General features: G+C 28.4%; 45 protein-coding genes (1 of these 45 only partly in view). 10 read left to right on the forward strand and 35 right to left on the reverse strand.

The features are described from left to right. Positions 1-119: 119 nt before the first annotated feature. The 15 genes from ureC to LPB137_RS12850 all read right to left on the reverse strand — a co-directional run bounded on the left by ureC (position 120) and on the right by LPB137_RS12850 (position 19,485). A complete protein-coding gene (ureC, locus tag LPB137_RS12780) occupies positions 120-1,820 on the reverse strand; it encodes an urease subunit alpha (RefSeq protein ID WP_076088690.1) in 1,701 nt (566 codons plus the stop codon). Between the two features lies 1 nt (position 1,821). After that, positions 1,822-2,499: an urease subunit beta gene (locus LPB137_RS12785; RefSeq protein WP_076088692.1), complete on the reverse strand. Its 678-nt coding sequence runs from the start codon at positions 2,497-2,499 to the stop codon at positions 1,822-1,824. Positions 2,500-2,508: 9 nt separating this feature from the next. Further along, positions 2,509-3,147: a cytochrome c biogenesis protein CcdA gene (locus LPB137_RS12790; protein WP_076088694.1), complete on the reverse strand. Its 639-nt coding sequence runs from the start codon at positions 3,145-3,147 to the stop codon at positions 2,509-2,511. A 1-nt stretch (position 3,148) separates the two neighbouring features. Continuing rightward, on the reverse strand, positions 3,149-3,904 hold the full coding sequence (locus tag LPB137_RS12795) for an urease accessory protein UreD (RefSeq protein WP_076088696.1): 756 nt from the start codon (positions 3,902-3,904) through the stop codon (positions 3,149-3,151). A 75-nt stretch (positions 3,905-3,979) separates the two neighbouring features. Then, positions 3,980-4,675, reverse strand: coding sequence for an urea ABC transporter ATP-binding subunit UrtE (urtE, locus tag LPB137_RS12800; RefSeq protein WP_076088698.1), 696 nt, complete (start codon positions 4,673-4,675; stop codon positions 3,980-3,982). Positions 4,676-4,677: 2 nt separating this feature from the next. Then, a complete protein-coding gene (gene urtD, locus LPB137_RS12805) occupies positions 4,678-5,466 on the reverse strand; it encodes an urea ABC transporter ATP-binding protein UrtD (protein WP_076088700.1) in 789 nt (262 codons plus the stop codon). After that, the gene (gene urtC, locus LPB137_RS12810) at positions 5,466-6,587 is read right to left on the reverse strand and encodes an urea ABC transporter permease subunit UrtC (RefSeq protein WP_076088702.1); all 1,122 of its coding nucleotides are present in this window, start codon (positions 6,585-6,587) and stop codon (positions 5,466-5,468) included. The genes urtD and urtC overlap by 1 nt, the downstream gene beginning before the upstream one ends. 3 nt (positions 6,588-6,590) lie before the next feature. Next, on the reverse strand, positions 6,591-8,186 hold the full coding sequence (gene urtB, locus LPB137_RS12815; RefSeq protein ID WP_076088704.1) for an urea ABC transporter permease subunit UrtB: 1,596 nt from the start codon (positions 8,184-8,186) through the stop codon (positions 6,591-6,593). Between the two features lie 47 nt (positions 8,187-8,233). Continuing rightward, positions 8,234-9,511 carry an urea ABC transporter substrate-binding protein gene (gene urtA, locus LPB137_RS12820; protein ID WP_076088706.1) on the reverse strand — a complete coding sequence of 426 codons (1,278 nt, stop codon included), beginning with the start codon at positions 9,509-9,511 and terminating at the stop codon, positions 8,234-8,236. Positions 9,512-9,901: 390 nt separating this feature from the next. Further along, a complete protein-coding gene (locus tag LPB137_RS12825; protein WP_076088708.1) occupies positions 9,902-11,578 on the reverse strand; it encodes a HAMP domain-containing sensor histidine kinase in 1,677 nt (558 codons plus the stop codon). After that, positions 11,562-13,229: an ABC transporter substrate-binding protein gene (locus tag LPB137_RS12830; RefSeq protein WP_076088710.1), complete on the reverse strand. Its 1,668-nt coding sequence runs from the start codon at positions 13,227-13,229 to the stop codon at positions 11,562-11,564. Before LPB137_RS12830 ends, LPB137_RS12825 begins: the two co-directional genes overlap by 17 nt. Beyond that, the gene (locus tag LPB137_RS12835; RefSeq protein ID WP_076088712.1) at positions 13,222-13,908 is read right to left on the reverse strand and encodes a response regulator transcription factor; all 687 of its coding nucleotides are present in this window, start codon (positions 13,906-13,908) and stop codon (positions 13,222-13,224) included. Before LPB137_RS12835 ends, LPB137_RS12830 begins: the two co-directional genes overlap by 8 nt. 32 nt (positions 13,909-13,940) lie before the next feature. Then, complete coding sequence (locus LPB137_RS12840; RefSeq protein WP_076088714.1) at positions 13,941-14,495, reverse strand: hypothetical protein; 555 nt, start codon at positions 14,493-14,495, stop codon at positions 13,941-13,943. A 2-nt stretch (positions 14,496-14,497) separates the two neighbouring features. Next, entirely contained in the window at positions 14,498-16,906 is a 2,409-nt protein-coding gene (locus LPB137_RS12845) for a molybdopterin-dependent oxidoreductase (protein ID WP_076088716.1), read from the reverse strand. A gap of 332 nt (positions 16,907-17,238) precedes the next feature. Continuing rightward, positions 17,239-19,485, reverse strand: a complete 2,247-nt coding sequence (locus tag LPB137_RS12850; RefSeq protein ID WP_076088718.1) for a response regulator — start codon at positions 19,483-19,485, stop codon at positions 17,239-17,241. A gap of 75 nt (positions 19,486-19,560) precedes the next feature. Between LPB137_RS12850 and LPB137_RS12855 the strand changes: the two genes are divergently transcribed. The 4 genes from LPB137_RS12855 to nirD all read left to right on the forward strand — a co-directional run bounded on the left by LPB137_RS12855 (position 19,561) and on the right by nirD (position 24,213). After that, positions 19,561-20,595, forward strand: a complete 1,035-nt coding sequence (locus LPB137_RS12855; RefSeq protein WP_076088720.1) for a hybrid sensor histidine kinase/response regulator — start codon at positions 19,561-19,563, stop codon at positions 20,593-20,595. 2 nt (positions 20,596-20,597) lie between these two features. After that, positions 20,598-21,266: a response regulator transcription factor gene (locus tag LPB137_RS12860; RefSeq protein ID WP_076088722.1), complete on the forward strand. Its 669-nt coding sequence runs from the start codon at positions 20,598-20,600 to the stop codon at positions 21,264-21,266. Between the two features lie 170 nt (positions 21,267-21,436). Continuing rightward, the gene (gene nirB, locus LPB137_RS12865; protein ID WP_076088724.1) at positions 21,437-23,905 is read left to right on the forward strand and encodes a nitrite reductase large subunit NirB; all 2,469 of its coding nucleotides are present in this window, start codon (positions 21,437-21,439) and stop codon (positions 23,903-23,905) included. Continuing rightward, a complete protein-coding gene (gene nirD, locus LPB137_RS12870) occupies positions 23,905-24,213 on the forward strand; it encodes a nitrite reductase small subunit NirD (RefSeq protein ID WP_076088726.1) in 309 nt (102 codons plus the stop codon). The genes nirB and nirD overlap by 1 nt, the downstream gene beginning before the upstream one ends. A 38-nt stretch (positions 24,214-24,251) precedes the next feature. Here the strand turns inward: nirD and LPB137_RS12875 are convergent, their stop codons facing one another. Continuing rightward, the gene (locus LPB137_RS12875; protein WP_076088728.1) at positions 24,252-24,932 is read right to left on the reverse strand and encodes a response regulator transcription factor; all 681 of its coding nucleotides are present in this window, start codon (positions 24,930-24,932) and stop codon (positions 24,252-24,254) included. Next, entirely contained in the window at positions 24,904-26,355 is a 1,452-nt protein-coding gene (locus LPB137_RS12880) for an ATP-binding protein (protein ID WP_076088730.1), read from the reverse strand. Before LPB137_RS12880 ends, LPB137_RS12875 begins: the two co-directional genes overlap by 29 nt. Before the next feature lie 289 nt (positions 26,356-26,644). Here LPB137_RS12880 and LPB137_RS12885 point away from each other — a divergent pair, with 289 nt between their 5' ends. The 4 genes from LPB137_RS12885 to LPB137_RS12900 all read left to right on the forward strand — a co-directional run bounded on the left by LPB137_RS12885 (position 26,645) and on the right by LPB137_RS12900 (position 30,640). After that, positions 26,645-27,454 (forward strand): formate/nitrite transporter family protein, encoded by an 810-nt coding sequence (locus LPB137_RS12885; RefSeq protein ID WP_076088732.1) that lies wholly within the window; start codon positions 26,645-26,647, stop codon positions 27,452-27,454. 55 nt (positions 27,455-27,509) lie between these two features. After that, the gene (gene cynS / locus LPB137_RS12890; RefSeq protein WP_076088734.1) at positions 27,510-27,950 is read left to right on the forward strand and encodes a cyanase; all 441 of its coding nucleotides are present in this window, start codon (positions 27,510-27,512) and stop codon (positions 27,948-27,950) included. Positions 27,951-27,966: 16 nt separating this feature from the next. Continuing rightward, positions 27,967-29,679: a bifunctional protein-serine/threonine kinase/phosphatase gene (locus LPB137_RS12895; protein WP_076088736.1), complete on the forward strand. Its 1,713-nt coding sequence runs from the start codon at positions 27,967-27,969 to the stop codon at positions 29,677-29,679. A 97-nt stretch (positions 29,680-29,776) separates the two neighbouring features. Beyond that, on the forward strand, positions 29,777-30,640 hold the full coding sequence (locus tag LPB137_RS12900) for a hypothetical protein (RefSeq protein ID WP_076088738.1): 864 nt from the start codon (positions 29,777-29,779) through the stop codon (positions 30,638-30,640). Between the two features lie 8 nt (positions 30,641-30,648). Here the strand turns inward: LPB137_RS12900 and LPB137_RS12905 are convergent, their stop codons facing one another. Continuing rightward, positions 30,649-32,448 carry a sensor histidine kinase gene (locus LPB137_RS12905; protein WP_076088740.1) on the reverse strand — a complete coding sequence of 600 codons (1,800 nt, stop codon included), beginning with the start codon at positions 32,446-32,448 and terminating at the stop codon, positions 30,649-30,651. Positions 32,449-32,621: 173 nt separating this feature from the next. On the opposite strand from LPB137_RS12905, the gene LPB137_RS12910 reads away from it, so the two are divergent. Then, positions 32,622-33,374, forward strand: coding sequence for a Fis family transcriptional regulator (locus LPB137_RS12910; RefSeq protein ID WP_076088742.1), 753 nt, complete (start codon positions 32,622-32,624; stop codon positions 33,372-33,374). After that, positions 33,371-35,911, forward strand: coding sequence for a [protein-PII] uridylyltransferase family protein (locus tag LPB137_RS12915; protein WP_076088744.1), 2,541 nt, complete (start codon positions 33,371-33,373; stop codon positions 35,909-35,911). Before LPB137_RS12910 ends, LPB137_RS12915 begins: the two co-directional genes overlap by 4 nt. Before the next feature lie 21 nt (positions 35,912-35,932). On the opposite strand, the gene LPB137_RS12920 is transcribed toward LPB137_RS12915, so the two are convergent. From LPB137_RS12920 to LPB137_RS14255, 17 genes are all read right to left on the reverse strand, one after another. Continuing rightward, the gene (locus LPB137_RS12920; protein ID WP_076088746.1) at positions 35,933-39,424 is read right to left on the reverse strand and encodes an acyl-[ACP]--phospholipid O-acyltransferase; all 3,492 of its coding nucleotides are present in this window, start codon (positions 39,422-39,424) and stop codon (positions 35,933-35,935) included. Next, the gene (rarD, locus tag LPB137_RS12925) at positions 39,424-40,326 is read right to left on the reverse strand and encodes an EamA family transporter RarD (RefSeq protein WP_076088748.1); all 903 of its coding nucleotides are present in this window, start codon (positions 40,324-40,326) and stop codon (positions 39,424-39,426) included. The genes LPB137_RS12920 and rarD overlap by 1 nt, the downstream gene beginning before the upstream one ends. Before the next feature lie 6 nt (positions 40,327-40,332). Beyond that, positions 40,333-41,898 (reverse strand): methyl-accepting chemotaxis protein, encoded by a 1,566-nt coding sequence (locus tag LPB137_RS12930; RefSeq protein WP_083657268.1) that lies wholly within the window; start codon positions 41,896-41,898, stop codon positions 40,333-40,335. A gap of 93 nt (positions 41,899-41,991) precedes the next feature. Beyond that, positions 41,992-42,219 carry a thioredoxin family protein gene (locus LPB137_RS12935; protein WP_076088752.1) on the reverse strand — a complete coding sequence of 76 codons (228 nt, stop codon included), beginning with the start codon at positions 42,217-42,219 and terminating at the stop codon, positions 41,992-41,994. Positions 42,220-42,237: 18 nt separating this feature from the next. Further along, entirely contained in the window at positions 42,238-43,182 is a 945-nt protein-coding gene (locus LPB137_RS12940; protein ID WP_076088754.1) for a permease, read from the reverse strand. A 12-nt stretch (positions 43,183-43,194) separates the two neighbouring features. Further along, positions 43,195-44,109, reverse strand: coding sequence for an MBL fold metallo-hydrolase (locus tag LPB137_RS12945; protein WP_076088756.1), 915 nt, complete (start codon positions 44,107-44,109; stop codon positions 43,195-43,197). 14 nt (positions 44,110-44,123) lie between these two features. Continuing rightward, complete coding sequence (locus tag LPB137_RS12950; RefSeq protein WP_076088758.1) at positions 44,124-44,537, reverse strand: arsenate reductase ArsC; 414 nt, start codon at positions 44,535-44,537, stop codon at positions 44,124-44,126. A 37-nt stretch (positions 44,538-44,574) separates the two neighbouring features. Continuing rightward, a complete protein-coding gene (locus LPB137_RS12955; protein ID WP_076088760.1) occupies positions 44,575-45,834 on the reverse strand; it encodes an arsenic transporter in 1,260 nt (419 codons plus the stop codon). Between the two features lie 79 nt (positions 45,835-45,913). After that, positions 45,914-46,267, reverse strand: coding sequence for a gamma-glutamylcyclotransferase family protein (locus LPB137_RS12960; RefSeq protein WP_076088762.1), 354 nt, complete (start codon positions 46,265-46,267; stop codon positions 45,914-45,916). Then, positions 46,267-46,575: an ArsR/SmtB family transcription factor gene (locus tag LPB137_RS12965; protein ID WP_076088764.1), complete on the reverse strand. Its 309-nt coding sequence runs from the start codon at positions 46,573-46,575 to the stop codon at positions 46,267-46,269. The genes LPB137_RS12960 and LPB137_RS12965 overlap by 1 nt, the downstream gene beginning before the upstream one ends. Before the next feature lie 101 nt (positions 46,576-46,676). Further along, positions 46,677-47,390 (reverse strand): LrgB family protein, encoded by a 714-nt coding sequence (locus LPB137_RS12970; protein ID WP_076088766.1) that lies wholly within the window; start codon positions 47,388-47,390, stop codon positions 46,677-46,679. Continuing rightward, a complete protein-coding gene (locus tag LPB137_RS12975; RefSeq protein WP_076088768.1) occupies positions 47,380-47,745 on the reverse strand; it encodes a CidA/LrgA family protein in 366 nt (121 codons plus the stop codon). The genes LPB137_RS12970 and LPB137_RS12975 overlap by 11 nt, the downstream gene beginning before the upstream one ends. Next, positions 47,738-48,130 carry a tautomerase family protein gene (locus LPB137_RS12980; RefSeq protein ID WP_076088770.1) on the reverse strand — a complete coding sequence of 131 codons (393 nt, stop codon included), beginning with the start codon at positions 48,128-48,130 and terminating at the stop codon, positions 47,738-47,740. Before LPB137_RS12980 ends, LPB137_RS12975 begins: the two co-directional genes overlap by 8 nt. A 10-nt stretch (positions 48,131-48,140) precedes the next feature. After that, positions 48,141-48,995, reverse strand: coding sequence for an NAD(P)-dependent oxidoreductase (locus tag LPB137_RS12985; RefSeq protein WP_076088772.1), 855 nt, complete (start codon positions 48,993-48,995; stop codon positions 48,141-48,143). A 153-nt stretch (positions 48,996-49,148) separates the two neighbouring features. Further along, positions 49,149-51,065 (reverse strand): transketolase, encoded by a 1,917-nt coding sequence (tkt, locus tag LPB137_RS12990; protein WP_076088774.1) that lies wholly within the window; start codon positions 51,063-51,065, stop codon positions 49,149-49,151. Between the two features lie 84 nt (positions 51,066-51,149). Next, positions 51,150-51,950 carry a sensor histidine kinase gene (locus LPB137_RS12995; RefSeq protein WP_076088776.1) on the reverse strand — a complete coding sequence of 267 codons (801 nt, stop codon included), beginning with the start codon at positions 51,948-51,950 and terminating at the stop codon, positions 51,150-51,152. Positions 51,951-52,077: 127 nt separating this feature from the next. Further along, positions 52,078-57,671: the final stretch of an Ig-like domain-containing protein gene (locus LPB137_RS14255; protein ID WP_076088778.1), read on the reverse strand. The gene runs 19,273 nt beyond the window's last position; only the last 5,594 of its 24,867 coding nucleotides appear in the window; its start codon lies off the right edge, out of view — the gene reads right to left on this strand; it ends in the stop codon at positions 52,078-52,080.

Here is a 57,671-nt window from a genome sequence, read left to right on the forward strand (position 1 = left end):
TGCATTTTTGAAATATTATCAAAAAAATGTTAATCTAAACTTATATTATAAATATAAGTAAATACAATAACTAAGTGCTTTATTCTTATATTACAGCTATTATATTTTATGTTCTATTCTTAGAACATAAAATATTTTTTAGCCATTGGCACTGTTGTTACATAATCTGATGTGATTAATTCACCATCAACTAAAACATCATAAGTTTCAGGGTCAACTACAATATCTCCAATAAAGTCATTTAATTTCATATCTTTTTTACCGATATTTCTAGTATTTTTAACAGCCAATACCTTTTTATCAATTCCAAGTTTTTCTTTTAAATCACCACTTGCAACTTTTGAAGTAAAGATAGCACTAATTTTTGCACTGGCTTTTCCTTCTGAACCGAACATCTTTCTATATAAGTTTGGTTCTGGTGTTGGAATTGAAGCATTTGCATCACCCATTACACTTAAAGCAATAAATCCACCTTTAATAACTAAAGAAGGTTTCACTCCAAATAAAGCTCTATCCCACATAACAAGGTCAGCCATCTTACCAACCTCTACACTTCCTACATGCTCATCAATACCACATGCAATGGCAGGATTTATAGTATATTTTGCAATATATCTTTTAATTCTTTCATTATCACACTTTTCATTATCACTTGGTAATGCACCTCTTTGTTTTTTCATAGAATCAGCAACTTGCCATGTACGAATAAGAACTTCTCCAACTCTACCCATTGCTTGTGAATCAGAACTTGTAATACTAATAGCACCAATATCATGAAGTACATCTTCAGCTGCAATTGTCTTACCTCTAATTCTAGATTCTGCGAAACTTACATCTTCAGGAATTTTTGGACTTAAATGATGACAAACCATAAGCATATCAAGATGCTCTTCAATAGTATTTTTTGTATATGGTAAAGTTGGATTTGTTGAAGATGGTAATACATTTGCTAAACCTGCAACTTTCATAATATCAGGAGCATGACCTCCTCCAGCACCTTCAGAGTGGAAAGTATGAATAGTTCTATTCTTAAATGAACCCACTGTATTTTCTACAAAACCTGATTCATTTAAAGTATCTGTATGAATTGCAACTTGTATATCAAAATCATCTGCAACACTTAAACAAGTATCAATTGCCTTTGGAGTACTTCCCCAGTCTTCATGAAGTTTAAGACCCATTGCTCCTGCTTCAATCTGTGATTGTAAGGCTTCATATGATGAAGAGTTTCCTTTTCCCATAAAACCAAAGTTTAAAGGATAGTTTTCAACCGATTCAATCATTTTAGAAATATTCCACTCACCTGGAGTACAAGTAGTTGCATTAGTACCAGTGTTTGGTCCAGTACCACCTCCTATCATTGTAGTAACTCCAGAACTTAAAGCTTCATCTATTTGCGTTGGTGAAATAAAGTGAATATGTGAATCAACTCCACCTGCTGTTATTACTTTTCCTTCAGCAGAAAGTATCTCAGTATTAGCACCTATTTCTAAACCTTCAGTTATTCCATCACAAAGCTCAGGATTTCCAGCTTTTCCAATAGCTAAAATCTTTCCATTCTTTATTCCAATATCAGCTTTGTAAATACCAGTATAATCAATAATCACAGCATTTGTAATAATCAAATCAGCAACATCAACAGCTTTTGGACTTTGAGCCATTCCATCTCTAATAGTTTTACCACCACCAAATTTTACTTCTTCACCATAAGTTGTATAATCTTTTTCAATTTGGGCAATTAAAGATGTGTCTGCTAATCTAAATCTATCACCCGTAGTTGGTCCATACATCGCAGCATATTTTTGTTTTGAAATTTTCATATTATTTCTCCCCTAAAAATATTGATAAGTTTTTCATAGCTTGTTCTTTTACAGTTTCATCATCTAAGTTACCTTCAACTAAACCATTGAAACCACTCATATATCTATTTCCACTATATGAAACTAAATTTACTTTCTTTTTACTTCCTGGTTCAAATCGTACTGAAGTACCAGCAGCAACATCAAGTCTTTTTCCATAAGCATCACCTCTATTGAAATCAAGATTATTGTTTACTTCAAAGAAGTGATAATGTGAACCAATTTGCACTGGTCTATCGCCTGTATTTTCAACTTCTAAAGTTGTAATCTCTTTATTTTCATTTAGTTCAATTTCACCATCTTCTACAATATATTCACCAGGAATCATTGTGTCATTACCTTGTATTGGACTATGAACTGTTACAAGTTTTGTTCCATCATCAAAAGTAGCTTCCACTTGAACCATATCCATCATAGAAGCAATTCCATCCATAACATCATCATGGTTTAAAACTTTTGTAGCATCAACCATAAGTTGGGCAACACTTTTCCCATCTCTAGCACCTTCAAGTATATATGAAGTTATAATAGCAGTTGCTTCTGGAAAATTAAGTTTGCAACCTCTATCCTTGCGTTCTTGTGCAAGCTTTGATGCTGTGTAAATCATCAGTTTTTCTTGTTCTCTATTCGTTAAAAGCATATTTTCTCCTTATCCTAATATCATATTCGTTCCAACTAAAATTGAGACAATTCCAGCTGTTGTAAATACTCTTTTTATATTTTTTGTACTATTTAAAACATTTTCATTTATATAATTTATAATAAACCCAAAACATATAAACACTAAACTAACCCCTAAAACAAAAGCCATAACCATAGTAAAATCTACACTTTGTGAATTTATAACACCAAGAGTAATAAGCATACCTCTTACACCACCAATTCCCATTAGTGAACCTATAATAAAAGCACTTTTTGTATCTGTTTTTTTATGAGTATGATTTTTTGCAAAACTCAAATGTATATGTTCTTTACCTTCATGCATATGCTTGTCTAAGATGATTTTTTTAGCATTTACAAGATATATCAAATATATTCCCATAGCAATAATTACTGATGAACTTATAATATCTCCATATCCAAGATATGAATCTATTGAAGTAAACTCTTGTAAAACCTTTGCAAAAATAAACAACATTAAACCATGTCCTATTGCAAAGGCAAAAGTAATCAAAAATGTTTTTGTTTTACTTTTTCCAAGTGAAAAGTTGATTATTGCAACGATATGATCAGCTCCAAAAGCATGAAGTACTCCATACCAAAATAAAACTATTAAACCTACTTCCATATTATTGTTTCCCCATATTAAAACTGTTTTTTTCTAAATTTTTTCTATAAATATCCCAAACTTTTAAGACTTTATCTTTTAAAATAGCCATATTCTCACTACTTAAAACGCCAATTATCAGTCTTTTTGATTTAGAATATGTAAAAGTTGAAAACTCTTCTTTTTCTAACTTTTCTAAAAAAGCAACATTATCTATAGTTTTGATATAAACTTTTGCAAAAAGATTTGTTTTGCTACTTTTTCTTTTTATATAATTTTTTAACTCAATACCTTCAATATCAAACTTTTCTATATATTCACATCTCCCCTCTTCAATAAAAGAGTTTTTTATTTTCATACTAGTAAAATCAAAATCTTCGTAGCTTCGCCCATTACTTAAAATATCAGTATAAAAAAAGGTTGAATCTTTATCAAATTCAAGCTTAAATGTTTGAATAAATTTTGCATCTTTATATAAAATTAGTTCATCATTTAAAAATTCTAAATTCGATTTATTTTTGATTTTAATATCAATATTATTTAGACTAAAATATTTAGAGTTTGAAGGATATATTTTTGTAGCTGATTCTGTTGTAATTATTAAGTTTGAATTATCTAGTTTAAAGTTTGTTTTAATCCTATCTTTTGGAAAAATACCTTCTCCAATATTAAGAAGTTTGATATAGTTTTCCTCATCATTAAATAGATAATATCTAGAGGGAAGATTCAATCTATCTAGTGAAAATTTATCATTTTTAAAATTAAACTTTAAACTCATTCTATAACCCTTGTAGAAATATTTTATCAAAAATCATTGTATTAATATTTCTACAGTTGTTTATTTTTTAAACATCTATACAGATAAATGCTGTTTTACAATCTCATCACTTAACTGTGAAATCTCGCCATTAGCAACAACAGAACCTCTATCAATTACATAAAAATCATCACCATGTTTTCTAGCAAATGGTAACTTTTGTTCAACTAACATTACTGTCATTTGTTCTTCTTTTGTAAGATAGTCAATTACATCACCAATTTGAGCAACAATATTTGGTTGTATCCCTTCACTTGGTTCATCAAGAATTAGAAACTTTGGGTCAATACATAAAGCTCTTCCAATAGCAAGTTGCTGTTGTTGACCTCCAGATAAATCCCCACCTTTTCTATTTGCCATATCTTTTAAAACTGGAAATAAATCATAAATTTTTTCAGGAACACTTTTAATTTTATTTCTATTAGAAAGTACTCCAATTTGAAGATTTTCTTCTACTGTTAATTGTGAAAATATTTCTCTTCCTTGAGGAACATAACCTATTGCAATTTGTGCTCTATCATGTGCATTTAGTTTTGAAATATCTTGACCATCGTATATTAATTTTCCACTTGAAATTGGAAGTAATCCCATGATTACTTTTGAAAGTGTTGTTTTACCAACACCATTTCTTCCCATTAAACAAGTACATCTACCTTTTTTTAATTCTAAAGTTAAATCCCATAAGGTATGACTTTGAGCATAAAACTGATTTAATTTATCTATTTGTATCATGATTATTCACCTAAATATACTTTTCTTACTTTTTCATTGTTTTGAATACTTTCCATACTTCCTTCTGCAAGAACTGAACCTTCATGTAAAACAGTTACTTTTGAAGCAATACTTCTAATAAATTCCATATCATGCTCAACAACTACAACAGCATGTTCTTTTGCTAAATCTGTCAAAATTTGTCCTGTTTTATCAACTTCTTGAGGAGTCATTCCAGCAACTGGTTCATCAACTAATAATAACTTTGGATTTTGCATAATAAGCATTCCAATTTCAAGCCATTGTTTTTGACCGTGAGATAAAATTCCTGCTTCTTGATTATAAAGTTCTTTTAAACCAATAAGTTGCATTGTTTCTTCTATTTTATCTTTTTGTTCACCAGATATTTTTGAAAAAAGTGTTTTGAAAAACCTCTTATCATCTTGCATAGCAAGCTCAAGATTCTCAAAAACTGTATTATTTTGAAAAACAGTTGGTTTTTGAAATTTTCTACCAATTCCTACTTCTGCAATTGATGGTTCATCCATTTCAAGTAAATTTACAGCATCACCAAAAGTAACTGTACCTTCATCAGGTCTTGTTTTTCCAGTAACTACATCCATCATAGTAGATTTTCCAGCACCGTTTGCACCAATAATACATCGCAGTTCTCCATAATTAATAGAAAAACTTAAATTATTTAAAGCTTTAAAACCATCAAAACTAACTGTTACACCATCAACAAGAAGTATTCTTTTACCCTTTTTTAACTCACCAATATTATGTGAGTTTTCATGATCTAAAACTAACATTATGCAAGCTCCTTTTTAGTGTTTAGTTTATCTTTGATATTTGAGATAAGTCCAACAACACCTTTTGGTAAAAATAGTGTTACTAAAACAAACATACCACCAAGTGCATATAACCAAATTTCAGGAAGTGCAGAAGTAAAGTATGAACTTGCGAAGTTAACTATTATTGCTCCAATAATTGCTCCATACAATGTTCCTCTTCCACCTACTGCTACCCAAATAACAAGTTCAATTGAAAATAGTGGTGAAAAAACACCAGGATTTATAATTCCAACTTGTGGTACATATAATGCTCCTGCAATTGCAGCAAGTACAGCTGATACTATAAAAATAAATAGTTTGTATTGTTCAACTTTGTAACCTATAAATCTTACTCTACTTTCTTCATCTCTAATTGAAATAATTACTCTTCCAAGTCTTGAATTCATTATAAATCTACATAATAAATATCCACCTAAAAGTGCAAAATACGAAATAATTAATAATCCTATTCTAGTAGAGTCTTGTGATAAATCAAAGCCTAAAATATCTTTAAAATCTGTAAGACCGTTGTTTCCACCAAATCCCATATCATTTCTAAAAAATGCTAACATTAAAGCATACGTAAGTGCTTGAGTGATAATTGAAAGATAAACACCTGTAACTCTTGATTTAAATGCTAACCATCCAAATACAAAGGCTAAAAGTGCAGGTACAAACATCACCATTAAGAACATAAACAGTGGATTATCAAAACCATACCAGAACCAAGGTATCTCTTTTAAGTTCATAAATACCATAAAATCAGGTAAATCAGGATTTCCATAAACCCCTCTATCACCTATTTGACGCATTAAATACATACCCATTGCATATCCACCAAGGGCGAAAAATGCTCCATGTCCTAAACTCAATACTCCTAAATAACCCCAAACTAAATCAAGTGCAAGTGCTAAAAGAGCAAATGCTAAATACTTTCCAAGAAGTGTAACTGTAAATGTTGACACGTGAAATATAGAATCTGAAGGAACAGCTAGATTTAAAATAGCTACTAATGCAACTACAATAAATAGTGTTCCTAAAACTATTTTTCCACCTTTATCATTTTCTAAAATTTTTAATATTAATGATTTTCTTTTCATAGTCTAATCCTCTGCATCTCTTCCCTTTTTAGGGAACAGTCCTCTAGGTCTTTTTTGTATAAATAAAATGATAAATACTAAGATAATCACTTTTGCTAAAACCGCACCAGCAACTGGTTCAATAAACTTATTAAACTCACCTAATGTAAATGCTGCAATTAACGTTCCCCATAAATTTCCAACTCCACCAAATACAACAACCATAAAGGAATCAACAATATATGCTTGTCCTAAATTTGGTCCAACATTTGTAAGTTGTGATAAGGCAACACCTGCAACCCCTGCAATTCCTGAACCTAAACCAAATGTAATTGCATCAATCCATGAAGCTTTAATTCCCATTGCTCGTGCTATTTCTCTATTTTGTGAAACAGCTCGTACTTTTAATCCTAATGATGTTTTATTTAAAATATATAAAACAAACAAAAACACAATAATTGAGAAAACAACAATATATAATCTGTTGTATGTAAGTGATAAAGCACTATTAACTTCCAATGCTCCACTCATCCACTCAGGCGTTTTAACTTCTTGATTTAAAGGAGAGAAAACTGTTCTTACAATTTGTTGTAACACTAGTGAAATACCAAATGTTGCAAGTAATGTTTCAAGTGGACGTCCATATAAATGTCTAATCACAAGTCTTTCAATAGCAATTCCCACAAGTCCACTTACAATAAATGCAGCTGGAATTGCAACTATAATTGAATACTCAATTAAATTTGGCATAATTTGTTGAAGTGCATATGTTGTGTAAGCACCAATCATAATAAGCTCACCATGAGCCATATTAATTACTTTCATAACACCAAAAGTAACAGCAAGACCAATAGCAGCTAGAAGTAAAACAGAACCCATACTTAAACCAAAAAATGCCGTTTCTAGAAACGAATAAAAAGATCTATTTGTTTCTATTGAAGCAATTGAAGTGTTTGCTAGTTTTACCAGTTCTTTATCTTCACTATTTGATGAAATATTTTTCAATACTTCTAATGATTTAGGAGATAAATAATCTCCTAATTTTATTATGGCTTGCTTTTGTGCTTCACCATCTTTAAATTTTACACCTAAAGCAGTAACTGCTTCTTCAAGTACTTCTTTTACTTTAGTACTTTTTTCTGTTTGAAGAATTTCATTAATTAATTCTTCATTTTTTATATCAAGATTAGCAAGTAAATTCTTTGCAGAGTTAAATCTAATATCTTCATTTGAAGAAAATAGATTAATTTTTGCAAGAGAACTCTTGATAATACTTCTTAATTTATTATTGATCTTAACTTTTTTAAAATCATATTTTGAAGTAAGTTTTAGATCTTCTTTAGAAAAAATATCAGCAGTTTTATAATCATCTTCAATTTTTTCTTTTATGTAAACTATTTGTTTATCACTTTTTGTATAAAGAAGTTCACCTTTTAACAATTTTTGAAATAAAAATTCTAGCTTTTCATCTTTACTATATTTTGAAGTTAGTTCAATGATTGTTTTTTCTTTTGTTTTAAAACTTTTTGTTAGTAATTTGTTAGAATCTTCTTTTAGAGTAACTCCAAATGAAGCACTAAGTATTAATAAATTAAGTAATATTATTTTAAATATTTTCATGTTTACCTTTCTGTTAAAACATGAGAGTTAAACTCTCATATTTTAATTTATTTAGCACCTATACATTTTTTTGTAACAGTGTTATAATTTCCACAATTTACTGGGCTTGTCCAATCTGAAATTAAATCTTTAGATCCAGGTAAGAAATCAGACCATGCATCTCCAGCTACTTCACCTTCAGTTTCCCATACAGTTTCAAACTGACCGTCTTCTTGAATTTCTCCAATTAAAACAGGTTTTGTTAAGTGGTGATTCTTAAGCATTGTTGCAGTTCCACCAGTTAAGTTTGGAACAGAAATACCAACCATTGCATCAGTTACTTTATCAACATTTGTAGTACCAGCTTTTTCAACAGCTTTTACCCACATTTTAAATCCAATGTATGTAGCTTCCATTGGGTCATTTGTAACTTTTTTATCATCTTTTTTATATGCTCTCCATGTTTTAATAAACTCAGCATTTTCTTTTGACTCAGCACTTTGGAAGTAGTTCCACGCAGCTAAATGTCCAACAAGAGGTTTTGTATCAAGACCTGATAATTCTTCTTCACCAACAGAGAAAGCAACTACAGGAATATCAGAAGATGAAATACCTTGGTTACCTAATTCTTTATAGAAAGGAACGTTTGCATCACCATTAATAGTTGAAACAACAGCTGTTTTCTTTCCAGCTGAACCAAACTTTTTAATATCACTTACGATTGATTGCCAATCAGAATGACCAAATGGAGTATAGTTAATCATAATATCTTCTGCAGCTACACCTTTTGACTTTAAGTATGACTCTAAAACTTTATTTGTAGTTCTTGGATAAACATAATCAGTACCAGCTAATACAAATCTTTTTGCACCAATTTCATTGATTAAATAATCAACTGCAGGAATTGCTTGTTGGTTAGGCGCAGCACCTGTATAAAATACATTCTTACTTGATTCTTCACCTTCATATTGTACAGGGTAGAATAATAAACCATTTAACTCTTCAACAACTGGTAAAACAGATTTTCTAGATACAGAAGTCCAACAACCAAATGTTACATCAACTTTATCTTTTGTTAAAAGTCCTCTCATTTTTTCAGCAAATAAAGGCCAGTTTGAAGCTGGATCAACAACTACAGGTTCTAATTTTTTTCCTAAAACCCCACCTTTTTTATTTTGCTCTTCAATTAACATTAAAACAGTATCTTTTAATGTAGTTTCAGAAATTGCCATTGTTCCAGACAGTGAGTGTAAAACCCCAACTTTAATTGTTTCTGCAGCAGTTGCAGCTGATATTGTCAGACTAAGTAACGCAGAAGCGGCTAATGCTTTCGTAAATCTTTTCATTTTAATTTTCCTTTCAAAATTAAGTCTTTGTGACCTATGTTTGAAAGTATAAAGAAGAAGTGTTGTTTAAGTGTTGTTTTGGAAATAATTTTTGATATTTTTTGTATATAAAGTAAACAGGATGGAGAATACTTTTTATTTTAGAAGTCATTTTTATTGTTCAAAAAGTCCTAAGGATTTTAGAGAATATTTTATAGTACTTTTGGAGAATGTTCCACAATTCAACTTTTTTTGGAACAAGCTATTTTTTTGTAAAAACTGCTCCAGAAATAAGATATTATTGGCAAGGATATATGAAAGCTATTTATCTTAGTGTTTAAATCATTATAATGACGATATTAAAAATTTGAGCGTCTTAATGTACTTAAAATATATTTGGAGGAATTATTACTAGTCTGTCACTTTTTTAACTTTTACAGTAAATAAAGCTCCATTTTCTATATTTATAACATTTATAAAGCCATTCATATTTCTTTCAATAATATTTTTGGACATATACAAACCAATACCTGTACCTTGTGTTTTATGTCTTGTTGTAAAATATGGTTCAAAAATTTTATTTACGATATTTTTTTCAACACCGCCTGCATTATCTGTAATTTTTACAATTGCAAAATTTTCACCTTCTTTTATTTCTATGTTAATTTTTGGGTTTTCAATCTTTCTTTCAATCAATATATCTTTTGCATTACTTAAAACATTTAGAATAACTTGGGAATATTCATTTTTATATCCAAATATTTGTGTATCCTCAATGAGATTGAAAGTAACTTCTATTTCATGATATTTAAGTGAAGACTTTAAAATATTATAAGCATCTATACAAGCTTTTTCAATAGAAAATTCTTCCTTTTCACCTTGAGGTTTAAAAAAATTTTGAAAGTCTGATATAGTTTGGGACATATAAGAAGTTAGTGTATTTGCTTCTTTTATTTTTGTATCTATATAATCTTTTGTGAACTTATCAAAGTCATACGTAATTTTCATATTCATATGTATTGCAGAAATCTGAGCTAATGGTTGTCTCCATTGATGAGCAATATTTCCAATCATTTCACCCATTGAAGCTAGCTTACTTTGTTGTATTAAAAGTTGTTCTTGTTCAAGTCTTTGATTAATTTCTTTTTGAATCTTTTCTTCAAGATTTTCCATCATATCATTCATCATAATTTTTAGTTCATTTAAAGTTTCATTATTACTAGTTTTAGTAACTCTAGATCCTAAGTTTCCACTTTTAATATTTTCTAATACCTTCGTAGCATCTTTCATTACTATTTCATTATTTTGTATATTTTTTTGGATTATTGCTACATTTGTATTAATTGAAGTTGCAATTTGGTGAAACTCATCTTTTGAATTAATTTCAATTTTTTCTACACTATTTTTTTTATGATTTAAATATGAGAAAAAGTCATTTAACCCTTGTTGTACTATTTGTATAGAATTAATAATGTTTCTAGCAACAAACCATCCAATAAGTGTTGCCAAAATAAATAAGAATAATATATATATTAAAATAGATATCTTTAACTCTTTTGCCTGCTCAACTGCTCGAGTGTAAGCAATCGTAGAGTTATTTAGAAACTTACTCTGTGTTTTTAAAAGACTATCAATTAGTAAAGCAAACTGCTCCCTACTTGAAGTCGTAACATTTATATAAGCACCCTCTTGAAACTCTTCTTTTAAGTATTGTTCAGTTTGAAAAACAAAGCTTTTATAATTTTGCCACATTTGTAGAGTTTTTATTTGTTCAGGTTCTAATTTTTTAAACTCTAAATCTAGGTTTTTAATTACAAAATTTAAATCTTTTTCTATACTATCTCGTATAGAACTATTTGGAGCTATTACTAAAGATTGAGTTAATTCTCTTAGTTTATATAATGGTGTAATAATTTTATCTTGTAAAGATAATACATCTTGAGATTTACTATGTACGACTCTTAAGGTTTCTTTATTATGCTCACTTACTTCAATTGCTTTATATGATAATAGAGCAATTGATGTGCACATTATAAAAAATAGAACACCTAGTTTAAATTTGATATTTAGCTTATTTAATAGTTTCATATTTAATTCTTTTTGGTTTTATTGCTTTTTTAAATTCTTCTTTATACTCTATATTTTTAGGTCTTAAAGACCAGTGATTATTACTTATCTCTATTTCCCATAAAGGTATAATTCCACCTTTATATGGTTTGTATATTACTTCTTTATTTACTGCTGTTACTTTATTTTGAGAAGGGACTCTTAAAGTATAAGCCTTTTGCTTTGCTCTAAAAAGTATATCTTTTACAACTTCTTCATACTCTTTAGTTTTTGTTTTTGTGATAAAATACTTCTTTATATACTCTTGCATTAAATCATCTTTTTTTATAGTTGACCAAGCCCCTGATGTTTCATAAATAAAAAATACTGACCAAGGGTTTTCATAATACCAATCATCATCTCCCCATATTAATAAATCCCAGTTTTTATCATTTTTATTTTTATTAGTTTTTAAAAGCTGCTCATATATATCTTTTTCACTATTTGTAATTTTATAATTAAAAGTTACACCATATTTTTTTAATTGATATTCAATACCTTTAAGTAAAAACATAAACCTATCTTGAGTATAAATATTTAGTTTTAAGCCATTTAACAAACTATTTAATTCACTTTTAGAAAACTTTTTCTCTTCAAATTTATACTTTTCTGCAACTTTCTTTACAATATCGTAATTAATAGAAGTTGTAAATGGAGATATTTTACCTTCATTTTTATATACAAAATTAAGTAGGTTTTCTTGATTTAATGCTTGATTTAATGCTTGCCTTATATTTTGGTTTTGAAGTTTTTTATTTCCATTTATAAGGTTAAAAAATATTACAAAATTATCTGTGGATTCTGAAATAATAAGCTTTGAATACTCTGATAATAACACTTCGATTTTTTTATTAAAAGGGATTGGCATTAAATCAAGCTTTCCTTCATATTTTGTAATATCTTCGATTGCTTTATTTACATCAAGTTGTGTGTAGACTGTGATTCTTTGAATTTTTGGAAAGTTTTTATTCCAATAATATGGATTTGCTACAAGTTCTAGTTTTTCTGTTTGCTTACTTCCTAAAGCAAAACCACTTTGCAAAATATATGGACCCATTCCAAAAGCACCTGCTGCTTTTGTAGCTGTTCCTGTTTCTGCTCCTATTGGATTATATTTTTCTATGTACTCTTTAGTATAAAAATAAATTCGTGATAAATCTGTTAAAAACATCTCATATTTTTGTTTTAAAACTATTTTAAATCTTTTTTTATCAAGTTTTATAATATCAAAATCAACTTTATCAATATTGGTATATAAAAGTGGATTCTTCTTAAAAAATTCAAGATTAAATAAAACATCATCCATAGTAAAATCTTTTCCATCTTGAAACTTTAAATTTTCTCTAAGCTCAAAGATATAAGTATACTCACCAACTCTTTTGTGTGATTTTGCTAAATCATATATCCAACCTCTTTTATTATCATAAGATCTGATCAATCCTGAGTTTGTTGATTTAGCAATATAAGAATAAGGAATTGAAGGTAAAAAGATATTTATATGAGATTTTGGGTTTAGAGGTTTTGCTTTATTACTGTTCGCACTATCATCTCTAAACTCAAATTTAGAGATAAGATGCTCTTGTGCTAAGGAGTTTGTATATATAAAAATTAGTAGAATTATAATCCTATACAAATCGATATCCAACTCCTGAAAGATTAAAAATCATATCTGTGGGAAGTTTTTTTCGTAAATTCCTAACTAATGATCTTAGTGCGCTATCAGTCATAACATCATCGCCCCAAACTTTATCTTGGAATTCTTCATAATTAACAACTCGCGATTGATTTGATATTAAAACTTCTAAAAAAGTCATCTCTTTTTTATTTAAAATAATACTTTCATCTTTGTATTTTAATTCTTTTAAATCATAATCATAAACATAATCTTTATCAACTTTTAATATAACTTTTTTATTTGAATCTAGCATGTTTACACAGTTATTTAAAGATTCAAATAACTCATCTAAATCAAGAGGTTTTACAATATATTTTTCCATATGTAATTCAACAGCATCTAGCAAATACTCTTTATCTGTATGAGCAGTTATCATAACAACTGGGATATTTTTATCTGTTTGTCTAACTTTTTTTATAAATTCAATACCATTTACATTTGGCATACGAATATCACTTAAAATAATATCAGGATTTTTTTCAAGATATAATTTATATCCTTCCTCTCCATCATTTGCTTCATAAACTTCTTTTACATAGTATCTTAGAGAATCTGCAATATTTTCTCTAATTCCTATTTCATCTTCAGCATAAAGAAGAGTCAAGTTTTGTAATTTTTCAAGTACATCTTTTCTCATAATCTCTCCTTTTTGCTAATTATACTTAATTTTTACTTTTTTGTTTTTGGATAAAATCCATTATTAGATGTAGCTTTTACAAATCTTGCTAAATAAGCTGCTTCTTCTTCATCAAGTTGAGCAAAACCATTCATAGTTTGTAAAATAGCATCCCATTCTAACATTGAATGTTCTGTTGGTGCATGTGCTGCATGGCATTGTGTACAGTTTTCATAAAAAAACTCTTCATGTTCTTCCCAAATTTCAAGTGGATTACTAGCTAAATAACCTTTCTCAATTATTGCTTGAACTTTTTTTGTTTCACCATCTTTTCCAAAAGTACTTTTTTCTACCGATGCTAATAAGAGTGATTTATCTTTATTTATATAAAGCTTATTACCAAAAACCATTCCTGAAAATTCAACTAATGAATTCTTATCATCAACATCTTTTAATACTTTTACAGGAGTACCAATATAAAGTTTTGCTTTGTTATTGTCAATTTTTACATTTGCTGTTTGGAAGATGTACATTTCACTAGCACTTAGTAGGGAAAAACTCCCTACTGCAAATAATGTTATTAATAATCTTTTAAAAATATTTTTCATAATTAAGCTCCTTGAATTTTTGGTGGGTTATATGCTACATTTGGAGTAACTACATTCACCTTTTTAATTGAAACTAGTGTTGAGTTTGCTGTTGTTGCATTTGCCATTTGAGATGTTGGTCTTGATGACGTTAATACATTAACTTGTCCAGAATTACATCTTGAATTCTCTTTTGAACTATCTTCAGGAGAATACCAAGCTCCTTCCTCAATTGCTGCAACACCATCTCTAATAGTATTTGTAACCACTACACCTGCCAAAATACTTCCTCTATTATTATATACTTCAACAATCTCGCCATCTTTTACTCCAAATTTTTTAGCGTCATTTGGAGAAATTCTAATTGGCTCTCTACCTTGCACTTTATGCACATTTTGAACCCATGTATTATCCATTTGTGTATGGATTCTATATGTTGGATGTGGTGATACTAAGTGTAATGGATATTTTTTTGCTAATTCTTTATTCCCTAACCACTCTTCTGGCTCCATCCACATTGCATGACCTTTAAAGTCTTTATATTTATAACTTTCAAACTTTTCAGAGAAAATTTGAATTTTCCCAGTTTCTGTTTTAAGTGCATTTACTACAGGATCTTTTCTAAACGCTTCATGTCTAACATATTTTCTAGCTTCATCAGGAATATCATAATGAACACTTCCTTTTTCCCAGAAATCTTCAAAAGCAATTTTCATTACTTTATTTGCATAAGATCTTTTGTATAATCTTTGAATCCAATCCATTGGAGTTCTATCTCTTGTAAATCTTTTTTCAGTTCCAAATCTTTTTGCTAATTCAGTGAAAATTTCATAATCATCTTTTGACTCATATCTAGCATCAACTACTTTTCTCATTGCAAAAATTCTATCATTTGAGTATGACATACCAGAAGCAATATCATCTCTTTCTAAAGTTGTAGTTGCAGGAAAAACAATATCTGCCATTTTAGCAGTTGGTGTCCACCATGGTTCTATAACAACAACAGTATCTAATGTTCTCATAGCTTTAATTAGCTCATTTACATTTGGTTGATGTCCAATTGGTGAGCCACCTGCACTTAACATAAACTCAACTTTTGGATACTTAATAGTTTTACCTTTATAAGTAACAATTTCACCTGGTTTATTAATTAAATCACTCATTCTTGAAGCTGGAATAGTAAGAGTTACCGCACCACCTTTTCCTTGACTTAATCCACCAACAGTTCTTTTTCCAGATGCAGCATCACCACCACCTTCATAATGCATAGAGAAACCAAAACCACCACCTGGTAATCCAATTTGTCCAAGCATTGAAGCTAAAGTAATTATAGACCAATCAACTTGTTCACCGTGTGCTGCTCTTTGCATTGCCCAGTTTCCTGCAATCATAGTTCTTTTAGAAACCATTAATTCAGCTAATTGCTCAATTGTTTTAGCAGGTACTTCTGTTAATTTTTCAGCCCATTTTGTTGTTTTAGGAATTCCGTCTGTTTTTCCTAAAAGATATGGTAAAAATTTATCAAATCCATGAGTATATTTTTCAATAAATGCTTTATCATATTTACCAGTTTTATATAAATGATACATCATTGCCATCATCATTGCAACATCAGAACCTGGTCTAATTTTAATCCAATCAGCTTTAAACTCTTGTCCAGATGAATTATAAATAGGGTCAATTAAAATTACTTTCATACCAGCTTTTTTGTACTCTTCATAAGCATCATAACATCTGTGATTTGGTACAGAATAACCTGCTCTATTAGTTTTGTATAAATCAGCTCCCCATAAAACCATAACTTCTGTATGTTTGATAATTTGTTCATGTGCAGTTTGAATAGAATAAACTTCCATATCCCCAACAACTCCTGGATTTACCGGACCAGCAGCGCCATTTGAATACTCACCAGCAGTTCCAACAGCTCCACCAATTTGGTTAAAGAATCTTCCAGCTAAAACATTTGGCTTAAAAGCTCCTGGAATTGACCAACCACCATAAGATGCGTTGTAAAGTGCTTCATTACCACCTTTTTTTTGTGCTTTTTTAATAGCGTCTGCAGCTAAATCAAGTGCAGTTTCCCATGAAACTCTAACAAATTCTTCTTTACCTCTTAAATCACCTCTACCTTTTCCTTCTAAGTAAGATTTTCTTACTACTGGATATTTAACTCTTGAGTTTGAAGTATTCCTATCGGCTAAACCTTTTACTATAACAGTAGGGTTTGCATCTGAATCTAATTGTGAAGTGATGTCAACAATTTTGTCATCTCTTACATGAGCATAAAAAGGTCCAAAGTGAGAAGCACTTGGGATTTTTTTAGTTCTTGACTCCATAATATTTGTAGCAGCACCACTTATTGTAGTACTAGCAGCAATAGCAGCTGTCCCTATGGCACCTTTTTTTAAAAAGTTTCTTCTTGAATTGTTCATCTTAATTTCCTTAATTTGAATTAACTATAAAAGAAGTTTAACAAGAAAAAAGAGCAAAAAAATCGAATGATTCGATTTTTGGAAAAAATTAATAAATTAAAAAAATATAAGTAATCCAACCCCCTTGAAGGATTAAATCGTAAAGTGTTAAAAATAAGAACTATTAAATATCTTAAATTAGAATAATATAAATATTCACATATTTCATAAACTCTTTTATATCAATCTGACGAGATAAGATAAATTCCTACTTAGAAATTAAAAATATCTAAGTTAAAGTAATAAGTCTCTCAAACTCTACTTTTTGAACAAGTTAAATAAATTGAGCTATGTTATATATTTTTAGAATCTTTGCAAAGTTCAATAATCTCATGATATTTAAATTCATCAATTCTTGTTTTTATATCTTCTGTTAATTCTTTTGATAATTGTTCTTTATTTAACAATTCTGAAATTACTTTGTTATCCATATTATTACAAGCTTCAATTAGTTTTTCTAAATTTTCTTTTGAAATACTTTTATAATCAAGTTGTTTTGCTTCTTCATTATTTTCTTCATATTTTAAATCTGCACCAATGTATTTTTCTAACATTAATAAAAGTTCACTCTCTTCAATTGGTTTTGCTATAAAATCATTTGCACCTGTATTTAAAGCATTTTTCTTATCTTCACTAAATACATTTGCAGAAACTACAACTATTGGTATTTTTTTATCTGTTTTTCTAATTTCTTTTATTGTTTTAATACCATTTAATTTTGGCATTAATATATCCATAAAAATGATATCAATTTTCTCTTTTTTATAAATATCTAAAACCTCTAAACCATCTTTTGCTTCATAAGTTTTAATTCCATAAAAAGATAAAAGCTCTATAAGTAATTTTCTATTCTCTTCTATATCATCAACTACAAGGGCTGTTTTTGTAAACTCTTGATTTTTCATTCCTACAATTAAGTCTTTATTTTTAATATCTTCTACTAAATCTTTTGAAGCTTTTTTATAGTTAACAGAAAAATAAAATTTACTACCCTCTCCTCTTTGGCTTTTTGCAGAAATACTCCCACCCATTAAACTTATTAACTCTTTTGTAATAGACAAGCCTAATCCTGTTCCATTTTTATTGTAATTTTCTTCTTTGATCTGTTCAAAAGGTTTGAAAATCTTTTCTAAATCCTCTTTTGAAATCCCAATACCAGTATCACTTACTTCAAAAAACAATTTATTCATGCTTTCATAAATATATAAATTTATCTCACCTTTTGTAGTAAACTTTAAAGAATTACTTAAAAGATTAATCAATACTTGTCTTAATCTTTGTTCATCTAAAGTTACAAATTTTGGTAAATTTGAAGCATAAGTAATATTAAAATTTAAGCCCTTAGCTTTTGACCTAAATAAAAATAATGCTTCGATTTCTTTTATTGTTTCATGAAGATTAAATGTTTTTGGAAGTACTTCTATTTTTCCTGCTTCTATTTTTGATAATTCTAAAATCTCATTTATTATATTTAGTAAATAGTTTGCACTTTTTTTAATCGTATGAAGATTTTCTTTCTCATTTATATTAATATTGTTTGACTTTGAAAGTAAGTTTGAAAAGCCTAAAATTGCATTTAGTGGTGTTCTTAATTCATGACTCATTCTTGCTAAAAATATGGATTTTGCTTTATTTGCATTTCTTGCATCATCAATTGCAAGTTTTAATTGCTCCTCACTTGAAATAAGTTTTTGAGTATTTTCTTTAAAAATTGCAACAGAGCCAATCATATCTCCTACTTCATCTTGATATTTATTTTTATCTAATTGCACGTCCATTTTATTTGAAGAGAGTTTTAACATTGCAACTCTTAGTAAATCTATTGGATAAACAATTCTGATTAAGATTGTAAAAAATGACATTAGAAAAATTATAATAGAAAAAAGAACAATTACATTTACATAAAACTCTAGCTCTTTTACTTCAAGTTGTGAATTATCAACTTGTTTTTTTGTTCTTGATTCAAAAGCTTTATAAAACTTATCTAATGGCTTCATAATTCTTATTTTTGCTTGATGGTATTCATCAGAGTGCATTAAATCTCTTGCAAATTTAAAATCACCTCTTTTTACAGCTTGCATTGCTTTATGTTCTAAATTTGTTAGATAATCTGATTCGTCTTGGGAATTAATCAGTAAATTTAGCTCATCCTCGGAGAAATTTGCTCTAATCATTAACTCTCGTAAAGATACTTTTTCCCCATCCAGTAAAGGCTTTTTATTATTAAGCGTATAAAAATCCCAAAAAATTCCTCTATATCTTTTTGGTCTTGGTATTTTCCCATTTCTTATGTCTAAAACTGTTTGAAACTGTTCTTTAAACATTTCATTTCCAGTTACAACATAAGTTCTTGCCATTCTTGTTAAATCATCACTACTTTGTCTAAGTTCTTGTGCTAATAGTAGTGATTTGTATTGCATTTGGTAAGCATCTTCAAGTTGTATTGTTGCTTTTTGATATTTGTTAATTACAATTGCAACAAAAATAAAAGAAACTGTATTTAAAATAAACAGTAACATAAAAAGTTTCTTTAAATTCAATAGTTTTCCTCATATATATCTAATTTAAGTTCATCTATAATTTTACTAATAGAAAAACTCATAAGTGATTTAAACATGGTTAAAAAATATACAATACTAATAGTTGATGACAAAGTTGAAAATTTAAAATATTTAAATACAATTTTAAAAGAAGAGAACTACGAAATAAAAGCTACAATAGATGCTCATTTTGCTATTGATTCAGTAATAAAAAACCCTGTTGATTTAATACTTTTAGATATTAAAATGCCAGAGTTAAATGGTTTTGAAGTTTGTAAAATCATTAAAGAAAAAGAAAATTTAAAAGATATTCCTATTATTTTTATAAGTGCACTTGATGATGTAAACAGTAAGGTTGAAGCCTTTGAAAAAGGTGGAGTTGATTATATTACAAAACCTTTTGAAGAAAAAGAGATAAAAGCAAGAATAAAAATGCAGTTAGAACTCTCACAAAGTAAAAAAACTATTAGTGATTTATATGAACAACAAGACTTTTTCTTAAAAAAAATTGTTCATGAAATGAACACACCTTTAGGGGTTATAACTTTAAACATAAATAGCTTAGAATCAAGAATAGGTAAAAAAGATGAGTTTGAAGCAATACTTGCATCTTCTAAATCTTTATCTTCAATTTATGAAGATATTTATTATCTAAGTAAAAAAGAAAAAAGAGTTTTAGATGTGGAAGAGATAAATATGATGCGATATTTATCAAAGAGAATCTCTTTTTTTCATGAATTAGCATCTGTAAAAGATATCTTTTTAGACTTGCATATTGATGATGATTTTAGTATAAAAATGAATAAATACGAACTTGAAAGAGTTATTGATAATACAATATCAAATGCTATTAAACACTCTTTTGAAGATACTTGTGTTGATATATATATTGAAAAAAACAAAATAAAAGTTCAAAATTATGGACATGAAATTAAATCAACGGATAATATTTTTAAGGCTTTTCATCAAGATGATAATGAAAAAGGTTTAGGCCTTGGATTAAATATCATAAAAGAAATATGTGAAAAGTATGATATAAACATAGAATTAAATGTAAATGAGAAGAACACTGAATTTTCTTATGACTTTACAAAAATTTCACTAGGATAAATATGAAAGTTTTTTTATTAGAAGATGATTTTGCTTTAAATAAGATTATCTCAAACTCTTTAAAAAATAGAGGTTTTTTTGTAGATAATTGTTTTGATGGATATAAAGCTGTTGAAACGGTAATGAATAACTCTTATGATTTTTTTATCTTAGATTTAAATGTTATTGGTTTTGATGGACATAAAATCTTAGAAATCATTAGAGAAGAAAATAAGCAAACGCCTGTAATTATTATGAGTGCTCAAATTGATATGGAAAATATCAAAAAATCTTACGCTCTTGGTTGTAATTATTATATTAAAAAACCCTTTGATTTTGAAGAACTTTTTTTACGAATACAATATCATGTACAAAAACAAAATAAAACTGATAAGTTTTTAACAACGCTTGGAAACTCTTATAGTTTTGATTTATTAGAACAAACTTTATATTATAAAGAACAAAGTATTGATTTAAGCGTAAAAGAAAAACTTCTAATGTCACTACTTGTTCAAAATCTAAATAGTATTACTTCAATTGAAATGATTCATGAGTATGTTTGGGATTCAAAAGAGATGGAAGCAGTAAGCATGAGAAGTTTAATTCATAAAATCAAGAAAAAACTAAAAAGTGGAATGATTATTAATTTTAGAGGCGAAGGCTATAAATTAATTAATCATGAAGAATATTAATTAATTTAATGTAAAATTAAGCTTTAACTATCTTTATGTATACTTTTTTACTCCAAATATCACTTAATTTAATTTAAAATTAAGCAATTGAATATTTTATATACACTTTTTATAATCTTAATCTAAATAATTTTGTCATAATTATTCCATAAGCATAAAAAGGAAGATTTATGAAAGAGAAATTAATAGTAATTGGTAATGGAATGAGTGGTTTACGAACCATAGAAGATTTGTTTGATATTCAAAAAGATAAATATGATATTACAATTTTTGGGGAAGAACCTCATGTTAACTATAATAGAATCATGCTATCTTACCTTTTATCAGGCGAAAAAACTTTCGAAGATACAATTATAAATCATCAAACTTGGTACGATGAACATAATATCACTTTACACAAAGGTGATAAAGTAGTAAAGATTGATAAAGAAAACAAAAAAGTATATAGCCAAAATGGAAAAGAATTAAGTTACGATAAATTACTAATTGCAACTGGTTCAAACTCTTTTATTCCTACAACACCTGGAAGTGAACTTGAAAATGTTATAGGATTTAGAACAAAACTTGATAGTGATACTATTTTAGATTTAATTTCAAAAGATAAAACAGCAGTTGTAGTTGGTGGTGGACTTCTTGGACTTGAAGCTGCTTACGGTATTGCAATGCACGGAATTAAGACAATTTTAGTTCATAGAAGTGGTTCAGTATTATCTCAGCAACTTGACTCTACAGGTGGTAGACTTTTACAAAAAAACCTTGAAACTTATGGAATTGAATTTAAATTAAATACTACAATTGAAAAAATTGAGGGTCAAACAAAAGTTGAAAGTGTAACTTTTACTGATGGAGAGACTGTTGAATCAAATATAGTAGTATTTGCAACAGGAATTATTCCTAATAAAGCACTTGCTATTGAAACTGGTCTTGAAACAAAAAAAGGTATTCTTGTAAATGATCACCTTCAAACATCTGATGAAGATATCTTTGCAATTGGTGAATGTGCAGAACATGATGGAAATACATACGGATTAGTAGCACCTCTTTATGAGCAAGCAAAATTCTGTGCTAAAAAATTAGCTGGAAAAGATAGCGATGGTTATTCTGGTTCTACACTTTCTACTAGACTTAAAATCTCAGGTGTTGATTTATTCTCTGCTGGTGATTATTTAGGTGATGAAACAACTGAAGAATTAATATTACTAGATGAAAAAGTTGGTATTTATAAAAAACTTGTAATTTATGATAATAAAATTATTGGTATTGTTTTATATGGAGATACAGCTGATGCTTCATGGTATTTAAAACTTCTAAAAGAACATACAGATATCTCTGATTTAAGAACAAAAATTCTTTTTGGAAAATCAGCACTATCAGGTGATGCAGGTCATGGTGGAAATGATATAAAATCAATGAGTGATGATGAAGAAATTTGTGGATGTAATGGAATTACTAAAGGTCAAGTTGTTTGTGGAATTAAAGAAAATGACTTAAAAACTTTAGGTGAAGTGAAAACATGTACAAAAGCTGGAGCTTCTTGTGGTTCTTGTTTAGGTATTGTTGAACAAATTTTAGTAGATACTTTAGGTGATGAATACAACGATACAGTTGAAGGTATTTGTGACTGTTGTGATGTTGGACACAAAGATATAAAAGCTTGTGTTGATACAAATGAGTTTGATAATGTTTATGATGTATTTAGAAAACTTGATTGGAAAACAGAAGATGGATGTGTCAAATGTCGTCCTGCTGTAAACTACTACTTACTTGTAAAATACAATGATGACAAATATAAAAATGATAAAAGATCAGCTCTTATAAACGATAGAGTTTTTGCAAATATCCAAAAAGATGGTACTTATTCAGTGGTTCCTAGAATTTGGGGAGGATTAACAAGTCCTAAAGAGTTGAAAGATATGGCAGATATTGCTGTTAAATATGATGTTCCAACTGTGAAATTCACAGGTGGTCAAAGACTTGATATGTTAGGTGTTAAAAAAGAGCAACTAGAGCCTATGTGGAAAGATTTAAATGATTGTGGTTTTGTATCAGGTCAAGCTTATGCAAAAGGACTTAGAACTGTTAAAACTTGTGTTGGAAATCAATGGTGTAGATTTGGAACACAAGATGCAATGCAAACAGGTATTGATATTGAAAAAATGACTTGGGGTTCATGGACACCACATAAATTCAAAATTGCAGTATCAGGATGTCCAAGAAATTGTGCGGAAGCTACTATTAAAGATATTGGTGTAATTGCTGTTGATTCAGGATGGGAAATTAGTATTGCAGGAAATGGTGGTATTAAAGTAAGAGTTACTGACTTTTTTACAAAAGTTGCTACAAATGAAGAGTTGTATCATTACATAAAAGCAATTATGCAATTTTATAGAGAAGATGCATATTACCTAGAAAGAACTGCTCATTGGGTTGAAAGAGTTGGTTTACAATACGTTAAAGATGCACTTTTAAAAGATAAGTCGCAAGTAGATTTTTATGCAGCTAGATTTGATGAATCGCAAAGAACAGCTCAAATTGACCCATGGGAAAAATCAAGAAAAGACGGCTTTACAGATGAGTTTAGTCCAATAGTAATAGCACCAGAAAATTCAGAAAGTTTTGAAGCAAAGGAAACAGTATAATGGCAAAATGGATTAAAATAACAGAAACTGAAAATATCCCATCAATGGGTTCAAGAGTAATTCAATACGGTGAAATCGAAATCGCAGTTTTTAAAACAAGAGATGGCTCAATTTTTGCAATAAACAATGAATGTCCTCATAAACAAGGAAAACTAAGTGAAGGTTTAGTTCATGAGCATGTAGTAACTTGTCCTATGCATAATTGGGATATTGACCTTAAATCTGGTGAAGCTTTAGGAAATGATAGTGGATGTACTAATGTTTATGAAAGTAAAATTGAAGATAATATTTTTTATATAAATCTTTAAAATATATCCTTTTTAACACCTTTTTTATAAGATGAGTTTTACCTCATCTTATATCCTAAACCTGAAACATTAACAATATATTCACTTCCAAGTTTTTTTCGTAAGTCTCTTACGACACTTCTAATAGCTGATAAACTCATTGATTTATTTCCCCAAACTTGATACTCTATTTCATCATAATTTACTATTTTATTAAAATCTTTACATAATAATTTTAAAAGTCTTATCTCTTTTTTATTTAGATGAATCACCTCATCATTTAGCATTAACTGACATTTATCAAAGTCAATCTTTGTATTCTTATTTACTTCAATTATTGAAGGTAGTTCATTATCCATTTTTATTAGAAATGCTTCAAATGCTTTGAATAATTCATCTTCTGTTACAGGTTTAATTATATATCTATCAACACCTTCGTGTATGGCTTTTATAAGAAGGTCTGTATCTGTATGTGCTGATACAATTATTGTATAAGAGTTTGATGAAAGTTTTTTTATCTCTTCAAGTAAATCAAATCCACCCATATTTGGCATTTTTAAATCTGTCATTACAATATCAGGAAGATTTGCTTCATATTTATCAAGACCATCAAATCCGTCTATTGCTGTATATACTTCTTTAAAAAAGAACTTTAGCATTGAAGATATATTTTCTCTTATAATATTTTCATCTTCAACTAATAGTATTGTTTTAGTTTTTAGTCTTTGAACAATCTGCATTATCATTTCCTTTAATATTTGGCATAGATATAATAAAATTAGCACCTAGGTCTGTATTTTTTACGTTTAAAGTTCCTTGCATATGTTTTTGAATTATCTCTTTTGATATATACAAACCAATACCCGTACCATTATGTTCTTTTGTTGTAAAATATGGCTCGAAAATTCTATTTATATGTTCAGGTTCAATTCCACCTGCATTATCTTTTATTTCACAAAAGATATTTGACTCATTGCTTGATAGGTATATTTCTATTTTAGGATTTTGTATTTTTCTTTCTAGTAATACATATTTAGCATTAGATATTATATTTAAAACAACTTGGGAAAATTCGCTTGCATATCCAAAAGCTTTTATCTCTTTTGTATTATAAATTTGAAGATTAATATTATCATTTTCTAAAGATGCTTTTAAAATTTTATATGCTTTTTTTACTTCCATTTTTAAATCAAAACACTCTTTTTCTTTTCCAGGTTTAAAAAATGTTCTAAAATCATCAATAGTTTGTGACATATATTTTAACTGCTCATTAGCTTCTTTCATTCTATCATCTAAAAAGTTCTTATCTACTCCTTGAGAAATTGCTGTCCATTTTATATTCATCATAATAGCACTTACTGCACTAATTGGCTGTCTCCATTGATGAGCTATATTTCCAATCATCTCACCTAAAGCAGCTAGTTTTGATTGTTGTATTAAAAGATTTTCTTTTTCCCTTTGTTTTACAACTTCTTCATTTACTTTTTTATGAAGTGTTTTATTAAAAGTATCAAGCTCTTTTACTTTTAATTCTAAGGATTCATTTAATCTAGAAATTTTTTCTTCATCTTTTCTTTTTATATTTAGATAAACAATAAAACTAAGTAATACCCCAATTGCTACAAAAACTAAATATGTAATAGTTTGTTCTTTTTCTTTGTTTATTATTTGAAGTTGTTCATACTCTTCTTTAACATCAAAAGTAACACTAATACCACCTCTGATATCCCCTACTTTATATCCTTGATGAGAGTGACACTTAAGACAGCTTTGTTCAGTTTTTAATGCTCCCATAAATTTAAACTGATTATTCTCAATTTTCCAATAATATGGAACTTCAATATTTTCATCAAAATAGTTTAAAATCTTTTTCTCATCTTCATTTGGCGCATTATTTTTGTTTATTAATTTATTACTAGTTATTTTTAAGGTAAATCCATCTCTTTTACTTGCTATTTGTGATATTTGTCTTGTCATAAAAGCGGGATTAACCCAGACTAATGTCTCACCATTTTCTGATTTAATTGAATTGGGATTTAAGTATGGATTAGGACTTAACTCTTCACTTTTGATATATACACCATCATATTTAGCATTCCAGTGTCTCATATCAACTATTAAATCAAAAATAGCAACAGCTTTATTTTTTAATGAGTTTTGCAATAAATCTTCTTGTATCTTGTAAGAATCTTTTATTGTATTTCCAATTATGAAAAATAAACTAAGAAGAAAGAATAAAAAAACAAAGATAAAAATAATAGATTTCTTGATGAGTACTCTTTTTATTTATATTATAAATTATATTAATTACATTCTATTTATTTGATTGTCTATTTATTATACAGACAAATCTTATTTTCACATTTTTTTCCTCACTTTCTTTGTTTTAATATTCTCATGTGATTGAAACAGATGTTTTCTATCAAAATCTAAACTACAAAAAAGGAAAAACATGGCTTATTTAGAACCCTCAGAATTTGTTACCAAGATGGTTGATTCAGGTGAATCAAAAGTTTACATGTCTACAAAAGATACATTAATTAGAGCATATATGGCTGGTGCAGTTTTAGCATTAGCTGCAGTATTTGCAATTACAGTTGCAATGAAATCAGGATCTCCAATTTTAGGAGCTGCTTTATTCCCTATTGGTTTTATTATGTTGTACTTAATGAAGTTTGACTTATTAACTGGTGTATTTATGTTAGTACCATTAGCATGGCTTGATAAAAGACCTGGCGTTACAACAAGTCAAGTTTTAAGAAACTGGGGATTAGTTGCACTTGGTAACTTTGGTGGTGCTTTTTCTGTTGCTGTTATGATGGCATTTATCTTTACTTATGGATTTAATACTGATGGTGGAGCAATTGCTGCAAAAGTTGCTGCTATTGGAGAAGCTAGAACATTAGGTTATGCTGCACATGGAGGAGATGGATGGTTAACTGTATTTATTAGAGCAATGTTATGTAACTGGATGGTATCTATGGGTGTTGTTGGAGCAATGGTTTCTACATCAGTTTCAGGGAAGTTTTTAGCAATGTGGATGCCAATTATGCTGTTCTTCTTTATGGGTTTTGAACACTCGATTGTAAATATGTTTTTATTCCCATTCTCATTAATTATGGGTGGTGAATTTACTATTGCTGATTACTTATTATGGAATGAATTACCAGTTGCTTTAGGTAACTTATTTGGTGGTTTATTGTTTGTTGGTTTACCATTATATTACACACATGTTAGAACAGCTGCAAAAAGAGATATATAAAAAATAAGACTATAGGAATAATTCCTATAGTTTTTTTAATTAAAAGGAATCAAAGATGACTAAAATAGAAATGACAGAAGAAATTATCATTGCTAAAAAAGAGTTAGGTTTATCATGGGAAGATATAGCTTCAAAAGTAGATATTTCACCAGTGTTTTTAACATCTGCTTGTTTAGGAATGAATAGTTTACTAAAAGACCAAGCAAAAAAAGTTTGTAAAGTTTTAAAATTAGGAAAAGAAGTTGCGATAACTTTACAAGAGTTTCCACATAAAAATTGGGAAAAAACAATTCCTACAGATCCTGTTGTTTATAGATTTTATGAAATTGTAGGCGTTTATGGCGATACAATTAAAGAACTTATTGGTGAAAAATTTGGTGATGGAATTATGAGTGCTATTGATTTTTCAATGGACATAGACAAAGAAGAAAATCCAAAAGGAGATAGGGTTGTAATTACAATGAATGGTAAATTCTTACCATATAAATCTTGGTAATTAGATACAATTAAAAATGCCAAATAAACTAGAAATACAATTAGGACAATATTCTAATAAAGGACGTAAAGAAATCAATCAAGATTTCCACGATACTAGAATCCCTACACAGCCACAACTAACAAATAAAGGTATTGCAATTGCAATTGCTGATGGTATTAGTAGTAGTGAAGTAAGTGGCGAAGCTAGTAAAGTATCTGTTACTTCTTTCTTAGAAGATTATTATTGTACTAGTGAATCATGGAGTGTTAAAAAATCTGCTTCTAGTGTTTTAAAAGCAACTAACTCATGGCTTCACTCAAAAAACTGGAAAAACAAATATCACCTTGATAAAGATAGAGGCTATGTTTGTACTTTTACTTCATTAATTTTAAAATCAAATACTGCACATATACTTCATATTGGGGATGCTAGAGTTTACAGATTAAGAGATTCCAAACTTGAAGTATTAACAAAAGATCATAGAGTTTGGGTTAGTGATGATAAAAGCTATCTCTCAAGAGCTATGGGAATTGATTCTATTTTAACACCTGATTATGAAAATTGTGAAATACAAAAAGATGATATCTTTTTACTTATGACAGATGGAGTTTATGAGTTTTTAAAAGAAGATTTTATTATAGAAACCTTGCAAAAACAAATTGATGATTACAATATAACAGCAAAGTATTTAATTGATAAAGCTTATGAAAATGGCAGTGATGATAATTTAACAATTCAAATAGCAAAAATAGAAAACGTACCAAATAAAAATATTGATGAAATTCATAAGCAATTAACAAGTAGACCAATTCCTAATGTACTTGAAGCTAGAATGATTTTTGATGATTATGAGATATTAAGAGAGTTAAGTCATACAAGCAGAAGCCATGTTTATCTAGCATTAGATAAGCTAAGTGATGAAAAGGTTGTGATAAAAGCTCCCTCAATTGATTTAAAAGATGATAAAGCATACTTAGAACGATTCTTAATGGAAGAATGGATTTCAAAACGAATAAATCATGAAAACGTATCAAAATCCTATTTGCAGAATAGAAAAAGAAACTATTTATACAATGTTAGTGAATATATTAAAGGTGAGACTTTAACACAATGGCTAATTGATAATCCAAATGAAAAGTTTGAAGTAAAAAGAGATATTATCAAGCAAATAGCAAAAGGTTTATACGCTTTTCATAAACAAGAAATGGTGCATCAAGATTTAAGAACTGAAAATATTATGATTGATTATCAAGGAACAGTTAAAATAATAGACTTTGGAGCTACAAAAGTTAAAGGTATATTAGAAAATAACACTACTCTTGAACAAGAGAATCTACTCGGTACTGCTTTATATTCTGCTCCTGAATATTTTATTGGAAAACAAGGTACTTCAAAATCTGATATTTTTTCTCTTGGAGTAATTACATATGAAATGCTTAGTGGAAAATTTCCTTATGGAACAAGTGTAGCAAGATGTGTTAGTAAGGCTGCTCAAAATAGATTAAAATATGAAAGTTTATATCCTAAAGTTCCTATTTGGGTAGATGAAGCTTTAAAAAAAGCATTACAAGTAAACCCAGAAAAAAGATACGATGAGGTTTTAGAATTTATTTATGATTTAGAAAATCCAAATAAAAAGTTTCTAAGCAAAAAACCTAGTGCTTTAATTGAAAGAAATCCACTTTTATTTTGGCAAAGTTCTACAATAATTCTTTTATGTATTGTAGTTTTTTTACTACTTAAATAATATACACAAAAGAATAAACTGTATATTATATATTCAAATAAAGTATGATTTATATCCATAATAACTGTATAATAATAAAAAATCATATGGAAAAAGAATGAAAGAATTTATAGAAACCTATAATCAACACAAAGATGAAATAGAATTCTTTGTACAAGAAAGTGTTAAAAATCTTGGTGATTTAATGCCTCTTAAAAAAAACAATTTTTTAAAGTTATTTAATTTATTTCCATCACTAGAATTAATATATTTTACAAATAAAACAACAAAGATTCAGCTTGAAGGAAATTATTATCGAAATAGAATTGATTTAGAAGCAAAAGGCAAAAATAGATCTTATGTGATATCAAAGCTTGAATTTAAAGAAGATAATATTGCTTTTTCAAAACCATATATTAGTTCAGCTACAAGAAATACTTGTATTACGGTTACTGTAAAAGAAGATGATCAAATTATATTTCTAGACCTTCGTCTTGATATTTTATTAGAAAAATTAAATTTAATTGAACTAAATAAGCCTTTTCATAAATTAACAAAAGCCTTTTATATTCTTGCAGGTTTTTCAATGATTACTTTATCAATAATGACAATTGCATATTCATTATATGAATTTGTTTATTATATATTTATTGAAACAACACTAAATCTAGAAATGATATTTAAACCTATAATTGCGCTGACCTTAAGTATTGCAATATTTGACTTGGCAAAAACAATATTAGAGCAAGAAGTATTCTTTAAGTCCTACTCTAAAAACTCTAAGGTTGAAACTAAAATATTAACTAAGTTTTTAAGTACTATTATTATTGCTTTATCTATTGAAGCACTTATTGTTGTGTTTAAAATAGCACTTAATGATTATGAAAAGATGATAAATGCCTTTTATTTAATAGCAGGTATTTCAATAATTTTATTATCACTCACTGCATTTATTCATTACTCTAATAAAAAGCATAAATAAAAACAAGCCTAGTTTTCATCTCTTAAGGGTATTGAGATGATGAACTGGGCACCCTTATAAGTTTTATTATCAAAAATACTCTCTTTGTTAGAAACTTGTATATCTGCATTTAAATGCTTCTGTACAATTTCTTTACTCATATATAAGCCAATTCCTGTACCTTGACTTTGATGTTTTGTTGTAAAATATGGTTCAAATATTCTATCTATAATATTTTCAGAAATTCCTCCTGCACTATCGCTTACTTCGAAAATTATTTCATTTTTGATTTTTGATATATTAATAGAAATATATCTAGCATTAAGGTCTTCAATTTTTACTAATTCATCTTTTGCATTATTTAGAATATTTATTAATACTTGAATTAATTCATTTTCATAAGTAGTTATTTCAATTTCTTCTATTTCTTCAATAATCTTAATATTTTTACTTTTAAACTCTGCACTTAAAAGTTTAAATACCTTTTCTAATAAATCATTTGTAAGAGTTTTACTTTTATCTTTATTTGGGGTAAAGAAATATCTAAAATCATCAATAGTGTTTGATAAGTGATTAGCTGAATTAATAATTAAATCAAAAGATTCTGTATAATCTTTATCTTCTAAAATACCTAACTCTTTTCTTAGTTTTAAAGCTGATACTGCAGTAGTTATTAAAGAAAGAGGTTGTCTCCATTGATGAGCAATATTTCCTATCATCTCACCCATTGCAGCCATCTTACTTTGCTGGAATAAAACTTTATTCTTTTTGTAATTTTTTCTAACTTCTTCATCAACAGTTTGTTTTAAAGAGTTGTTTAAATTACGTAATTCTTCTTGGTTTTCATTTAATTTGTCATAAAGACTTCTTAATTCTTTTGAATATAAATAGTAGCTAATAATAAAAAGTACTAATCCTAACAATAATAAAAATAGTCCTAAATACAAAAATACACTTTGCTTATACTCTTTAATATCTTTTGTATCAATTTTATTTATATCTTTAAAAGATAAGAAGCTTGCAAGTTTTTCACCATTATAAAATATTGGTGTATTAATTATTAAATAAGTATCTTCAACTAAGTAGTCCTCTTTATTTATAAATTTATCAATATCTTTATTTTTTAAGTATTCTGTTATTTTTTTATCAACAGAGAGATTAGCTATATAATGATTTTGGATAAATATATTTGTAAATGCATTTTCTCTTAATTGCTTAGTAAATTTTTCTTCCACTATAATAACAGGTTCAATAGCATCACTATTTCTTAAACCTCTTGTAATTGAATTAAAATGTGTTATTGATTCAATGATTCCAATAAATTTATTATTCTCAAAAATAGGAACCATTGCTTTAAAAGCTATATCATACTTACCTACACTAATAGTGCTTTTGATTTTTGGTTCATTTATCATTGAAAGAATATCTTTTCTAATTTTATATACTTCATCATTTTTCTTTTTTGACCAAGTACGATATAAACTCACTCCCTTTGCATCAAGTACTTGAAACCATACATTTTTAAATGCCGTTTCCTTTCTTAAAAGGTAAGATAAATTATTTAGTTGTTTTCCATCTTTTTGGTATTTTATTATATTTAACACATCTTTATTTAAAGATAATGGAATAGTTAAAGCTAAAGTGGCATTCTTCTTTTTTTCTATTGTTGATTTTATTTTATCTTGTATACTCTTTGAAATAAGTGCATATTTCTTCGATTGTAGTTTATATTCTTTTTTTGAAAGATAATTGCTAGTTATTAAAATAGCTATTATAGAAACAATTATAAAAACAATTATTGTTATGATTTTATATAAATTTATTTTCATAATATAATTATTACATAATAGTAATAAAAGCAATAATAATTTTTATAATATATAATAATCAAATGGTTATTTTATAAACAGTTTGTAAAAATAGTTCATAAAAATATACTGTATACTAAATTATTATTGTTAATTTCTGTATAATTAATTTATACAAAAAAAGGTTAGAAAATATGCAAGACTTTATCGCACAGGATGAGATTTCAAAAGAGATATTAAACTCAGCAAAACTATTACAAGCTGTTAATGTACATGCCCTAATATTAGGAGGTGCAGGTGTTGGTAAAAAATCACTTGCTCAATATATACTGCCAAATTCTAATATTTATAATTCAAAGTCATTACAACAAGATATCCAAGATGAAGTAATAAATCTACAAAATGATGCAATAATTATTGATAAAATTGATGAACTTACGAATATTGACCTTTTCTTAAAATGGATAAATACAAATGATATTAGAATTATTGCAATATCGGAAAATAATATGTTAAACCAAAAGTTAAAAGATATATTTTCAATTAATCTTGAAGTACCAAGTTTACATAAAAGAGAGTTAGATACTAAAGCATTAATTCATAAGTTTTCACTTGAAGCTTCAAGAACTTTAGATATGGAAATGATCTCTTCATCTAAATTAATTACAAATATTACAAATAACACTCACTCATTAAGAAAATCTATTTATTTTTCTTATCTTTTTGAAACAATTGGTGAAGAAGAGATATTAATGTTTTTAGAAAAATATCTAGGTGAGAATCTAGGTGAAGATAATGCATACAAAAACCTTTTATATCTATTTGAAGTTCCTTTAATAAAAGCATCAACAAAAAAATACAAATCTCAGGTTCAAGTTTCTAAACATTTAGGCTTAAATAGGATAACATTAAGAAAAAAATTGGAAACGCATAAAGAATTACTATGAATGATTTAAATATACAAATTGAAGAACTTATCTCACAAAATGCAAATGATTTTGAGATATCAAAAGTTTTTAAAAACTATTTTAAAAACTATGTTGCATCTATTGATACTACACTTGAAACTACGGGTGGAAAAGACTTTTTTATAAAACATACAAAACATACTGATAAATTCCTAATTTTACTTTATAAATATATTTTACGTAAAAACTTTGGTTCATATCAACCAATGAGCTCTTCAGTTCCTATTAGTCTTGTGGCACTTGGTTCTTACGGAAGACAGCAGCTTTGTATCTATTCTGATATTGACATTATGATTCTATATGAGGATATAAAAGGTTATAACTTAAAAGAAATTATGGAAGAGTTTATTACTCTTGCATGGGATTGTGGTTTAAAATTAGGTTCTAGGGTTCATGAGTTAAAAGAAGTAGCACTTAGTGTTGCTGAAGATATAACTATTAAAAGTTCAATTTTAGAATCAAGACTTATTTTTGGTTCTAAATATCTTTGGTATGGTTATGAAAATGTATTACATCTTATTAGAAAAACAAATCAAAAAGAGTTTGTATTAGATAAGCTTGAAGAACATAAACAAAGATTATTAAAGTATCCACTGAAAATGGAACCTAATATTAAAGATGGTTATGGTGGTATTAGAGAATCAAATATGATGTATTGGATGGCAAATATTTTATATGGAACATCAGATACGAAAAGTTTGATAGGTAGCGAATTTACAGAAGAAGAGTATAGAAAATATAGACAATCTTTAGAATATATTTTCCAAGTAAGAAATGCCTTACATAATATTGCAAGAAAAAAACAAGACCAAGTAACTTTTGATATCTTGCCTGATTTAAGTACAAAACTAGGTTTCAAAAATACACCACGGCATACAAAAGATAGACAATGTATGGCAAAACTTTTAACATGTTTACATATTATTCATAGTTTTACAGCAACAATGGTTAAAAAATTTACAAGAAAAGTTATATTTAAAAAAGAAAATATCACTTTATTAAAAGAACATCGATATAAAAAGAATCTTTATATTGTAGACAATACTTTATATACATCTTTTAATGCAAAACCAAAGAGTTTAAATAACTTAGTAAAAGAGCTTATTGACTTACCTTCAAGTGTAAAAAGATTTGATAGGTCATATATTTACTATGCAAGTAAAGCTAAGCGTCCTACTACGCAATCAAAAGAGTTAAAAAAGAATATTAAATCAATGCTCTTTAAAAAGTCTTTATATCCTATTATTAAACTAATTTACAATGCAGGATTATTTCAAGCTATTTTACCAAATACAAAAAAGATTATTGATCAACCACAATTTGATGGATATCATCAACATCCTGTTGACGTACATTCTATTAAAACATTAAAATTTGCAGAACACATTAAAGATCCTTATATTCAAGAAATTTTTAATTCCTTAACAAAACAGCAACAAAGTATTACAAAACTTGTTGCACTTTTTCATGATGCAGGAAAAGGAAGACCAACAGATCATCACATTGTTGGTGAAAAAATCTTTAAAGATATGGGTGTCTCTTTAAATTTTGATGAAGAGCATACTAAAATTGGAGCAAGACTTGTAAGATATCATAATATGATGTCTTACATAGCAACTCATGAAGATATTTATTCTGAAAAAACTATACTTAATTTTACAGGATTAGTAAAAAGTGAACTTGCATTAAGAATGTTATATGTAGTTACATACTGTGATATTTCAGCAGTTGGAACAAATATTTATAATGCATCTATGGCTTCACTTTTAAAACAATTATATACACAATCTCTTCCGGCTTTTGAGAATGAAGCATTACTAAATGAAAGTGCAAGAAGAGTTGCAAAGCAAAACACAATTAAAAACCTAAAAAGATATAAAGAATTACCAAACTTGGTTAAAAAGAAAATAATGTATATTTCTTCAAATCAAATGTTCTTAATTCTAAAAGCTGAAGATATTTTAGATATTGCAATAAAAGCAAAAGATGTAGAAAACTATATTTATAAAATAATGAATGAAAGACATTTAACAATTAGAATAATAAGAAAAGCTCCACTTAACCTTGGATACTTATTAGGAAAATTAGAGTTTTTAAATATTGCATCTATGAATATATATAAACTTTATGATGATAAAAAAGCTTTTTATATATCATTTACTGAAAAAGTTGATGATGAAGATTTACCTTTTATTGAAGAAGTTATTAAAAGTTCATTTGATATGTCAAAAACTACAAGATTAATGGCGCCAATTATTAAAAAAGAGAACATTAAAGTTAATTGTAATCATACTGCTTATTTAGCAGCAATGAGTATAGTTGCAAAAGATCAAAAAGGTTTATTTGCTTACATTGCAAAAATCTTTGATGATTTTAATATTGAAATTGAGAGTGCTAAATTAAATACAATTAGAGGCTATGCAAAAGATTTATTCTTAATCGAAAAAAATGGAAACTTTTGCACAAAGCAAAATGAAATTATTGATTTAATGAGTATTGAAAATAAAGCAGATTAATCTGCTTTATTTGAACTCTTATTAACTTTTAGCTAAAAGCTTAGCTGCTTTAAAATCTTTTTTACCAGTCCCTAATTTTGGTACCTCTTCAACTATTTTAATCAAACTTGGAATCATTAGATTATTATCAAAAGAAGCTATTATTTTTTCCTTTAAACTACTTACAAACTCTTCATTTACATTTGAAATTAAAAGAATGATTTTTTCACCTTTCTTTTCATCTTCTATAGATGTTGCAATATAATCAGTATTTGTATCTTCAGGTAATTCAATAACTTTTGAAATCATATTCTCAATTGCAGTTAAACTAATCATCTCACCACCTAGTTTTGCAAACCTTGAATACCTATCAACAATTGTTAAAAAACCATCATTATCTAGTTTTCCTTTATCACCTGTTATGTAAAAAGTTCTATTATCAATTTTTATTAAAACTTCTTTTGTTTTCTTTTCATCTTTTAAATAGCCTTTCATAACCTGAATACCTGATATTAAGACCATTCCTTCCTCGCCAATTTCTAGTTCATCAAAAGTATCTGGATTTACTATTTTGATTAAGGTTCCAGGTAATGCCATTCCAACAGTGCCTATCTTATTTCCTTTTTGTACTGTAAATTCTGGTGTTAAAACATCAGGTAAATTACATGAAGTTACAGGTGTTGTTTCAGTTGTTCCAAAACCTTCTAAAATATCTTTTCCAAACTTCTTTTTAAAATCAATTCTTACATCATCTCTTAATTTTTCAGCACCTGCAACTGTAAGTCTTAAACTTTCAAACATCAAAGGATTTACTTTAGAATTTTTTGTATAAAGTCTAAAAAATGTCGAAGTTCCTGTTAAAATTGTTGCTTTATATTTATATATTAATTTACCCAACCCTAAACCATCAGTTGGGTCTGGATGACACACACACTTTATTCCTTCAATTAAAGGTAAAAAAGTAGTTACAACTATTCCAAAGGCATGAAAAGTTGGTAGTGAACCTACAAAAACGTCATCATCACTTACATTTAAAACATTTGCTATTTGCTGTGAATTTCCTAAGATATTATCACTACTTAACTCTATTCCTTTTGGCTTTCCTTCACTTCCTGAAGAAAATAAAATAACAACAGTATCATCTTTGTTTGTTTTTTCTAAATAAATAGCTTTTAGTAAAAAGCTTGGTAAAAACTTTACACTTAATAAAGTAATTAATCCACTTAATTTTGATATTTCTTTTTTCAAATCTTCTAAAAGAATTACATCTACTAACTCAAAGACTGATGATATTTCAATGCCTTTAGCTTCTAGTTTTTCAACAAACTTTGACGAAGTTATAATTGTTTTTATTTCTGCTTTATTTATAGCTTCTTTTATTGATTGCATTGAACTTGTAAAGTTTAAATTAACAGCTGTTTTTCCCATCATTAATACAGAATTATTTATAAAAGCACCAGCTGCACTTGAAGGTAATAATAATCCTAAGTTTTGTCCTTTTACTTTTTTCTTAAGTTGGTTTTTAAAAAGAATACTTGCTGTTAAAAATCTATTTCCACTTAACTCTAAACCTGTTGAATCTGCTATTATCATCTCATTTGATACTTCTTTTAACTTATCAAAAATTGTTTGACTTAAAGTTCCTAGATTTTTAATATGTTCCTTCCATGAAGATGTTGATAAAGCTATAATTTCTTGCTTTACTCTTGTAATATTTGCATTTTCTTTTTTCATTACTTTTGAAAAAGAAACAGTAACTGTATTTGTTCTATATGATTTTTTTAATTTATTATTAGCACGACTAAACATCGACTCCCACAAGCCTCTAATATAAAAAGAGACCACTCTTACATCACTGTGAGTCTGTCTTAGTATTAGTTCAAAACCTCTTTTAAACTCACCTAAATGACCATTTCTTGTAATATTTCCCTCAGGAAATAAAACTACAACATTCCCTTCATCTAATTGTCTTGCAACTTCTTTTATAGTTGATTTACTTGAAGTTCCAGAAATTGGGATAGCATTAAACATTTTAAGCAACCATTTTAAATACCATTTATTATAAATAGATTTTTCCATAACAAATTTTACATCACGTGGAACTGACATTAAAATTACAGCCCAATCAATCCATGAAACATGATTTCCTAATAGTAAAACACCTCCACTTGAAGGAATATTTTTAACATCATTTACTTCAAGTTTATACTTTAATCCAACAATCAATTTCAAAAATACTAAAATCATAGATTGTGGTAGTTTTATAACTGTAAAAAATGCACCAAAAGTTGTAATAAGTAGTATCAGATAAATAGTACTCAAAGGATCTAAAGAATAAAAAGAGACAATAGTTGTAAGGCTAAGCATTGCAAACATAAATAAAGAATGAAACCAATTATTACCTGCTAATATAGTTCCTAGAGTTTTTTTATTTGCATTAAATTGAATTAAAGCATTTAAAGGAACTACAAATAATCCTCCAAAAATGCCAAAGAATAAAAAAGATAAAGCTAGTAAAAATGGAGTTTGTACAATTGTTGAAATATAAACCATCAAAGCCATTCCAAACGCAGCAAGGGGAATAGTTCCTACTTCTATATAATGCTTTGAAAGTTTTGAGTAAATAAAAGCTCCAATTGCAATACCAATTCCTGAACATGCAATTACACCATTTATTACAAACACATCTGTTACTTCTAAATACTGCTTAGCATAAGAAGGGAAAACAGCCATCAAACCTTGTGAAATTCCCCAAAAAACTGAAAGTCCAATTACAGATAAAAATATTATCTTATTTGAAAAAATTGATTTTATATTTTTAGAAAAAAGCTTTCCTTTTAAGAAATCATTTTTGTTTAAAATTAAACTATCATTTCTTTTATGCGATGTTTTTATTTTTCGTAAAATAAGTAATGAAACAATCATTTCTAAAAAAGCAATTGGAAGGACATAGTAAGTAAGACTTAAAGTTGATGAAAGCAACTGCTCTTTTGAGCTTAAGAGCTCTAAATTATTAGAGATATAAAAACTTTCAAAAATAAAAGAGGTAATTCCTATTGCAAAAAGTATTGCAATTATTGAAATAGATTGTAAGGCTGCATTACCTTTTGCTAAATTCTTTTTTCCATAAATGTCTAAAATTATTCCAAATTTAGCAGGTGAATAAATAGCACTTTGAACAGCCAGTAAAACTAAAATAAACATTGCAAAATAAAAGCTTCCACTTAAATAAGCAAAAATCATAAGAACTGATAAACAAAAAGATGAAATAGCACCATAAACTAAAATTGATTTTTTATCATACTTATCTGATAAATAGCCACTTAGGGTAAACAGTAGTAAAAAAGGAATAATAATCATTGCATTAATTATTGATATCCAAATAACTTGTTCACTTCCATCGAACACTTTAAAAGCAATATTTTGAAGTAATACTTTATGTGATACATCAACTAAAGCATTACAAAAAACAACAAATAAAAAAGCTAACTTTATCAGGGATAAATTTTTGATTTTTTCAAAAAGCTTATTCATTAATTATCCTTTTTTAACTTCTTTTGTTTTCTATATTTTTTTATTGAATCTAATGAAAAAATTGCTAATGCAATCCAAATTAATATAAATGTAATCATTTTATCAAAATTAAACTCTTCATTATATATAAAAATTGCAAGTAAAAAAGCACATGTTGGTCCTAAGTATTGTAAAAAACCTAATGTTGTAAGCTTAAGTCTTGTTGCAGCACCATTAAATAGTAGTAGTGGCGTAATTGTTATTATTCCACCAAGACTTAGCATTATATTAATATATGTACTTGAATTTAAAAAAGATATTGAATTTGTAGTATATAAATAATATATTCCAATTAGTGCAAAAGGTATCATTATCAAAGTTTCTACAAATAATCCGACAATAGAACCTACATTTATTTTTTTCCGTATCATTCCATAAAAAGCAAAAGAAAATGCAAGTGTTAAAGAAACTAAAGGAAGAGAACCTAGACTAAGAACTTGGTAAAAAACAGCTATAAAAGCTATAAAAATAGCAATATATTGATTTTTAGTCATTCTTTCTTGAAAGAATAAATAGCCTAAAAATATACTAACTAAGGGGTTTATATAATAGCCTAGCGCTGTTTCCATAATTTTATCATTTGTTACTGCCCAAATAAAAACAAGCCAATTAAGGGAAATGAAAAAAGTTGATAATGCTAGGTATTTTAATTTAGTAAAATCTTTTATTAAAGTTTTGTAAATATCAACTTGTTTTGTAATAAAAATCAAAGGAATAAGAATAAAAAAAGACCATATAATCCTATGAATTAGAACTTCTAAAGGCTCAACACTTGATACTTCTTTAAAATATATGGGAGCAATTGCTCCCCAAAATAAAAATGCTAATACCGCATATATTTGTCCTAATTTAATTTCTGTCAAAATCTTTTAGAAACTTTCCCATTCATCTTTTGTTTCTTTCTTTGCCTCTACAATTCTTGGCGAAGCAGCAGTTACCCTAGTTCTCTTTACATCTATAGATGTAGCTTGTTCAATTTTTAAGTTCATTTCTTTAGCTTTAACATCAGCTTTTCCTATAAACTCTTTTTCATTCGCACTTGAAACAATAAGTTTTGCAATTTCATCTGTAGTTGTAGCTATCTCCTGTGCTTGAGAAGCAACAACTGCATTCTTTTGTGTTTGCTGATCGAGTTGAGTTACTGCCGTATTTATCTGTTCTATTCCTGATAATTGTTCTTTACTTGACATTTCAATATCTGAAATAAGACTTGTAGTCTCTTGAATATTCTGATTTAATTCTTTATATCCTTCAATCATATTTCCAGCAATATTTTTACCTTCATTTGCTTTGGATGTTGCATTTTCAACTATATCCTTGATTTCTTTAGCAGCTTCGGCACTTCTTGAAGCTAGATTTCGTACTTCCGCAGCAACTACGGCAAACCCTTTTCCTGCTTCTCCTGCTGTTGCAGCTTCAACGGCTGCATTCAAAGAAAGAATATTTGTTTGGAATGCTATTTGATCAATTACACTGATTGCTTCATTTATAGATTTAACTTGTACATTAATTTCATCCATAGCTACACTTGTTTGATTAGCAAGTGCTTCTCCATCTTTAGCAGACTTTGTAACAATATTTGAATTATTTGCCATTTTTGCAATATTTTGAGTATTATTTCTAATAGTTGCAGTTACTTCTTCTACAGCAGCTGATGTTTCTTCTAAACTAGCCGCCGCTTCATTTGAACTTTGATTTAATTTATCTACATTTTCTAAAAGTGAATCAGAACCATTATTAAGTGTTAATCCATTGGTTTTATTTTCTACTAACATGTCATTTACAACGTTGGCTAAACTATTTAAACCAACTGAAACTTCACCTAAATCTCCTGTAATTCTATGAACAAAGTTTAATGTCTGATAAGAAGTTAAGGCTTCTGTTATTTTATTTAAATCACCATCAACTTTTGAGGATACAACTTGAAATAAATCATTGATACCATTTTTAAGCTCCTCAATACCTTCATTTTTAGTTGATTCAATTATTGATTGTTGCATAATACCTGTCTTTGCTAGTTCAATAGCTTTCTTAGAAGATTCAATGACTTTTTTACTATCTGTTATATCCTGAGCAAACTTAACTACTCTAATTACTTTTCCATTTTTATTTTTAACAGGTGAATATGAAGCTTGAATCCATACAGAAGTACCGTCTTTTGCGAATCTCTCAAATTCATTTATTTTAGAGATTCCATTCGATAAATCTTTCCAAAAATTCGTATATTCTGAAGTACTTGTATATGTTTTATCACAAAACATTCGATGATGATTACCAACCGTTTCACTTAAGCTATAACCTAATACATTTAAAAAGTTATCATTTGCATGTATTATAGTACCATCTGGGTTGAATGATATAATGGCATAGTTTTCATCCATTGCACTTAACCTAGCTGATTCTTCTTCTGTTTTTCCAAAATTAAACATATTCATTCTCCTAAATATTTATATATTATACTTTAGAAAGTTAGTATACAATTTAATAACTAAATAATGACTAAATAGCTTAAAAGTAGGTTATACTTTTTAAAAATAAGCTTTTATCTCTTCAGAATTTAAAAGTTTTCCAGTAGATTTAACTTCACTATTTATTACAAGTCCTGGAGTATTCATTACACCATAATCCATAATTTTAACAATATCTTCCACTTTTTCAACTTGAGCAAAAACGCCAGCTTCTGCAACTGCTTTTTTTACATTTTCTTCTAAGGCTTTACATTTTGCACAGCCTGTTCCTAAAATTTCAATTTTCATTTCTTTCTCCTATTATTTTTATAATATCGCATTAAATATATATCCAACAAGTAATATTGCACTTCCTACAATTCCAAAAAATATTGAAATAAGTTTTAGTGAAATTACTCTTTTTAAAATCATGGCTTCTGGAAGGCTAAGAGCGACAACAGCCATCATAAATGATAATGCAGTTCCAAGTAGCATTCCTTTTGAAGTTAAAACTTCAATAAGTGGAATCATTCCTGCAGCGCTTGAATACATTGGAATTCCCATCACAACTCCTAAAAGTGGAGCATACCATGAATCACCACCTGCATAAGTAGCAATCGTTTCAGCTGGAACATATCCATGTATAAAAGCACCAATTGCAATACCGATTATTACATAAGGATATATCTTCTTAAAAATATCAAGTGTAGCTTCCCAAGCTTCTTTTACTCTTGCTTTAAAATTACTTCCTTCTTCTTGTGAATTACAACATGAAGTGGCAGGTTTAACTTCGATTAATACTTCTTTTTCTAAATTCATACTTCCTATTATTAATCCTGCAACCATTGCAATAAGCAGTGCACAAGAAATATAAAGTAAAGTAATCTTCCATCCAAAAAGTGAAAACAATAATGCAATCACAACAGCATCACTAAGTGGTGCTGAAACAAGATAAGAAAAAGTTACTCCTAAAGGAATTCTAGCTTGTAAAAATCCTAAAAACAAAGGTATTGCAGAACAAGAACAAAAAGGTGTTAGCATTCCAAAAAATGCGGCAGAAATATGACCTATTAGTTTATGTTTTCCACTTAAATAATCTCTTACTTTTTCAACTGGAAAGAAACTTCTTAAGAAACTTACAATATAAATAATTACAATTAAAAGAAAAAATATCTTTATCGTATCATAAATAAAAAAGTTTATAGCTTCACCTAAATGACCTTCTAAACTCCAAAGTTCATAAGTTAAATAATCAACAAAATCTTTCCACATAAGTATCCTTTTTTATTCCCACTCTAATTGATCGTATAAAGTTTTTGCATTCAAAGGAGCTATAGTTTTATAGTGATCATAATATGAAAAATTTTTATCATCTACATAATTATAAATATCTTCTACATCTACCTCATCATCGTATGCTTTTGTTACACTTTGTTTTAAAACTCTTAAGTATTCTAATGTTGGCTTATAAGAAGTTTTATCAAACTCTTTTCCATGTCCACCCATCACATACTTAACATTCATTTTTTCTAGTTTTTCTAAGGCTTTTATCCATTCATTTATATTTGAGTATTTTGCATACTTAATCATTCTGCCATTAAATACTGTATTTCCTGTAAAGATAAAGTTTTCACTTGGAACAAAAACAGATATATCTGAAACAGAGTTTGAAGCCTTACTTAATTTTAATACCTCAATATTAAAGTTTTTACCTTTGATAATATATTTATCATTAGTAAAAATATCTGCATCTACAACTTTAGATTTAGCGTATTCTTCTTTTGTAGTAACTCTTGGTATTCTATTAAACTTATCAGGGTTTTCTTCAAGTTCTTTGATAATTGTTTTATGAGCAATTATAGGAATATTCTTTTCTTTATAAAAAGAAGCTCCTGTATATCTATCATCATGAAAATTTGTAGCTATTACATAAGATACTTCTTTTGCATACTTCTTTTTTATTAACTCATTTAACTCTTTTGCAAAAACATATGTTGGACCTGCTTCAATTACTACTATAGAATCACCTGTATCAACTGTACAAACATTTGATACAAATCCTTTATTTTCTTTTGTTGGAGGATTAAAATCTCCAATATAACAATCTATGTTTGAAGTCACATTTACAGCTTTTAATTTATACACATCTGCGTATAAATTAAAAGATAGAAGTAAAAGTATATATATAAAAGATTTCATTTTTTGCCTTTTTATTATTTTAAAGCCTCTACAACTTTTGGAAGTAGAATCTCTTCTATTTCTTTATATGTATCTTCAAATGCTTCAAAACCTTTTCCATCTGGATCTACAAAACTTACATGAATTACTTTTACTGCTTTTGGAAACATTGGACAAGTCTCATGTGCATTATCACAAACAGTAACAACTAAATCATATTCATTATCAATTACTTTATCAATAGTTTTTGAGTGATATTCTTCTTTCCAAATACCTTTTTGTTCTAGTAATTTTTGAGCATTTGGATTAACTCTACCACTTGCTTTTACACCTGATGAATCTGAAGAGAAACCTTCTAGTTTAGCATTTATAAGTGCTTCGGCTATTATACTTCTACACGAGTTTCCTGTACATAAAATTAATACTTTCTTATTTGATTTGTTTTGCATTTTTTATCCTTTTTTATTTTAAATTAATATTTATATTTTAAAGCCACGCTAGTGACAACAATACTACTAGTAAAACTGGTGGTGTAATAATTAGACCAAATTTACTATACTGTGCAAATGAAATATTTACACCTTTTTTTGCTAATACATGTAACCATAAAAGAGTTGCAAGTGAACCAAATGGTGTCATTTTAGGTCCTAAATTACATCCAATAATATTCGCATATGCTAAAGCTTGATTTGGAATATCTTGAAGTGCTATATCCATAATCATGACTGTTGGCATATTATTCATAATTGCAGATAAAAATGCTGCTATAAATCCAGTTCCTACAATTGCAACAGTATCACTACGAGTGCTTAAATCTTGTAAGATTAAAGCTAAATAATCAGTAAGACCTGCATTTTTTAAACCATAGACAACTATATATAGTCCAATACTAAACCATACAACTTGCCAAGGTGCTTCTTTTATAATACGAACAGGCTCAACTGTTTTAAACATAGTTGCAATAATTAAAAATATTACTCCACCACCAAGAGCAAATACTGCAACTGGTAAATCATAAGCATCACCTATAAAATATCCTAGAATTAAAAGTGCTAAAAAAGCCCAAGATAGTTTAAATAAAGTATCATTTTTAATTACACTTGATGGCTCTTTTAAAAGTGAAATATCCACAGTTTTAGGAATATCTTTTCGCAGTAACAACCATAAGAAAACAATAGATATAAATACACTTACAATATATGGAATTAACATATTTGAAATATACTCAGAAAAGCCTATATCAAAATAGTTTGCTGTTACAATATTAGTAAGGTTTGAAAATACTAAAGGCAAAGATGCACTATCAGAAATAAATCCACCTGCAAGTAAAAAAGCAATGATTGATTTCATATTTAATTTTAATATTCTCATTTTTGCAAGTAAGATAGGAGTTAAAATAAGAGCTGCTCCATCATTTGCAAAAAGTGCAGATACAAATGCACCGAGTAAAATAGAATAAATAAACATCTTCATTCCACTTCCATTTGAGAACTTTGCCATTTTTAAAGCACACCACTCAAAAAAGCCAATCTCATCTAAAACCATAGATAAAATTATAATTCCAATAAAAGATAAAGTTGCATCCCAAACGATATCAGTTACTATTAAAACATCTGAGAAACTTACTACTCCTAAAACTAAAGCAACAATTGCTCCAATAACTGCTGTTGTTCCTATTTGTAAATCTCTTGGTTGCCAAATTACAAAAATAAGTGTAATAATAAAAATTGCACTTGCTAATAACATACTCTTCCTTTTTACTATTTTAATATATCAAGATATATTGATATTTATTTAAAAAAAAAAGAGTTACATTTAAGTAACTCTAATCTTCTTCCATTTCAATTATTTCTGGTTTTAACATATAAAGATATGTTTCAACATCTAACTCATCATATCGCTCAACAGTTACAGGAGTTCTTACAAACTCTTCACCTTCAAACTCATCTAAGTAATCCCAATGATTAATTAAATTTGATGAATAAAACAAATATCCATGAATTGTGTCTCTTGTTTTGTCAAGTCTAATTCCAGGATAACCCATTCCTGCAGACCAGCCTGCATCAACTAATTTACCTTTAACTGTTGCTGGTACAAATTTACCAACAACATTTTCTAAAACATGTCCATTTGGACAGTTTGGCATTAATGTTCCATATACAAAAAGTGTTTCAGTCATTATTTATTACATGCCTTTATTAAATTTGGAAGTTGAATATCCAAAGTATTTATCTCTTTTACGCAAGATTGTCTAAATTCGTCAAGAGGAGATCTAAGACTATAATAAGCCCATCGTCCTTCTCTATCAACTCTTAAAAATCCTGCTTCTTTCAATATTTTTAAATGTCTTGAAAGTCTTGATTGAATCATTTCAAAAGAATTTTCTAAATCACATACACAGCATTTTCCATGAATATTTAAAAACTTTAAAATTCTAATTCTAGTTTCATCATTTAAAGCAGATGTTGTTTTTAAAAAAATATCCATCATATTCCTTTGATTTTTTGAAGTATATCATAATAAAATTAATATATCAATATATCTTGATGTATTAATTCATATTTCACTTCTTATTCATATTTCACTTCTTATTTAAAGAAAGTGATTATTAAAGGCAAAAAAACAGCTGTTAAAATTCCACTAAGTCCCATTGCAAGTGCTGCAAAAGCTGCTGCTTTTTCACTTATCTCAATAGCTCTTGCTGTACCAATTCCATGTGAGACTAAACCAAGTGCAAAACCTTCAGAAGTTTCATGCTTAATTTTTATTAGTCTAAAAATGATTGAGCCAAATACAGCACCAATCATTCCTGTAATTATTACAAAACCAACTGCTAAAGATGGGATTGCTCCTATTTGCTCAGACGTAATAACAGCAATTGGAGCAGTAATTGATTTTGTTGTCATTGAAAGAATTGTAGGAAGTTCTGCTCCTAAAAACCATAATAAACAAACAGCTATAACAATTGAAAAGACTCCTGCAATAAAAAGTGTTGCAACTACTGGAATAAATAAAGCCTTTAGATGTTTCAAGTTTTTATACAAAGGAAGTGCTAAAGCAACAGTAGCTGGTCCTAAAAAGAAATGAATTATTTCTACACTTTTAAAATACTCTTCAAAAGAAGTATTTGTATATATTATCAAAGATAAAATTACAATATAAGAAGTAATAATTGGTTGTAATAAAGTATGTTTATTAAACTTTTCATAAATTATGATTCCTACTTTATACGAAAGCAAAGTAATAACTATCCATGTTAAAGGTGTGTTATTTATATATTCTAATAAGGCATTATAATTCATTTATATTCTTTTCTTTTGTTGTTTTAATTGTTAAATAATCCATAAATTTAGCAGCAAAAACAAGTGCTATTAAAGTTCCCACAATTAAAGCTATTAAAATTGCCCAAAACTCTTTTGCAATAATATCAACTTGCGTTATAATTCCCATAGCAGCTGGTATAAATAAAAGTGGCAAATATCTTAAATGCAGAAAAACAGCTGTATCTAAACTTTCAAAACTACTTTTCCTAATAATTAAAAAAATCAATAATAATACCATTCCAATAACAGGTCCAGGAACTAATAAGTCAAAAAGTTTAGTTATACATTCTCCAAAAAATTGGAAAACTAAAAGTGTAATAATTCCTTTAAGCAAGAGGGTCTTCTCCTACTTCCCAATTAGCTAAAAACTTTTCTACTAAATGAAAATCTTCTCCCGTGTGCTGAGTAAAAGTAATATATTGATTTTTTAAATCAATTTCAAAAAGAGCATGTACAATTTCCATATATCTTAGAGCAATTTCACGTCTTTTTTCAATACTTCTACCTTCTCTAATATCTAAATTCATTAAACAAATATCATCTTTTGGATTAGCACGTCCTATTGTAAGATTGTATTTATCATACTCTCTTATACTAATAGCTATATGATCTTTTCCTGTATCCATAACACTAGAGAAGACATCTCTTATTTGATTCACAAATTTATCTTTTGTTTCATTTGATACTTTTTTATTTATCTCAAATTGTAAATGTGGCATTTTTTATCCTTTATTCACCTTTAAATAATCTATAAATAGAAGAAAAATCCTCTTCACCTTTTCCCATCATTTTCATTTTAGAGAACAGCTCTTTTGGCATTGCTGCTGAGTATAAAGGTTTTTTCATAGAGTATGCTAAATCTTGTAATAAATGTAAATCTTTATTTATTGCATTATTTGAAAAATGTGCTGAAAAATCTTCATCAATTAGTTTTTGTTTTTTAGCATTTAAAACAAGTGAAGTTCCACCTCCAACACCCAAAATATCTAAAGCTTTATCTTTTGGAATCGAACAATCTTCTGCAAGTGATGTACACTCAGCAATAGTTGCCATAAAAGAACCTAAGCAAAGATTATTGATTAGTTTCATTTTTGTTGCACTTCCTTGTTTTTCTAAAAAGAAAATCTCTTTTCCAAACTTTTCTAAGAGTGGTTTTACTTCATCAAAAACTTCTTTTTTTCCGGAAGATACTAGTGTTAAAACACCAGCAAGTGCAGGAGCAACACTACCAAATACTGGATTTTCTAAATATTTTGCTTCTGCTTTTTCACAAAGAGCATGAAAATTTAAAACATCTTCATAGTGATGAGTACTTAAATCAATAATTATTTTACCTTTAAGCTCATTACATAAAAGACCATCTTGCATATTAAAAACATTATTGACAGCTGGTGAATCGAAAAGACAAATGAAAATTACATCACAAGATTTCAACAAATCTTTTGGTGTATCTACAACATTAAACCCTTTATCTAAGGCTTTTTCTTTTGTTCTATTATATGCGATTATTTCTTCATCCATTTGCTTTAATCTCGTAGCAATTGCTGTTCCTAAATTTCCAAGTCCTATAAATCCTATTGACATAATCTCTCCAAAATATTTTTTGTATGATTATAATCTAGCATTAGGAATTTGTCAATTATTAGAGTTGTTGAATATTGGTATTTTCTAAAGAAAGTTAAATTTGAAGTTTTTAAAAGTAAAGAAGAAATTCTTCTTTACTTTTATTTTTTATATTTATTTTTTAAAGTCAGCTATAATTTTTGCTTTTAATTTATCAATTGTAAATCCGAACTCATCAAATAAATCATTCGCAGGTCCACTTGCTCCAAATGTATCCATTCCGTAAACTTTATCTGCGAATCTATAATATTCTAAACCTCTTGCTGCTTCTACTGCAAATACTTGAGTATTACAATCAATTACTTGGTCAATATAAGATTGTTCTTGCTCTAAGAATAAATCAAAACAAGGAACAGAAACAACATTTGCTATTATTCCTTCTTTTTCTAAGGCACAAGATGTTTGTAATGCTAACATTAACTCAGATCCAGAAGCCATAATAGTAATATTTGCATTTTCTCTTTTTTTAAGTAAGTAAGCTCCATTTGAAACTTCACCAAATTCTTTTTTATCTTTTAAAACTGTAAGACCTTGACGTGAGCAAACAAATGCAGTTGGTGCAGTCATTGTTAAAGCTTTTTTCCAAGACTCAACATTTTCAGTAGCATCTGCTGGTCTGAATGTATAAAAGTTTGGTAAGGCTCTAAATTGAGATAATTGCTCAATTGGTTGGTGTGTTGGTCCATCTTCACCTACACCAATAGAATCATGAGTCCATACGAAGTGTTGAGGAATAGATGCAAGTGCTGCAATTCTAGCTGCTGGTTTTAAGTAATCAGAGAATACAAAGAATGTTGCAGAATAAACTTTGTATAAACCATAAAGGTTCATAGCATTTGCAATTGCTGCCATTGCATGTTCTTTAATACCAAAGTGAATGTTTCTTCCATTTGGGAAATCACCCTCACCTTTTAACTCAGTTTTATTAGATGGTCCTAAATCTGCAGATCCACCTAAGAATCCTGGAACTGCTGCTGCAATTGCATTTAAGATTTTATGATTTGAATCTCTTGTCGCTACTTTAGTATCAGCTTCAAAAGTTGGGTATTCAACTGCATCATAATTAGGGTTTTGTAATTCTTCAATTTTTGCTTTAGTTTCAGCACTTAAAGAATCATTCCACTCATTTTCAGCAATAGAACCTGTAATTAATTTATCAAAAGCACCTTTAACATCAGCAGGAACAATGAATTTTTCATCTGGGTTAAATCCAGCTTTTTTCTTTGAAGCTGCAATATCTTCTTCACCTAAAGGAGCACCATGAGCATGATGTGAACCTTCCATAGAAACAGAACCTTTTCCAATTGCAGTTTTTGCAATAATCATAACAGGTTTAGTAGCAGCCTTTGCTTGAACAAATGCTTTTTCAATTTGGTCAAAATTATGTCCATCAATTTCAATTACTTCAAAATCAATACCTTGGAATCTTTTCTTAACATTCTCACTCCATGCTAATGAAGTATCACCTTCAATTGTAATTGAGTTTGAATCATAAATAATTACTAAGTTGTCTAACTTTAAGTGACCTGCTGTTGCAGTTGCTTCGTAAGAGATACCTTCTTGTAAATCTCCATCACCACATAAACAATAAACTTTATGATTAATAACATCACTTCCTAAAGTATTTTGTGCATATTTTGCAGCTGATGCAAAACCTACTGCATTTGCAATACCTTGTCCTAAAGGACCAGTTGTAATTTCAATACCATGTGTATGTCCATACTCTGGATGACCTGGAGTTTTAGAATGTGTTTGTCTGAAGTTTTTTAAGTCACTTGATGCAACATTAAATCCCCAAAGATGTAATAATGAATAAACTAAACCAGTAGCGTGACCACCAGAAAATACTAATCTATCTCTATTTAACCATTTTTCATTTGCTGGGTTAACGTTTAAGTGCTTACTTAAAACTGTTGCAATGTCTGCAAGTCCCATTGGAGCACCTGGGTGTCCAGAGTTTGCTGCTTGAACCATATCTGCTGCTAAAAATCTTATTGTGTCTGCTTGTTTTTGTAATAATTGCTTTGACATAATTATCCTATTTATTTGATGAGTTTTCTATATTTTTGAGATTATATCTAAAATTGATTAAATACAATATGAAGTGTATTTTTCTTAAGATTTAGGGATAATAACTGTAAAAATTGCACCTTCTTTATTGTTGGATACTTCTAATTTACCATTCATATTATTTTCAATAATTAATTTAGACATAAAAAGTCCAATTCCTGAACCATTAATTTTTTCATATGTAAAAAAAGGATCAAAAACTTTTTCTATTGGAGTGATTTTTATTCCACCTGCATTATCTTCTATTTTTGTGATAATATCATTTTTATTTTCTGTTATTGTTATTTTTATTTTTGGGTTTTGGATTTTTCTTTGTACTAAAATATCTCTTGCATTATTTATTATATTTATTAGTACTTGAGAGTATTCATTCTTATATCCTAACATAACTGTGTTTTTTTGGATAATAATATCAAGTTTTATGTCATGAACTTTTAAACTACTACTTATAATGTTCACAGTTGAATTAATTTGTTCTAAAATTTCAAAATGAATTTTTTCTTTATCTTTTAAAAAAAAGTTTTTAAAATCATCGATAGTATTTGACATATATTTAGTAATATCATTTAATTTCTCAATTGAATCAAGAACTTCTTTATTATCTAAAGGAATATCCATATTTAATTTAGCTTCAATTGGTAGAAAAATCGAAGATATTTCCATTAAAGGTTGTCGCCATTGGTGTGAGATATTTCCTAACATTTCACCCATTGAAGCTAGTTTTGCTTGTTGGAACATTAGCTTATCTTTTTCTCTATTCTTAAATACTTCTTCTTTTACTCTTTGTTCTAATTCTTTATTATGTTCTTCTAATTCTAAGAAATCTTCTATTTTTGTTTGTCTCATTATTTATTTTAACTAAATAAACTAAAAATTATTATTTTAAAACTAGGATAGATTGGATATTAAATAAAAAAAGCTAAGAATATAAATATCCTTAGCTTTCTAGTTTTGTTAGTTTCTATATTAGAAATTATAAGTTAGTGTCAATCTCATCTTCAATTAATAATTTAACTGTAGAATTTGCACCTGTTCCAGTATAAACATTATAGCTTACACCTTCAACATCTTCTTTTCCTGAGTTATTCCATTCAGTTACATCAAGATCAACTTTATCTTCATTTTCACCTTTGATGATTAATTGATTATCAGCATCTGCTAAGTCTAAAACATCATCCATTTCTATTTTAATATCATTTGATTTATTATCTTCTAAATCAACTATATTTGCACCATCAACACTTTTCACTGCTGCACTTAAGTCAATATCAGTTGTTGTAAACCAAACGTCTTCAGTCATTATACTAGAACCATCTGCTTTTGTTGCAGTTGATTCCATATGCATTTTACCATCAAGTCCTGTTGTTTCAGTCATTTGAGTTGAAATTGAAGTAATATCAAGTTCAGCTAATGTTTTCATTTCACCGTCTTCAACTTTTGCATCACCATCATCTATCCAAACATCAAGACCTGTTAATTCATCACCTGTTAATTGTCCATCATTATTTGTATCTAATGCAGAAAGTTTTTCATATCCATTTGTATATTGTCCACCTTCTTCACCAAATAATCTTGAACCATCCATATCATTTGCAGCATTACCATCTCTATTATCAACTAATAATCCATCACCTGAACCATCAATCCATTCAATAGTATCTAATTCTCCGTCTGCATCAATATCAAATTGAACTGTCGCTCCAATTGTATTACTTATACCTTTATCAATTGAAGAAGTTTCACCAGTAACACCAATTTCACCATCACCACTTAAGTCAAATGTAATAGGAGAAACTCTAAATACACAAGTTCCATCATGTATTTCTACATTTTTATAATCTGAACTATATTCAATATTATCAGAACTGCTTCCTTCAACGTTTGAAATTCTCATTTGGAAGTTCTCTTCATATTCATTTCCAGCTGTGCTTGAATGTAAATCATTATCAGTTGTTATTTTTTCTTTCCAAGTTTGAACTTCAAAGTAATTTGACTGAGTTTCACCTGCTTGAATTAATACTTTTACAACTCCACCTTGTTGTACTAAACCATCTTTTTCAACTGTATAATCCCAAGTTGCGTAATCAGGTCCAACTTGTGATCTATTTCCAGAACTAACTGTTGTACCATTTGGAACTTTATCATGGATAACTTCTTTTATTACTCCATTAGAGTATCTAATATCGTATTTTCCACCCCACATAATATCTTGATGTGATTGTTCCCAACCATTAGCATCAACTCTTGTTGCTGTTCCATCAGTAATTTGTACAGTTACCCATGTATCTTGAGTTACTGCTTCATCTAATCTTACATTATACCAACCAGAATTACCTTCAGCAATATCTTTTGTACCACATAAAGATGCGTTAATTGGAACATCATCTAATCCTGTAACATTAACAGTTACATTTGCAGAATCTGATTTCTCTCCATCTGTAATTGTATATTCAAATACTACATCTTGATTTTCACCTTCATTTAATTTTTGTAACTCTTCTCCTGGAGTAAATTCAATTTGTCCATTTACAACTTGAGCTGTTCCTAAAATTAATCCAGCAATATTTGTTACATTTACTATTTGGCCATTACTTACATCTTGACCTTGAACATGAGTAATACTTAGTGCATCATTTTCTGGGTCAGTGTCATTACTTAATACATCTACAGTGATTGCTGTATTTTCATCCGTAGTTATACCTTGTGTTTCAAAAGTTTTAACAGTTTGAGTTAAAGTAATGTCATCAATAAACATTCCTCTACCTGCGTCTGGGTTAGATGTTCCTACTTCTCTAAATTGAATTTCAACTGGATTGCCTGTTCCTATAAATGAAACAGAATCATCAAGCCAATTAACTGTAGATAAACCCGTTCCATCTTCGCTATATGTTCCTAAAACAACGCCATCAACTGCAACTTCGAATGTACAAACTTCAGCATTATATCCTGGTCTTGCAGAGTAGTTAAAGTCTAACTCATACTCAGCTCCAGCAACTGTATCTACTGTTCTTGTAATACCTGATGAATCTGGATATGTATTTGAATCATCTGTATTTAATTCAACATATTTTGTTCCATCTGCTGCTAAACCTGTATATATAGTTCCACCACTTGTATTTTGAATTGTCTCATCTCTTACTTCTATCTTCTCATCACAATTAATTGATGTCCATCCATCAGCTGCATCTACAAATGTTACATCATCTGTATTTAAATTAACTTCAAATGACGATGTAAATACAGTCGTAACTTCATCAACAATTACTGCTGCTTGTCCATCATCTATAGCATTTGGTGCTGTATTATTTATAGTACAACCAGTAGTATCAATATCAAATGTTACAGTTGCTATATCAGACTCTTTTCCATCTGAATCAATTGCAACGTAATCAAATGAATCATCAACTTTATAATCAACATTCACTTCATCTGGAGTATATTTAATTTGAGCTGTCTCATCATAAACATCACCAATTTTAACTTCATTTCCATCTACTGTTAATACACCATCTTCTGGTAAAGACTCTATTCTAATTTTAACAATTGTTGAGTTTGCATCATCTTCTATATCTGATACAAAATCATCAAGAGTAAATTCTAATCCATTCTTCATTGAATTATTTTCTGTAACTTGTCCTACTAACTTGATATTATCAATAAAAGCACCATATGAATCAGAAGTACCGGTAGCTTTAAATGTTAAATCTGCATCATTACCAGATACTCCTGTAAATATTGCTTCTATTTCGTACCAACCTTCCGAATTTTCAACAGAAGTATATGTAACACCATTATCTGCTACAAATGTAACATTTCCACTTGTATCAGAATTTACCGCTAATTCAATTCCTCCAAAAGAAACAATCATATCACTTGAATCTTCTGAATCCGGTCTTGGTTTATAATCAAATGATAATACAAATGTATCATTAGAACCCAATTCAACATTTGTTTTAATTGCTGTATTTTCATGAGGATCTAATTCTGCATGCTGACCACCATCAGATGCAGTTGAACCAGCTGTATTTCCACTTTGTATTTCTATACCAGAATCATTTAATATCCATTGAACTCCATTATCTCCAGTATAAATACCATCTTGGTTATCTCCATAGTCTACAAACCATCCTGAACGAACGTCATCTCCTGTACCAGCTGTTGTCTCAAATGACTCACTTAGTAATAGTGTTTCACTAATAACTTCATCGGAACAAGTTAATTCATAATTTGCATCTTCAGCATCTGGTGCAATATTAGGTACATCAGTTCCATTAATATTAATAGTAACAGTATTAGTAGATTGATCACCATCATTATCTATAACTGTGTAAGTAAATTCTTGACTTATACTCTCACCTGCTTCAAGATTATCTCTCGTATCTTCGTTTACTACAAATGTATATGCACCATTCTCATCAACAGTCATTGTTCCGTAAGGATTATCTAAATCTCCCCAAATAATCTTATCTAGTCCATCTGCACCTGCATCATTACAAACATTACCACTTACTTCTGGTAATTCTCCTGTAGGTTTAATACTTGCAAATATTCCAAATGTATTATCTTCTGCTTCATTTGTATAAATTGTTTTTACGTAATCTCCATTTTCATCTTGGAAACCTTCTACTGTAAATACATAATCTTGCCCATTTACATCAATTATTACATCTTGAGTTGGTAAGGTAATTATATCTCTTGATTCAATCTCATTATTTGTATTTGTTGTTTCTGTATGGTCTAAAAGAACATCAAAATCTACTGATACAGCTTCGCCATTTACAAGAACATCCATACTCATAGTAATTGTTGTTTTATCTAATACTGATGTACCTTGGTAAACTGTCCAGTTTTGATGAGTAAATTGTGCTAATTCAAATATCCCATTTGTATCAATTTCAGCACCACTTGTTGTTGTAAAATCTGTATTGTCAATTAAGTTATATCCTGATTGACCATGTCCAGTAACTGCACTTGTTCCCCATTCAATAGTGTCGATTAATGCGTCTGAATCTGTATTTGTTTCTGTAACTTGATTAGTTCCACCTACAAACACTGAATCTTTAAATCCTGCACTTAAGTTACTTACAACTACTACATCTTTTTCAATATTAATTTCTCTAGTAATTTCACAACTAGTTGGCATATCATCTTCAATTTTTACGATAAATGAACCTGTTGTTGTTTCAGTACCATCATTAGCTTTTACACCAATATCTAAAGAAATTACATCTTCTGTTGTTGTATCTGGGTGATCTACTGGACCTAATAAGTCAACTGTGTATTCACCATTATCATTAATAGTTACTTTTATTATTTCTTCAGTTCCAACTTTACCAATTAACTCATTAGTATCACTTCCACTCCAAACGATTGTTTCACCATTTGACTTTAGAATAGTAGTTGGTGCAACTAATGTTACAGTTACAGCATCTCCATCTGGATCGGAAATACTGATATTTCCAGATAATGTTGCTTCATTTGTTGTATCATTAACTCCTGTTTCATCTTCAATTCCACCAGGTAACCCTTCTTCTGACACATTGATAGTTGATGTTCCAATTTCTGGTGCGTCATTAAGATCAACTGTATAACCTTCCGTATCCGTTGCTGTTGCTGTATTTCCAGCATCATCTGTTGTTGTTACACTCGCATCAATTATACTATCACTATCTGCTACTAAATCAGAACCAGCAACAATAATTGCGAAGCTATTATTTGAAACTGTTCCTGTATATTCAGTACCATTAATTGTTAACGTTACTGTATCTCCATCTTTAACATCTCCACCAACTGTACCTGTAATAGTTATGTCTTGATTTGCTTCTGATGATTTAATAATATCATCAGCAGTAATATTTTCATCTAATGTAATTGTTGCTTCAATTTCAGTATCAACTGTATAACCTTCCGTATCCGTTGCTGTTGCTGTATTTCCAGCATCATCTGTTGTTGTTACACTCGCATCAATTAAACTATCATTATCTGCAGCTAAATCAGAACCAGCAACAATAATTGCAAAGCTATTATTTGAAACTGTTCCAGTGTATTCAGTACCATTAATTGTTAATGTTACTGTATCACCATCCTTAACATCTCCACCAACTGTACCAGTGATAGTAATGTCTTCACCTGATTCACTTAAGTTAATAATATCATCAGAAGTAATTGCTTCATCTAATGTAATTGTTGCTTCAATATCTGTATCTACACTATAAGTCTCATCATCCATTACTGTTGTTGAGTTACCTGCTTCATCTGTTGTTGTTACTGATGCTTCTATTTTATTATCTGGATCTGCTACTAAGTCTGCTCCTGGAACGTCTATTGAGAACGTTAAATCATCTTCAACTGTTCCTGTAAACTCTTTTCCATTTACACTTAATGTTACTGTATCTCCAGGTTTTACATCATCACCAACTGTACCAGTGATTGCGATATCTTCATTTGCTTCACTCGCATTTATTACATCATCAGGTGTAATTGCTTCATCTAAAGTTATTGATGCTTCTGGTGGTGTTGTATCCACATTTGAAGAATCTGTTCCTTTTGGTGATGTATTCCCTGCTT

Origin of the sequence: Poseidonibacter parvus (assembly GCF_001956695.1) — a bacterium.
Classification (GTDB): Bacteria; Campylobacterota; Campylobacteria; order Campylobacterales; family Arcobacteraceae; genus Poseidonibacter; species Poseidonibacter parvus.

What these genes read in the sequence shown, in the direction of transcription:
- ureC (WP_076088690.1), bottom strand. Translation starts at nt 1,820, where the DNA reads ATGAAAATTTCAAAACAAAAATATGCTGCGATGTATGGACCAACTACG.
- LPB137_RS12785 (WP_076088692.1), bottom strand. Translation starts at nt 2,499, where the DNA reads ATGCTTTTAACGAATAGAGAACAAGAAAAACTGATGATTTACACAGCA.
- LPB137_RS12790 (WP_076088694.1), bottom strand. Translation starts at nt 3,147, where the DNA reads ATGGAAGTAGGTTTAATAGTTTTATTTTGGTATGGAGTACTTCATGCT.
- LPB137_RS12795 (WP_076088696.1), bottom strand. Translation starts at nt 3,904, where the DNA reads ATGAGTTTAAAGTTTAATTTTAAAAATGATAAATTTTCACTAGATAGA.
- urtE (WP_076088698.1), bottom strand. Translation starts at nt 4,675, where the DNA reads ATGATACAAATAGATAAATTAAATCAGTTTTATGCTCAAAGTCATACC.
- urtD (WP_076088700.1), bottom strand. Translation starts at nt 5,466, where the DNA reads ATGTTAGTTTTAGATCATGAAAACTCACATAATATTGGTGAGTTAAAA.
- urtC (WP_076088702.1), bottom strand. Translation starts at nt 6,587, where the DNA reads ATGAAAAGAAAATCATTAATATTAAAAATTTTAGAAAATGATAAAGGT.
- urtB (WP_076088704.1), bottom strand. Translation starts at nt 8,186, where the DNA reads ATGAAAATATTTAAAATAATATTACTTAATTTATTAATACTTAGTGCT.
- urtA (WP_076088706.1), bottom strand. Translation starts at nt 9,511, where the DNA reads ATGAAAAGATTTACGAAAGCATTAGCCGCTTCTGCGTTACTTAGTCTG.
- LPB137_RS12825 (WP_076088708.1), bottom strand. Translation starts at nt 11,578, where the DNA reads ATGAAACTATTAAATAAGCTAAATATCAAATTTAAACTAGGTGTTCTA.
- LPB137_RS12835 (WP_076088712.1), bottom strand. Translation starts at nt 13,908, where the DNA reads ATGAGAAAAGATGTACTTGAAAAATTACAAAACTTGACTCTTCTTTAT.
- LPB137_RS12840 (WP_076088714.1), bottom strand. Translation starts at nt 14,495, where the DNA reads ATGAAAAATATTTTTAAAAGATTATTAATAACATTATTTGCAGTAGGG.
- LPB137_RS12845 (WP_076088716.1), bottom strand. Translation starts at nt 16,906, where the DNA reads ATGAACAATTCAAGAAGAAACTTTTTAAAAAAAGGTGCCATAGGGACA.
- LPB137_RS12855 (WP_076088720.1), top strand. Translation starts at nt 19,561, where the DNA reads ATGGTTAAAAAATATACAATACTAATAGTTGATGACAAAGTTGAAAAT.
- LPB137_RS12860 (WP_076088722.1), top strand. Translation starts at nt 20,598, where the DNA reads ATGAAAGTTTTTTTATTAGAAGATGATTTTGCTTTAAATAAGATTATC.
- nirB (WP_076088724.1), top strand. Translation starts at nt 21,437, where the DNA reads ATGAAAGAGAAATTAATAGTAATTGGTAATGGAATGAGTGGTTTACGA.
- nirD (WP_076088726.1), top strand. Translation starts at nt 23,905, where the DNA reads ATGGCAAAATGGATTAAAATAACAGAAACTGAAAATATCCCATCAATG.
- LPB137_RS12875 (WP_076088728.1), bottom strand. Translation starts at nt 24,932, where the DNA reads ATGCAGATTGTTCAAAGACTAAAAACTAAAACAATACTATTAGTTGAA.
- LPB137_RS12885 (WP_076088732.1), top strand. Translation starts at nt 26,645, where the DNA reads ATGGCTTATTTAGAACCCTCAGAATTTGTTACCAAGATGGTTGATTCA.
- cynS (WP_076088734.1), top strand. Translation starts at nt 27,510, where the DNA reads ATGACTAAAATAGAAATGACAGAAGAAATTATCATTGCTAAAAAAGAG.
- LPB137_RS12895 (WP_076088736.1), top strand. Translation starts at nt 27,967, where the DNA reads ATGCCAAATAAACTAGAAATACAATTAGGACAATATTCTAATAAAGGA.
- LPB137_RS12900 (WP_076088738.1), top strand. Translation starts at nt 29,777, where the DNA reads ATGAAAGAATTTATAGAAACCTATAATCAACACAAAGATGAAATAGAA.
- LPB137_RS12905 (WP_076088740.1), bottom strand. Translation starts at nt 32,448, where the DNA reads ATGAAAATAAATTTATATAAAATCATAACAATAATTGTTTTTATAATT.
- LPB137_RS12910 (WP_076088742.1), top strand. Translation starts at nt 32,622, where the DNA reads ATGCAAGACTTTATCGCACAGGATGAGATTTCAAAAGAGATATTAAAC.
- LPB137_RS12915 (WP_076088744.1), top strand. Translation starts at nt 33,371, where the DNA reads ATGAATGATTTAAATATACAAATTGAAGAACTTATCTCACAAAATGCA.
- LPB137_RS12920 (WP_076088746.1), bottom strand. Translation starts at nt 39,424, where the DNA reads ATGAATAAGCTTTTTGAAAAAATCAAAAATTTATCCCTGATAAAGTTA.
- LPB137_RS12930 (WP_083657268.1), bottom strand. Translation starts at nt 41,898, where the DNA reads ATGAATATGTTTAATTTTGGAAAAACAGAAGAAGAATCAGCTAGGTTA.
- LPB137_RS12935 (WP_076088752.1), bottom strand. Translation starts at nt 42,219, where the DNA reads ATGAAAATTGAAATTTTAGGAACAGGCTGTGCAAAATGTAAAGCCTTA.
- LPB137_RS12940 (WP_076088754.1), bottom strand. Translation starts at nt 43,182, where the DNA reads ATGTGGAAAGATTTTGTTGATTATTTAACTTATGAACTTTGGAGTTTA.
- LPB137_RS12945 (WP_076088756.1), bottom strand. Translation starts at nt 44,109, where the DNA reads ATGAAATCTTTTATATATATACTTTTACTTCTATCTTTTAATTTATAC.
- LPB137_RS12950 (WP_076088758.1), bottom strand. Translation starts at nt 44,537, where the DNA reads ATGCAAAACAAATCAAATAAGAAAGTATTAATTTTATGTACAGGAAAC.
- LPB137_RS12955 (WP_076088760.1), bottom strand. Translation starts at nt 45,834, where the DNA reads ATGTTATTAGCAAGTGCAATTTTTATTATTACACTTATTTTTGTAATT.
- LPB137_RS12960 (WP_076088762.1), bottom strand. Translation starts at nt 46,267, where the DNA reads ATGACTGAAACACTTTTTGTATATGGAACATTAATGCCAAACTGTCCA.
- LPB137_RS12965 (WP_076088764.1), bottom strand. Translation starts at nt 46,575, where the DNA reads ATGGATATTTTTTTAAAAACAACATCTGCTTTAAATGATGAAACTAGA.
- LPB137_RS12970 (WP_076088766.1), bottom strand. Translation starts at nt 47,390, where the DNA reads ATGAATTATAATGCCTTATTAGAATATATAAATAACACACCTTTAACA.
- LPB137_RS12980 (WP_076088770.1), bottom strand. Translation starts at nt 48,130, where the DNA reads ATGCCACATTTACAATTTGAGATAAATAAAAAAGTATCAAATGAAACA.
- LPB137_RS12985 (WP_076088772.1), bottom strand. Translation starts at nt 48,995, where the DNA reads ATGTCAATAGGATTTATAGGACTTGGAAATTTAGGAACAGCAATTGCT.
- tkt (WP_076088774.1), bottom strand. Translation starts at nt 51,065, where the DNA reads ATGTCAAAGCAATTATTACAAAAACAAGCAGACACAATAAGATTTTTA.
- LPB137_RS12995 (WP_076088776.1), bottom strand. Translation starts at nt 51,950, where the DNA reads ATGAGACAAACAAAAATAGAAGATTTCTTAGAATTAGAAGAACATAAT.